General features: G+C 34.9%; 40 protein-coding genes and 2 pseudogenes (1 of these 42 running past the window's edge). 28 read left to right on the top strand and 14 right to left on the bottom strand.

Annotation, left to right across the window (positions count from 1 at the left end; genetic code table 11):
* Both FLACHUCJ7_RS18255 and FLACHUCJ7_RS18250 read left to right on the top strand, forming a co-directional pair.
* On the top strand, window positions 1-513 hold the 3' portion of the coding sequence (locus tag FLACHUCJ7_RS18255; RefSeq protein WP_078228422.1) for a helix-turn-helix domain-containing protein. It extends 360 nt beyond the left edge of the window; the window shows 513 of its 873 coding nt (coding positions 361-873); its start codon lies off the left edge, out of view; the stop codon is at window positions 511-513.
* Between the two features lie 125 nt (window positions 514-638).
* Complete coding sequence (locus FLACHUCJ7_RS18250) at window positions 639-2,000, top strand: MATE family efflux transporter (protein ID WP_180909935.1); 1,362 nt, start codon at window positions 639-641, stop codon at window positions 1,998-2,000.
* Between the two features lie 96 nt (window positions 2,001-2,096).
* Here the strand turns inward: FLACHUCJ7_RS18250 and FLACHUCJ7_RS18245 are convergent, their stop codons facing one another.
* On the bottom strand, window positions 2,097-2,993 hold the full coding sequence (locus FLACHUCJ7_RS18245; protein WP_180909934.1) for an SDR family oxidoreductase: 897 nt from the start codon (window positions 2,991-2,993) through the stop codon (window positions 2,097-2,099).
* Window positions 2,994-3,109: 116 nt separating this feature from the next.
* Between FLACHUCJ7_RS18245 and FLACHUCJ7_RS18240 the strand changes: the two genes are divergently transcribed.
* Window positions 3,110-3,442: a winged helix-turn-helix transcriptional regulator gene (locus FLACHUCJ7_RS18240; protein ID WP_180909933.1), complete on the top strand. Its 333-nt coding sequence runs from the start codon at window positions 3,110-3,112 to the stop codon at window positions 3,440-3,442.
* A 125-nt stretch (window positions 3,443-3,567) separates the two neighbouring features.
* Here FLACHUCJ7_RS18240 and FLACHUCJ7_RS18235 read toward each other — a convergent pair whose 3' ends face one another.
* From FLACHUCJ7_RS18235 to FLACHUCJ7_RS18225, 3 genes are all read right to left on the bottom strand, one after another.
* A complete protein-coding gene (locus FLACHUCJ7_RS18235) occupies window positions 3,568-3,912 on the bottom strand; it encodes a hypothetical protein (RefSeq protein WP_180909932.1) in 345 nt (114 codons plus the stop codon).
* Between the two features lie 89 nt (window positions 3,913-4,001).
* On the bottom strand, window positions 4,002-4,667 hold the full coding sequence (locus FLACHUCJ7_RS18230) for a hypothetical protein (protein WP_180909931.1): 666 nt from the start codon (window positions 4,665-4,667) through the stop codon (window positions 4,002-4,004).
* 152 nt (window positions 4,668-4,819) lie between these two features.
* A complete protein-coding gene (locus FLACHUCJ7_RS18225; protein ID WP_180909930.1) occupies window positions 4,820-5,695 on the bottom strand; it encodes a helix-turn-helix domain-containing protein in 876 nt (291 codons plus the stop codon).
* A gap of 620 nt (window positions 5,696-6,315) precedes the next feature.
* Between FLACHUCJ7_RS18225 and FLACHUCJ7_RS18220 the strand changes: the two genes are divergently transcribed.
* The 3 genes from FLACHUCJ7_RS18220 (at window position 6,316) to nhaA (ending at window position 11,310) form a co-directional block, all read left to right on the top strand.
* On the top strand, window positions 6,316-8,496 hold the full coding sequence (locus FLACHUCJ7_RS18220) for an HAD-IIB family hydrolase (protein WP_180909929.1): 2,181 nt from the start codon (window positions 6,316-6,318) through the stop codon (window positions 8,494-8,496).
* Between the two features lie 7 nt (window positions 8,497-8,503).
* Window positions 8,504-10,015, top strand: coding sequence for a glycoside hydrolase family protein (locus FLACHUCJ7_RS18215; RefSeq protein WP_180909928.1), 1,512 nt, complete (start codon window positions 8,504-8,506; stop codon window positions 10,013-10,015).
* A gap of 101 nt (window positions 10,016-10,116) precedes the next feature.
* The gene (nhaA, locus tag FLACHUCJ7_RS18210; RefSeq protein ID WP_180909927.1) at window positions 10,117-11,310 is read left to right on the top strand and encodes a Na+/H+ antiporter NhaA; all 1,194 of its coding nucleotides are present in this window, start codon (window positions 10,117-10,119) and stop codon (window positions 11,308-11,310) included.
* On the opposite strand, the gene FLACHUCJ7_RS18205 is transcribed toward nhaA, so the two are convergent.
* The gene (locus tag FLACHUCJ7_RS18205; RefSeq protein WP_180909926.1) at window positions 11,307-12,617 is read right to left on the bottom strand and encodes a DUF389 domain-containing protein; all 1,311 of its coding nucleotides are present in this window, start codon (window positions 12,615-12,617) and stop codon (window positions 11,307-11,309) included. The genes nhaA and FLACHUCJ7_RS18205 overlap by 4 nt on opposite strands.
* A 135-nt stretch (window positions 12,618-12,752) precedes the next feature.
* Window positions 12,753-13,332 (bottom strand): annotated as a pseudogene (locus tag FLACHUCJ7_RS18200) (chloride channel protein); the annotation flags it as partial.
* A 57-nt stretch (window positions 13,333-13,389) separates the two neighbouring features.
* On the opposite strand from FLACHUCJ7_RS18200, the pseudogene FLACHUCJ7_RS18195 reads away from it, so the two are divergent.
* The 7 genes and pseudogenes from FLACHUCJ7_RS18195 to FLACHUCJ7_RS18165 all read left to right on the top strand — a co-directional run bounded on the left by FLACHUCJ7_RS18195 (window position 13,390) and on the right by FLACHUCJ7_RS18165 (window position 23,541).
* Window positions 13,390-14,055 (top strand): annotated as a pseudogene (locus FLACHUCJ7_RS18195) (IS6 family transposase).
* Between the two features lie 410 nt (window positions 14,056-14,465).
* Window positions 14,466-15,023, top strand: a complete 558-nt coding sequence (locus FLACHUCJ7_RS18190) for an RNA polymerase sigma-70 factor (protein WP_078228396.1) — start codon at window positions 14,466-14,468, stop codon at window positions 15,021-15,023.
* 113 nt (window positions 15,024-15,136) lie between these two features.
* A complete protein-coding gene (locus tag FLACHUCJ7_RS18185; RefSeq protein ID WP_180909925.1) occupies window positions 15,137-16,060 on the top strand; it encodes a FecR family protein in 924 nt (307 codons plus the stop codon).
* A 99-nt stretch (window positions 16,061-16,159) separates the two neighbouring features.
* Window positions 16,160-19,546, top strand: coding sequence for a SusC/RagA family TonB-linked outer membrane protein (locus FLACHUCJ7_RS18180; RefSeq protein WP_180909924.1), 3,387 nt, complete (start codon window positions 16,160-16,162; stop codon window positions 19,544-19,546).
* Window positions 19,547-19,566: 20 nt separating this feature from the next.
* On the top strand, window positions 19,567-21,102 hold the full coding sequence (locus tag FLACHUCJ7_RS18175; protein WP_078228388.1) for a RagB/SusD family nutrient uptake outer membrane protein: 1,536 nt from the start codon (window positions 19,567-19,569) through the stop codon (window positions 21,100-21,102).
* A 237-nt stretch (window positions 21,103-21,339) separates the two neighbouring features.
* Window positions 21,340-23,163, top strand: coding sequence for an alkaline phosphatase (locus FLACHUCJ7_RS18170; RefSeq protein WP_180909923.1), 1,824 nt, complete (start codon window positions 21,340-21,342; stop codon window positions 23,161-23,163).
* Window positions 23,164-23,352: 189 nt separating this feature from the next.
* The gene (locus FLACHUCJ7_RS18165) at window positions 23,353-23,541 is read left to right on the top strand and encodes an IS6 family transposase (protein ID WP_180909922.1); all 189 of its coding nucleotides are present in this window, start codon (window positions 23,353-23,355) and stop codon (window positions 23,539-23,541) included.
* Between the two features lie 81 nt (window positions 23,542-23,622).
* Here the strand turns inward: FLACHUCJ7_RS18165 and FLACHUCJ7_RS18160 are convergent, their stop codons facing one another.
* Together FLACHUCJ7_RS18160 and FLACHUCJ7_RS18155 are read right to left on the bottom strand one after the other, a co-directional pair.
* Window positions 23,623-25,518 (bottom strand): flavin monoamine oxidase family protein, encoded by a 1,896-nt coding sequence (locus FLACHUCJ7_RS18160; RefSeq protein WP_180909921.1) that lies wholly within the window; start codon window positions 25,516-25,518, stop codon window positions 23,623-23,625.
* A 699-nt stretch (window positions 25,519-26,217) separates the two neighbouring features.
* The gene (locus FLACHUCJ7_RS18155; protein ID WP_180909920.1) at window positions 26,218-26,664 is read right to left on the bottom strand and encodes a linear amide C-N hydrolase; all 447 of its coding nucleotides are present in this window, start codon (window positions 26,662-26,664) and stop codon (window positions 26,218-26,220) included.
* Window positions 26,665-27,131: 467 nt separating this feature from the next.
* Between FLACHUCJ7_RS18155 and FLACHUCJ7_RS18150 the strand changes: the two genes are divergently transcribed.
* From FLACHUCJ7_RS18150 to FLACHUCJ7_RS18140, 3 genes are all read left to right on the top strand, one after another.
* Window positions 27,132-30,110 carry a glycosyl hydrolase 115 family protein gene (locus tag FLACHUCJ7_RS18150; protein WP_219634140.1) on the top strand — a complete coding sequence of 993 codons (2,979 nt, stop codon included), beginning with the start codon at window positions 27,132-27,134 and terminating at the stop codon, window positions 30,108-30,110.
* Window positions 30,111-30,170: 60 nt separating this feature from the next.
* The gene (locus tag FLACHUCJ7_RS18145) at window positions 30,171-31,292 is read left to right on the top strand and encodes a glycoside hydrolase family 43 protein (protein ID WP_180909919.1); all 1,122 of its coding nucleotides are present in this window, start codon (window positions 30,171-30,173) and stop codon (window positions 31,290-31,292) included.
* A gap of 91 nt (window positions 31,293-31,383) precedes the next feature.
* Window positions 31,384-32,046 (top strand): IS6 family transposase, encoded by a 663-nt coding sequence (locus tag FLACHUCJ7_RS18140; protein ID WP_180909918.1) that lies wholly within the window; start codon window positions 31,384-31,386, stop codon window positions 32,044-32,046.
* Window positions 32,047-32,109: 63 nt separating this feature from the next.
* On the opposite strand, the gene FLACHUCJ7_RS18135 is transcribed toward FLACHUCJ7_RS18140, so the two are convergent.
* On the bottom strand, window positions 32,110-32,940 hold the full coding sequence (locus tag FLACHUCJ7_RS18135) for a helix-turn-helix domain-containing protein (protein WP_180909917.1): 831 nt from the start codon (window positions 32,938-32,940) through the stop codon (window positions 32,110-32,112).
* Between the two features lie 137 nt (window positions 32,941-33,077).
* Here FLACHUCJ7_RS18135 and FLACHUCJ7_RS18130 point away from each other — a divergent pair, with 137 nt between their 5' ends.
* The 4 genes from FLACHUCJ7_RS18130 to FLACHUCJ7_RS18115 all read left to right on the top strand — a co-directional run bounded on the left by FLACHUCJ7_RS18130 (window position 33,078) and on the right by FLACHUCJ7_RS18115 (window position 38,139).
* A complete protein-coding gene (locus FLACHUCJ7_RS18130; RefSeq protein WP_180909916.1) occupies window positions 33,078-34,112 on the top strand; it encodes an FUSC family protein in 1,035 nt (344 codons plus the stop codon).
* Between the two features lie 217 nt (window positions 34,113-34,329).
* A complete protein-coding gene (locus FLACHUCJ7_RS18125; protein ID WP_180909915.1) occupies window positions 34,330-35,790 on the top strand; it encodes an aldehyde dehydrogenase family protein in 1,461 nt (486 codons plus the stop codon).
* Window positions 35,791-35,823: 33 nt separating this feature from the next.
* The gene (locus FLACHUCJ7_RS18120) at window positions 35,824-37,266 is read left to right on the top strand and encodes a carotenoid oxygenase family protein (RefSeq protein ID WP_180909914.1); all 1,443 of its coding nucleotides are present in this window, start codon (window positions 35,824-35,826) and stop codon (window positions 37,264-37,266) included.
* A gap of 99 nt (window positions 37,267-37,365) precedes the next feature.
* Window positions 37,366-38,139: a T9SS type A sorting domain-containing protein gene (locus FLACHUCJ7_RS18115; RefSeq protein ID WP_180910073.1), complete on the top strand. Its 774-nt coding sequence runs from the start codon at window positions 37,366-37,368 to the stop codon at window positions 38,137-38,139.
* Between the two features lie 425 nt (window positions 38,140-38,564).
* Here FLACHUCJ7_RS18115 and FLACHUCJ7_RS18110 read toward each other — a convergent pair whose 3' ends face one another.
* On the bottom strand, window positions 38,565-39,566 hold the full coding sequence (locus FLACHUCJ7_RS18110) for an aldo/keto reductase (RefSeq protein ID WP_180909913.1): 1,002 nt from the start codon (window positions 39,564-39,566) through the stop codon (window positions 38,565-38,567).
* Window positions 39,567-39,656: 90 nt separating this feature from the next.
* Window positions 39,657-40,553 (bottom strand): helix-turn-helix domain-containing protein, encoded by an 897-nt coding sequence (locus FLACHUCJ7_RS18105; RefSeq protein WP_180909912.1) that lies wholly within the window; start codon window positions 40,551-40,553, stop codon window positions 39,657-39,659.
* 246 nt (window positions 40,554-40,799) lie between these two features.
* Here FLACHUCJ7_RS18105 and ppk1 point away from each other — a divergent pair, with 246 nt between their 5' ends.
* The 6 genes from ppk1 (at window position 40,800) to FLACHUCJ7_RS18075 (ending at window position 50,844) form a co-directional block, all read left to right on the top strand.
* Window positions 40,800-42,818, top strand: a complete 2,019-nt coding sequence (gene ppk1, locus FLACHUCJ7_RS18100) for a polyphosphate kinase 1 (RefSeq protein ID WP_180909911.1) — start codon at window positions 40,800-40,802, stop codon at window positions 42,816-42,818.
* 343 nt (window positions 42,819-43,161) lie between these two features.
* Window positions 43,162-43,719: an RNA polymerase sigma factor gene (locus FLACHUCJ7_RS18095; RefSeq protein ID WP_180909910.1), complete on the top strand. Its 558-nt coding sequence runs from the start codon at window positions 43,162-43,164 to the stop codon at window positions 43,717-43,719.
* A gap of 118 nt (window positions 43,720-43,837) precedes the next feature.
* A complete protein-coding gene (locus FLACHUCJ7_RS18090) occupies window positions 43,838-44,773 on the top strand; it encodes a FecR family protein (protein WP_180909909.1) in 936 nt (311 codons plus the stop codon).
* A gap of 119 nt (window positions 44,774-44,892) precedes the next feature.
* The gene (locus tag FLACHUCJ7_RS18085; protein WP_180909908.1) at window positions 44,893-48,303 is read left to right on the top strand and encodes a SusC/RagA family TonB-linked outer membrane protein; all 3,411 of its coding nucleotides are present in this window, start codon (window positions 44,893-44,895) and stop codon (window positions 48,301-48,303) included.
* A 35-nt stretch (window positions 48,304-48,338) separates the two neighbouring features.
* Window positions 48,339-49,856, top strand: coding sequence for a SusD/RagB family nutrient-binding outer membrane lipoprotein (locus FLACHUCJ7_RS18080; protein WP_180909907.1), 1,518 nt, complete (start codon window positions 48,339-48,341; stop codon window positions 49,854-49,856).
* Window positions 49,857-50,013: 157 nt separating this feature from the next.
* Window positions 50,014-50,844, top strand: coding sequence for an endonuclease/exonuclease/phosphatase family protein (locus tag FLACHUCJ7_RS18075; protein WP_180909906.1), 831 nt, complete (start codon window positions 50,014-50,016; stop codon window positions 50,842-50,844).
* Between the two features lie 153 nt (window positions 50,845-50,997).
* On the opposite strand, the gene FLACHUCJ7_RS18070 is transcribed toward FLACHUCJ7_RS18075, so the two are convergent.
* Together FLACHUCJ7_RS18070 and FLACHUCJ7_RS18065 are read right to left on the bottom strand one after the other, a co-directional pair.
* Entirely contained in the window at window positions 50,998-51,162 is a 165-nt protein-coding gene (locus FLACHUCJ7_RS18070; protein WP_180909905.1) for a hypothetical protein, read from the bottom strand.
* Between the two features lie 1,086 nt (window positions 51,163-52,248).
* Entirely contained in the window at window positions 52,249-53,538 is a 1,290-nt protein-coding gene (locus FLACHUCJ7_RS18065; RefSeq protein ID WP_180909904.1) for a hypothetical protein, read from the bottom strand.
* Window positions 53,539-53,874: 336 nt separating this feature from the next.
* Between FLACHUCJ7_RS18065 and FLACHUCJ7_RS18060 the strand changes: the two genes are divergently transcribed.
* A protein-coding gene (locus FLACHUCJ7_RS18060) for an IS6 family transposase (protein ID WP_379780312.1) occupies window positions 53,875-54,539 on the top strand; the annotation gives its coding sequence in 2 pieces (ribosomal slippage) (window positions 53,875-54,145 and window positions 54,145-54,539; 666 coding nt in all).
* A gap of 215 nt (window positions 54,540-54,754) precedes the next feature.
* Window positions 54,755-56,011 carry an NAD(P)/FAD-dependent oxidoreductase gene (locus FLACHUCJ7_RS18055; protein WP_180909903.1) on the top strand — a complete coding sequence of 419 codons (1,257 nt, stop codon included), beginning with the start codon at window positions 54,755-54,757 and terminating at the stop codon, window positions 56,009-56,011.
* Between the two features lie 444 nt (window positions 56,012-56,455).
* Here FLACHUCJ7_RS18055 and folE read toward each other — a convergent pair whose 3' ends face one another.
* Entirely contained in the window at window positions 56,456-57,136 is a 681-nt protein-coding gene (gene folE, locus FLACHUCJ7_RS18050) for a GTP cyclohydrolase I FolE (RefSeq protein ID WP_180909902.1), read from the bottom strand.
* Between the last annotated feature and the right edge of the window lie 535 nt (window positions 57,137-57,671).

The raw sequence follows: 57,671 nt of genomic DNA, 5'->3' as shown, positions 1-57,671 counted from the left end.
ATTGCTATCGAAAGGGAAGAACTTCAAAAAGCACTTGACCAGCTTATGGAGATCAAATACGAACTTGTTAATAGCAGAACAGATAGTATTCATATCATACGATCACTCACTTATTACCTGCTTTTGAAGTTTAACAGAATATATGCTGATGCAAATAATCTTTCAATTGAAAGGGCAGAAAACAACTTTGCCTACCAGTTTAAGCAGTTACTGGAAATACACATCAGGAAGAAGCAGCGGATTGACTACTATGCAGATCTGTTAAATGTAAGCAGGATTACAATTAACACTTGTGTGAAAAAGCAGTTTAATGTTACCGCGACAGAACTATTAAAACAGAGATTGCTTTTTGAGATAAAGAATGACCTGATACATTCCGGAAAGACCATTGCTGAGATTGCCTATGATCTTGATTTTTCAGAACCCGTACATTTGATGCGATTTTTTAAAACCCAGACAGGAATAACCAGCGGACAGTTCCTTTCAGACTACCAGAATGGTATATTTTCATAACATTTTAAAGGCTGTTACTTAATAAGATAAATTTACAAACAAAGGAATTACTATCCTTTAATTGAAAGTTTATGGAATTGCAGTTTCAAATCACTTAAATTTGCCTTACAGCAAACAATTTTTATATGATCAAAAAATACAAATCCAATAAGATATATTACCAAAGTACAGTAGCACTTGCAGGGCCTGTCGTAATCTCTCAGCTTGGGCATACAATGGTTCAGACTCTTGATACAGTTATCATAGGGCATTATGCAGGAACTATATCATTGGCAGCAGTCTCGCTTGTTCATTCTGTTTTCATGGTAGTTTTGGTCGTTGGATTGGGGGTTGCCTATGGATTAACACCTTTGATAGCACAAGAAAACGGAAAATCAAATTTTAAAGAATGCGCCGAGCTGCTGTCAAATAGCTTATGGCTTAATGTTGTAGCAGCAATTTTTCTTTTTTTAGTAGTATATTATGGTTCTATGTTTGCCATACAGCATGCAGATCAGGATCCTCTGGTAGTAGAAACATCAAAACCTTATTTACTTATTTTAAGCTTATCTATTCTGCCTTTAATGATATTTCAAACTTTTAAACAGTTTGCAGAAGGACTGGGTTTCACAAAACAAGCAATGTCTATAACAATATGGGGAAATGTGCTCAACGTAATTATAGCAGTGATTCTCGTAAAAGGAATGTTTGGAATTGAGCCAATGGGAGTTCGTGGAGTAGGAATTGCAACATTGATAGATCGGATTTTAATGATGCTGGTTATGATAGGGTATGTGCTTCGATCAGATAGTTTTGGATCTTACATACAGCATTTCTCTGTTAAATTTATTGATTTTTCAAAAATTATAAAAGTGGTAAAAATTGGATTGCCTGTGGCTATGCAGTATGTATTTGAAATTGGTGCGTTTGCAGCAGCTGCTTTAATGGCCGGTCATATTGGTGCAATGGAACAGGCAGCTCATCAGACAGCAATAACCCTTGCTGCAATGACTTACATGATGGCAGGAGGAATTGCATCTGCGGCAACTATTAAAGTTGGAAATAGTTTTGGAAATCAGAACTACAAAAGACTTAAGAGTTTTGCTTATGCATCCTATCATTTAGTTATCATTTTCATGCTTTTCTTTGCAGCAATTTTCACACTCTTTAATCAATATTTACCTTACTTAATAACAAATGATACAAGTGTTGTAGCGCTGGCTGCACAACTATTGATTATTGCAGCGCTTTTCCAGCTCTTTGATGGTACACAGGTGGTTGGACTAGGAACACTAAGAGGAATGGGTGATGTAAACATTCCCACTTTCATAACCTTTGTTGCTTATTGGCTTATTGGTCTGCCGGCAGCCTATGTTTTAGGAATTTATTTCAATGCAGGAGTACAGGGAATCTGGTATGGTCTGACCTTAGGGTTGTTAACATCTTCGGTCTTACTGTATTTAAGATTTCGATATGTAATGAATAAAGTCTTCAAAAATAATTCATAAGGAAATATTTCTTACAAATACAGCTAATAATTTAGAGTTTAAGGAATTAAAAAAGCAGTAAAAAAGGTAAATTATTTTTACTGCTTTTTTTACAACTTAATTAATGAAAAATTCTTTATGTATTTTAACCCATTCTTCGATAGGTGTCATCTTTACAGGCAATTTTTCAAGAACCTCATGCAAGTTAGGATTAAATTTTGTTGGATATACCGGAAGACTGGCTAGCATTTCATAATACCCTTGCACACCTCTGGCGCTTTCTTCTCCAACAAGGATGCTTAATTTATCTCCAAATTCTTGTGGAGGCATTGCGTAGAAATCAATTTTTTCTCCCAAACCAGCAGAAAATTTTTGGGCAAGACCATTTCCTTTAAGATCATCCGGACCGCTCACAAGAAATGATTGTCCGGACAATTCTGGTTTATATAATGCTTCTACAACAAAGGCACTAACATCTCTTGATGCAATATAGCCAATAGGCATATTTTCCGGAGTTGGGTATGCTACTTTTCTTTCGCTTTTTACATAATCAGTTGTGTAAGGAGCCAACAGATTTTCGGCATAAATGGACGGTTCAATAATTACATAAGGTACTCCGCAGCTTTTAAGATATTCCTTTGTGTCAAGCTTTACGTCTTCCATAGGAATTCCTAATTTTTGTGGTGCCAAAAATCCGCTGGTATTCCAAACGATCATTTTTACACTATTTTCCTTAGCTGCATCTATTACATTCCTGGCAAGTTGAAATCCATCTGCCGGATTAGGAAGGGAAACAGGAATCAATAATGAGATAGCGTCTATTCCTTTAGTGATTTCTTTCATTTTTGCTGCATCATACATATCAGCTAATACAGGAATTGCACCTGCGTCTTCCAGTTTTGAAAAGTTTTTTTCAGAACTTGTTACAGCATAAACTTCTGCACCTTTATTTTTTGCTTCTCCAATTACGTAAAATTGCTGTGAACCTGTGGCTCCAAATACTAATACTTTCATTTTATTTTTTATTTAGTTGATCAAAATTTCTGTAAAACTAAATAATAACTTACTTTTGTACAAGTACTTACGTTTTTGTTGGGTACTTACTAAATAGTTAGAAATATTGAAAATCAATGAAAAAAAATATAAAAATAATTAATGCCTGTGATGAAAACTGCCCAGTAAAAAAATCATTAGGCTTATTGGGAGGAAAGTGGACAATGATGATTCTGTATCAGCTCAATACAAGGACCATTAGATATGGGGAACTTAAAAGAGCTGTTGTGGGTATTAGTGAAAAAATGCTGATTCAGGAATTGAATGCTCTGGTAGAAAACAAACTGGTCAATAAAAAAGCTTATCCCGAAATCCCGCCAAGAGTCGAATATTCTTTAACAGAACTGGGTTTAAAGACTTTGCCAATTATTGATCAAATAGCTGCTTTTGGATTAGAAAACTTGGTTTAGTTTAATTAGATATTAGTTTATTTATTCATAAATTAAGCATTTTAAGTGTAATTTATTCTTTGAATCTTCTTAGTCGTATTACAGACTCTTTTTTCTCATTTAATAATTGGTTAAAATACTCATTATTACCAAGTATTTTGTAAAACGATTTCTCCAACTGATTCGTTTTTATTTACAACTGTTTTTATGATGCTGTACCTCGTATAATTTACAACTGTAACTTCAATAAGATAAGTTTCTGAGTTAAGGTTTTTTATTAAAAATTCTCCATTATTATCTCTGACTTTAAAATTTTGGATTATTTTTTTTTGATTTGTAAAAGTATTAAGCTCAAAAACCTTAATCGAAAATGATTCAATAGGACTAAATTCATTATCTACAATCCTTCCCCAAATAGTAAAAGTTCCCTTCAGTGATTGAGCAGCAAAAAGGAGAATAGAAAGCAACATAATTAGAAGTATTCTTTTCATAATAATAGTATAATTTGTTTATTATTAATTCAATATTTATTTCAGTTTTTTGTAGATGAAACTTTATCGACAACGATTTAGTAGTGTTTTTATTTTTTATAATTTATCTTAATGATTTTAAAATCTCCTCCACTGCTATCTCCTGTAAATAACCCTATTTTTCCAGATGTTCGATTGTTGAGTTTTTCAACTATCAGTGAAGGCTGGATTGTATTGTTTATGTACACTTTAATATTTGTGCTTTCAATTACTAATTTCATTGTGAACCAATCATTAGGGTTTGGTGGATTGATGATTTCTTTCTCGAAAACCGCATTCCTTTCATTTCTCAATTTTTCCCACGTAAAATCAGGATGTGAAATGTATTGCACAGCATGAATTCTTCTAACAGAATCTTTAGCGAAAAAATTGAAAGGACGACAATAAACAGCATCATAATTAATATCATCAACACCGTGAAAGGCGATCCCAATAAAACTTCGTTGAAAAACGTCCTTTCCCCGCATTTCAATTTCTATTGTACCGTTTTTAAAGTCATTAACAGGCAGCCATATGATGCCTTCTTTTTTATTTTCCAATATTTTCAGATAAGCTCCACTATCACCAGAAACGATTTTGATCTCTCTGTTTACTAATTTGAGCTTTCCTTTTTTGTACAGATTAGCGAGATCAATGGCTTGTTGTCGTTGTCCGAATATAAAGCAGGGGAGCAATATCAAAGTAAACATATATGTAAATTTAGTTTGCTTTTTCATTTAAATTATGTTTTAATCGATTGATAGTTAATTGATTGCCACTTAGAATAGATTGCTTTTCTCTAGTGATTTGAATAAGGAATGCTTCTGTTTTTCGAAGAAAATATTCTCAAGTACAAAAATAGCATACATGTAAAAAGAATAATTACCAGTTAGATAACAGAACTACCATTTTGATAAGCGTTTCTGAATTCTTTTGGAGAAATCCCTGTTTGCGACTTGAAGAAACGCGTTAAATGATTCGCCTGGGAGAATTGTAATAGGTCCGAAATTTCATTTACATTAAGCTTAGTATAAGATAGCAGAGACTTTATTTCAAAGAGTATAAATTCATTTACCATTTCAGAAACGGTAACTCCGAACTGCTTTTTGATGCATTTATTTAATGTTACTCTGCTGATACCTAACTGTTGCGCGTAATAGTCGATGTTTCTTATTTTACAGACTTCATTTTGTAAAATCTCTTTAAACATATAGGCGATGTTATTATTTTCAGTTTCTGAAGACAGAAGGTAATGTTGTGCATAGGCTCGATTGAGTTTGATCAATATAAAGTACAAAAGTGCTCTTATAATATGTTCGCTATCTGATTTGAATGTTTTTATTTCACTGAGCAGCTCCTGAATTATATTCACCAACTGTGAAAAGAAGACGTCATCCACCTTTAAATAGAGCGGTTTGGTTTTGTTGTAAAAAAACTGTAGTCTGAAGGAAAATAATTTATCTGAGAAGAAGTTAGACAGAAAGCTGTCCTGGAAAAACAAGAAATAACATTCAACTTTAGTATTGTCCAAAAACCATCTTCGTTTTTGAAATGGAGAAATAAAAATGACTGTATTATCTGAAACTTCAATTCTTTGCTGATCAAGTTCTAAATAGCCATTTCCTTTAGAGAAAAATATAAGTTCGTAAAAATCTGTATGATGAAGTTCACTTTCAAAAAAATAATAGGGTATGTCTTTATAAGTGCCTATATCAATTAGGAGCTCAACATCATACTTGTTTTTTAAGAATTTAAATGTCTTCATTGTTAACTGATTTTTCGCATTATTTAGATGCGGATATATAAAATCGAAGAAGATTAACCAAATCATTTTTGCAGGCGAACCATCAATACAAATCCAATAGAAGTTGGTAAAAATAGTTATTTAAAGCCAGATTATGCGTAAGAAATTGACATTAAGAAATTAATCAATAGATGATTGGATATGCAAACAAAAACGTGAGAAAAAGTTAAGATAGTATTCTCTTTTACTACAATAAGAATAGGTTAATTTTTATTTCCTAAACCTTTTCAAAAAGTTTTTGCCCTCATCTTTCTTAAAAAAGATGAGGGCCTTTTTATATCTTCTATTTTTAGTTTAATTTCAAAACGATTATTTACATTTTAGAACGAATTCATGTTGTTAAACCAAGTAATTCTTATTTAAAGCAGTCTCTTGAAACTTTATTAGGTTTGATATGATCATTAAGAATCAAGTTGTCGAAATCAAAAAGGAAATCATTTAATACTCTTTTTTCTGAAAGAGAATTCTATCTTTTTCTTTCTTACAGTTTAATAATAAAATGTTAATAAACGCCTTATTTCATGAGTATTTGGCCTAAAACATTTTCTTTTTTTGTATCTTATAAATCTAACAAATAAAAGATGATGACAAAATTACGAATTTCACTAATCAATGTTCACGGACTTTTAAAAGGTTCTGGTCTGGAGATTGGTAGAGATGCCGATAATGGTGGACAAACAAAGTATGTGTATGAACTTGCAGAATTTTTATCAAAACATAAAGATGTAGAACATGTTCATTTATTTACAAGACTAATTGATGACTCAAATATTTCGCCTGAATATGCAGTGCCTATTGAAATTATCAATGATAAATTAGATATTAGGCGAATTCCTTTTTTAGGAAAAAAATACAAGGCAAAAGAACAATTGTGGGAAGGTTTAGACACTTTTGTAAACGGAATTGTACAGCATATTAAACTTCACAATATATTCCCAAACTGGATTCATTCCCATTATGGCGATGCAGGATATGTAGCAAGTGAATTATCGACAATACTAAATGTTCCTTTTGCTCACACAGGACATTCATTAGGTTTTTACAAAAGGAAAAAGTTGCTCGAAAGTGGTTTGAGTGAAGAAGAAATTGAAAAAAAATTTAAGTTTAAACAAAGAATTAGTGCTGAAGAAAGAACTTTAGAATTGTCTGAATTTATTGTTACTTCTACAGAACAGGAGATTGAAACCTATAAACCTTATAAAAATTTTGATTTAGCAAAATACCACGCCATTTCTCCGGGAATTGACACTAGTAAATTTGTTCCTTACTATCATCGGGAACGGGATTCTGATAAGCAAATGGAAGAGGAACAAAGAAAATACTGGGTAGCAGAAACTATTTCCAAGTTTTTAATAAATCCTCATAAACCTTTTATTTTGGCACTTTCCAGACCTGATCGTCATAAAAATTTACACACTCTTATTGAAGTTTACGGCAAAGATAAGGAACTGCAAAGTATAGCCAATCTGGTCATTTTTGCCGGAATCAGAAAAGATATTTTGCAAATGCCGGAATCAGAAAAAGACGTTTTGACCGATCTTTTGCTTTTAATGGATAAATACGATTTGTACGGAAAAATGGCAATCCCTAAAAAGCATGATGTAGAAAATGAAGTTTCGATTATTTACCGATATGCAGCCGAAAAAAGAGGTGTTTTTGTAAATTTAGCTTTGCATGAAAATTTCGGCTTAACCGTTATTGAATCTGCAAGTTCTGGTCTTCCAGTTGTGGTTACAAAAAATGGTGGTCCTTCTGAAATCATTCCGACTTGCCAAAACGGAGAATTGGTAAATCCATTAGATGAAAATGAAATCAAAAAGGCATTGCGAAAGATTTTAACAAATGAAAGTCAATGGAAATATTATTCAAATAATGGAGCAATTAATATTCAAAAACATTATAGCTGGCTGAGTCACGTTAATCAATATATTGATTATGTAAACGAAAATCTTTCCTTATCGTCTGGTTCAGGAATCAAAAAACAACATTACCCAAATATAAACATAGACCGATTAAAAAGGAAGGTAGAAAATTTACTGGTAACTGATATTGACGGAACTCTCATTGAGCCAAAGTTAAATAATCCCGGACTGAAAGAATTAAAAGAGCATTTGATTAATCGCAATGAAAAAATGGCATTTGCCCTGGCATCAGGAAGAAATTTAGACTTAGTGAAAAAAGTTATTGTTGAGGAAAACTTTCCGCAGCCAGATTTTATTATTTGCTCGGTGGGAACTGAAATTTATTACACCAATGGTAAAGATTATATTTTAGACAAAGGCTGGGCTACATTTTTGGCAGGACGATGGAAGAGGGAAGATATTGCCAATCGTTTAAAAAATATTCCCTGGATGCGATTGCAGGAAGCCGAAGCACAAAACCCCTTTAAAATTTCTTATTATTATGATCAGGAAAAATACAATCATGACGAGTTGATCACAGTTTTAGGAAGTGGATGGTACAAAGTAAATATTATTCCAAGCCATAATGAGTTTCTTGACTTTATCCCTAAAAGAGCGTCAAAAGGAAACGCAATTAAATTTTTATGCCGTAAATGGAATATTCCTTTATCGAGTGTAATTGCGGCGGGCGATTCTGGAAATGATATCGATATGTTCAGAGGCGCCATCAAAGGAATCATAGTAGGAAATCGCAGTGTAGAACTTGCCAATTATGAAACGACAAAAACTATTTATGTAGCCAAAGACTCTGCTTCTTCCGGTATTTTAGAAGGATTAAAATATTATAAAATAATTAAATAGGTTAAATATGTATTCAGGTTCAGGTTTTAGTAATTGGGAAATTGGTGATGTTGATGTCTTTATAGACGAAAATGGAGTCCATCATTTATTTCATTTGATTATTCCCAATCACGATTACATTGCACATGCCATATCAAAAGACGGTCTTTCATGGAAAAGAGTAAAAAATGCTTTGTTTGTAGGGGATCCTGGGGAGTGGGATGATGACATGTTGTGGACGATGCATGTTAGTAAAAACTCTGATGGGCGAGGATATGAAATGTACTACACAGGTTTAAAACGGAAGGACAAAGGAATCATGCAAAAAATTGGTAGGGCAGTTTCTCCTGACTTAATTCAGTGGACAAAAGATAATCAATATGGTTTACCATTAAAAAGTAATGCTCCCTATTATGAAAGCAGAGATAACAACCCGCGAGAATGGCTTAGTTTTAGGGATCCTTTTAAATATCAGTTTGAAGGGAATGATTATTTACTGATATGTGCCCGCAGTGCAGTTGGACCTACGTATAGAAGAGGCTGTATTGGTGTGGCAAAAAGGGAAGAGAAGGGTTTTGTACTTCAAAAGCCATTGCATGTAGCTTATGTTTATGATGATATTGAATGTCCTTGCGTTGTAGAAATAAAAGGTATGCATTATTTATTGGGGTCCATTCGCGAAGATATAAAGGTTCGCTATTGGTTCTCACCCGATTTTAAAGGAGAATATCATGCTTTTCATAATAATGTGCTGCTTCCACAAGGTAATTATGCAGCAAGAATTGTAAAGGATGGAGACAATTATTTAATTTACAATTTTTATTTTGTGGGTGGAAATGTCAACACCCTTCGTGTAATTCCACCTCCAAAACGACTCGATGTTGATAGTAACGGAAGATTATTATTAAAAACGTATCATCATTGGAAAACGCTGTACCAAAGAACAATTCTTCAAAAAAACTTACATGCTCCGATTCCTGTTTTAGGAAATCCCTCGGCAAATTTTGAATTAGAAAATGAAAGTAAATGGCGATTTGGCTGCAGAAGTGGATACGAAGTTTTTTGTTTTGAAAAACCTTCTGAGAATTTTGTTTGGGAAGGAAAATTAGCTGTTGAAGGAATGGGGAAAACTGGTTTTGTTATTGAATGTGATGAAGAGGGGACAGCCTATTACATATCAATTGATTTTGTAAATGGTTTTGTTCAATTCAGGGCTTGGGGATTTAATGAAAAGGATGTAAAGAACAATTTTGTTTTTGAAAATATTCAAACCAATCAATTTGAAATAGTAGAAAGCAAAGAAATTTATTTTAAGATTATCCGTTACGGAAATTATTATGAGCTTTCTATAAATGAAGTTGTGAAATTAACGTTGTTGGACTTTAAATATAATGATGGCAAGATTGGGGTATATGTTTGTTCAGCTATAGTATCGCTGAGTGATTCAAAAATTCATGTAATTCCTGAGCCGGAAAATGAATATGCTACAGCAGATCCTAACAAAGCACTTAATGAATATAATAAAATAACGCAAGCATAACAATTAATTTTTTTTAAAATATCTGATTTTTTGAATTCCAATGCAATTTTTCCTGAATGTAATAGTTGCAGGGACAATTTTGAAAAGCTAAATTTGTATTTATGGCAAAACTTATAAATCTTAAAGTATTCTCTCATTTTTTTCGTTCATCTTCTTCAGGTGGAATCATATTATTAATCTTTGTAATAATATCACTCTTTATTGCTAATTCTGGGTGGTCAGATAGCTTTAAGGAAATTCTTAATTTGAACCTGGGCTTTAATACTGATAGTGTTCACCTTCGTTACCCTGTTTTATTATGGATAAACGATGGATTGATGGCTATTTTCTTTCTCCTTGTAGGATTGGAAATAAAAAGGGAAATAATTGAAGGTGAGTTGTCGTCATTTTCTCAGGCGGCTTTACCTGTACTTGCAGCAGTTGGAGGAGTAATCGTTCCTGCGCTGATTTATGCATTTTTTAACGGCGGGAATTCGATGACTGCAAAAGGCTGGGGAATTCCTATGGCCACTGATATTGCTTTTGCACTCGGAATTTTATCACTTTTGGGAAGTAAAGTTCCTCCAGGGCTTAAAATATTTCTGGCTGCGCTGGCTATAGTAGATGATCTTATTGCGATTTTAGTGATTGCGATATTTTATTCTTCAGAATTGAATTTTCTCTATTTAGGATATGCCGGAGCGTTATTTATAATGTTGATTATCTTTAATCGATTTGGTATTAAAAACCTGTTTTTTTATCTGATACCGGGTTTTGTTATCTGGTATTTTATCCATCACTCAGGGATCCATGCCACAATAGCCGGTGTACTGGTAGCCATGACAATTCCGACAAACGAAGATGATACAGAATCTACGCTTGAAAAATTGGAACATGCCCTGACTCGTCCGGTTAATTTTATAATCATGCCTATTTTTGCGCTTGTCAATACGAATATAACTTTTGAATCTACTATGATAGAAGGACTTTCCAGTAATCTGGGATTAGGTATAGTTCTTGGATTATTTCTAGGGAAACCCATTGGAATCTTTGTGATGTCATGGTTATCGGTAAAATTAAGAATTGCTGAACTTCCTGAATCAACTACATGGATGCATGTCTTAGGACTTGGATTATTGGGAGGAATTGGTTTTACAATGTCCATCTTTATTGCTTTATTATCTTTTGGTGATGTACTGCATCAGAATGAAGCCAAATTTGCGATACTAATCGCCTCTACAATAGCCGGTATTTCAGGATTTTGTATTTTGAGTTTGTACAATAAAAAGCAAAAAAAGACTTTTCAGGACCACTAAGGTTTCCTGAAAAGTTCTACATCTTTAACGGATAATCTTTCATTAAGCCATTTTTGTAATTTTTCATTTTCAGCTTTATTAAGATTTTTGGATGCATCATAGATAACAGCCGTTATGGTAGTGGTACTGTCCTTTTGATTGATTAAAGTACTCTTAGTGATGGAAAGTGAGCTAATTATTGGAAATAAAACTCTTGTCTCTTTTAAAATCTGACGGTTGTCAAATTTATTTTTAGTCAGTTCCTTCTCCAGTTGCATGATCTTAATATCTTTAACATTCATTTCGTTTTCACTACTTTTAATCTGATTAAGGATATCTCCTTTTAGTGCATTGTAACGATCAGTGCTGTCTTGTCGAATCTGCAGTTGTGTGCCGTTCAGGTATTTATTATGGTTTAACCTGTTGGTAAGATCTTTTATTTTTAATGAAGAAAAACGCCTTGATAGGAAAGCGAGTTCTAGTTTTTTGGTTTTAGCATTAAAGTTGGTCTTTTTGTACACAATGGTGTATCCTTTATCTACGAATTCATTTTCAATGAAAAGATCTATGTTTTTTTTAAACTGCTGTTCCCTGTAGAGCGAGTAAGCAAGATAACTGCTGGGTAAAAGCATTATGGTAATTAAAAAAGCTATGGTATATTTTACGCGTTTTTGATGTTTTTCATCAACCTGTTTAACTGCTGGATAATTAAGGTATTTAATAATTAAAAATGTTGCAATTCCTATAAATACGCAATTGATGCAATAGAGATAAAAGGCCCCTAAGAAGAACGTCCATTGCGCTGTAGCCAAGCCATACCCTGCAGTACATAATGGTGGCATAAGTGCAGTTGCAATAGCAACTCCTGGAATAGGATTTCCTTTTTCTGATCTTGTCACTGCAATAACCCCGACAACACCTCCAAAAAAAGCAATCAGAATATCATAAATATTAGGGGATGTTCTGGCTAGCAATTCAGACTGGACATCCTTGAAGGGACTGAGGTAAAAATATAAGGTTGACACTGCCAGACTTACCACAGTGGCGATAAGCAGGTTGTTAAGTGATTTTTTAAGTAATGAAAAATCATAAATGCCAAGTGCAAAACCAGCTCCTACAATTGGTCCCATAAGTGGGGATATCAGCATTGCTCCAATAATAACTGCAGTTGAGTTTACATTTAGCCCAACGGAGGCAACAATTATGGCGCAGGCCAAGATCCAAAGATTAGCACCTTTGAAGGTTATGTTCTTCTTTATGGCCTCTAATGTTTTCGCCCTGTCATCTTCTCCATCCCGAAGGTTTAGTAAATCTGTAACTTTTCTCATAATTTATAAAATTAGTTGCTATTTTTTGATGCCTTATTATAGCCTTGTATTGCTAAGATAAGACTAATTTTATTGAGTGTTAAGTGAAACCAGGTAAATGAAAATTTGAATTTAATTATTTGCTGGAAAAATATTTTATTCAAAAATCATCGATTTCAGCCTATTCCTATAAGACTCCAACACATCTGACTTGGAGATAAAACCGTAATATTTCCCGTTTTTCAGCACTGGCAGGAAAACTTTATTACTTTTTTCAAACTTATTCATCACGGTTTCCATGCTCAAAAATCACTTCCCGAATATCATTGAAATATACCAGTCCTTCCAATTCATTATCATCACTGACAACACCAAAAATCACTTGGTCTGAGTGGGCTAAAAGTTCGGCTACATTCTCGAGATCCTGATTTGCTTCTACAATGAGGTAAACTTTTTTTACAAGATCCTCAATTTCAAGTTTGCAGAGAATATTAGTGTCCTTGTTACTGGTAAAAACATTTCCTTTACGGGCCAGATTCTTGACATCAAGTGAGTGTTTTTCAAAACGTTTTGAAACAGCAAAACTAACAGAAGCAACAATCATTAATGGAATCATTAAATCATATCCTCCAGTTATTTCCGCAATAAGGAAAATAGCGGTCAGTGGAGCGTGAAATAATCCGCTTAGGATTCCGGCCATACCAACAAGTGTAAAATTGCTGACAGGCAGATCAGTAGTTGATGTCGCATCTGGGAATAACTTTTATCTTTAGAATTTTAAACCGATCAAAAGATGAATACTAAAGGTCATTGTTATCCAAAATACATAATTCTTCAGACAGTATATTTCAAGCTAAGATTTACACTTAGTTACCGGGATGTTTAAGAACTAATGAAGATTAGAGGAGTCATTGTGGATCATGCCACGATTCAGCGTTGGGTTTATAAGTTTGCACCTTTGCTTGAGGCAGAGATGAGGCAGAGAAAAGGCAGAGTGGGGGCGAGTTGGAGATTGGATGAGACCTACATCAAAGTAAAAGGCATTTGGTGTTATTTATATCGAGCAGTAGATAAATTAGGCAATACGGTTGACTTTCTTTTGACCAGAAAAAGACAAAGAATGAGTGCTCAGTCATTTCTAATTAAAGCAATTGCTAATAATTACCGGCCAAGAGTAATAAATATTGATAAAAGCGGTTCTAATACCGCAGCGATCAAAGTCTATAACAAACGTTCTTTCTCAAAGATTAAAATCTGACAGTGTAAATATGGCAACAATATTATCGAACAGGACCATCGTTTCATCAAGTGGCACATAAAAAACGGATTAGGTTTTAAAAATTTTGAATCGGCCAAACGAACGTTAAGCGGAATTGAAGTTGTGCATATGCTGAGGAAGAATCAAATGGTTGGACCAGGGATCTCTATGTTTAAATCATTCTGTAAATTGGCGGGCTAACTTTAAAATTACTTAAATTCTTATATTTTATTCTGACAGATGCGACAGAACCAAATTTTGTTTTCTGTGTCCAATTTAAGGTGTTAAGTCCATTATTTTGCTGTTAAATTTAATACATCAATTTTATTTTTACATTTCTGAGTAACTTCTTTATAATGAGTGTTGTTGTTTGTGTTATCAAAATGACTTCATAACATCTCAGAGAGGAAATGTTAATACAATGTTTTATAAACGGACCTTTTTATTAATGTAACCGTAACCTTATCGACCTACCCTGATTTATAATTTTGAAGACATATTATAAAACAAACTATTGTAGTATATGTCATTTTTAAAAAGAAGAATACTTCGCAAAATAACGGTTTTGTTACCAACCCTTTTTGGGGCAAATAATATAAAAGCGAAGTATTATGCATAAAGGTTTTACAGATGAAGAACTTGTTGAATTATTGAAACAAGGAAAAGATAAAGCATTTGATGAACTGTATTTTAGGTACAGGGATTTACTCGTTCGCTTTGTTTATATCAGAATGAAATCAATTCCAATTTCTGAAGAAATCGTTCAGGAAGTATTTACCACCATTTGGGAACGCCGTAAAACCATTTTAATTCAAAAGAGTTTTGCTGCTTATATCTACACTTCCGTTCGCTACATGACATTAGATTATATAAAATCACATTCGGTTACAGACCAATATATACAAGAGGTTTTAGACCGAAATACGGTTGAATATACCAGTCATAACGCAACAGAAGATTCTATTTTTTATGATGAATTGCAGCAAGCCGTCGATAAAGCAACAGCATTACTTCCCAAGAAATCAAAAGAGGTTTTTATTCTGAGTCGGATTAAACATTACTCCAATAAAGAAATCGCAGAAGAACTTAATGTTTCAATCGAAACCGTGAAGTATCATATTACATACTCGCTAAAATTCATGCGAACTTATTTAGGAGAGTTTAATTAGAATATTTTCTAATTGATAAGCGCACCGTTTTTTCTTAACACAAGCGTAACCTAAGCAACCTACCTGAAATTTCAATTTCAAAGACATACTATTAAAGAGATAAAGAAATTATAATGCCTGAAAAATTACAACAAGAAATAAAACATTTTTTAGATGGAGGATATTCTCCAAAAGGACAAGAGATGTGGAATAAGTGGTATGATGATACCAATGAAGTTTTTGAAAATATGGAAATAGTTGAATCAGATCGTTCGAAACTAAAAAAGGAATTAAGACAAATCAAGAAAACAAACCAAGTTATTTTTCTTCAATATAAAAACTGGGCTGTTGCCGCATCTATATTATTCGTAATGGGATTATCATGGTTTGTGTATCAAATAACGATACCTGTTATAGAAACAAAACAATATGCGACAAAAGCCGGCGAACATGCTAAAGTAATTTTAAGCGACGGAACACAAATTTGGTTAAACGCAGGAAGCCTTTTAAAATATCCAAAAGAATTTAAAGGAGATACAAGAGAAGTGTACTTAACCGGAGAAGCTTTTTTTGATGTACACAAAGACAAAAAACATCCTTTTATAATTCATACCGATAAAATGGACACAAAAGTTCTCGGAACCAGTTTTAATGTTCAGGCTTATCCCGATCAAACTACTCAGGAAGTTTCTGTTTTAACGGGAAGAGTAAATGTAAAATCGACCGTAACAGAAGAAAATGTGTATGTAACTCCAGGCCAGAAAGTGGTTTTTAAATCACATGATAATAAGCTTCAGGCCTTTAAGGATGTTCCTGTAAATTCTATTTCGTTATGGCGAAAAAATATCATTGTTTTTGAAGAAACGCCTTTAACAGAAGTTATCGCAACGATCAACCGCAATTATAATGTAGAGGTTGAAATCAAAAACAAGAATTTAAATAATCTGAAAATAAGCGCCTATTTCAAAGAACTTCCGGTGAGTCAGGTTGTTGCTTTGGTGTGTAATATAATTAATGCTGATTATAAACTGGAATCAGGAGTTTATAAGATTCAATAATTGTGAATTGTGAGTTGTTAATTGTGAGAAGTTAAAAGTAAAAAGTGAGAAGTTAAAAATGAGACATCTAAAAATCTAAAAATCTAAAACCCTTCCCCCATGAATGAAAAACAAATGCGGTTTGTCGTAAAAAGTCAAAGCATTACAAAAGCCCTTCTGGCCAAAGTTGTTATGTTCATTGCCTTATTTTTTACAGGAATAACGGCAAATGCCGGAAATGTTGACCTGAATAACAGAGTCACTTTAAAAGTAGAAAATGAAAGCATCAAAAGTATTTTTCAAAAAATAGAAAAGCAAGTTGATGTACATTTTATGTATGAAAGCAATCAAATCAATGGCAATCAGAAAATTAGTTTAAAACTAAGTAATGTTCCGTTAGAACAAGCGCTGGATAAAATTTGCAGTAATTTTTCGCTTCGATATGAAATTGTAAGTAATAATATCGTCATTAAAAAAAATCAGAGAATTGGTGCTGTAGACCAGAACAAACTTATTATTTCAGGAACCGTTTTCGGCGGCGATGATAATATGCCTTTGCCTGGAGTTGGCATTAAAGACAAAACTTCGGATGCAGCATCGTCTACAGATTTTGACGGAACTTTTAAAATGGAAGTTACCGGAGCTGAAGCAACACTTGTATTTTCTTATGTTGGTTATGTTACGCAAGAAGTAAAAGTAACGCAATCTCAAAATATTACCGTAAAACTGGTTGCAGACATGAAACAACTTCAGGAAGTTGTGGTTATGGGATACGGAAGTGTAAAAAAGAATGAAGTTTTGGGAGCTGTAGGAGCAGTTTCTATGAAAGAATCTTCAAGCAGGACCTATAACAGTGCATCTGAATTATTGCAGGGAACTGTTGCAGGTGTTACCGTAATAAATAATGGTGGTGACCCAACGGCAGAACCAACTATCAACATTCGTGGTATTGGATCTTTGAATGCCGAAACGCCGTTAATTGTTTTAGACGGAATTATTTACAGCGGTTCACTAAATACTTTAAACCCAAATGATATTGCTTCGATAAGTGTTTTGAAAGATGCGGCTTCAGCAGCGATTTATGGTGCGAGAGCTTCTGGTGGAGTAATTTTAATTACTTCTAAAAAAGGCGTTTCGGATCGTATCAATGTAAATGTAAATTATCAGGGAGGATTTCAAAATGTAGCCAAAAAATTAGGCGTTCTAAATGCTGCCGAATATTCAGATGCTATGAATACAGCCAGAGATAACGCAGGATTACCAAGAATACCCGCTTTTGATCCTGCTTTTGAACCAACAGCAAGAACTACAAAAACAAACTGGATGGATGAAATTTTTCAAACAGGTGGAATTCAGGATTTATCGATTTCTATAAACGGAAAAACAGAAAAATCTAATTTCTTTTTGTCTGGAAGTTATAGAAAAAATGAAGGTATTTTATTGAATACATTCGGTGAGCGTTATACAGCAAGAGCGAATTCGTCTTTTAAACTGGCGCCAAATTTCACAATTGGAGAAAATCTATCGTATTCGTTAACGAACGGACAAAGTGCCAATACATCCAACGGTTATACCGGAGCAATTTTAGCAGCAATTTTATATCCGCCAAATGCAACAGTATATAGAGAAGACGGTTCAGGACAATTTGGCGGAGTTCCGGAAAAATACATTGGTTCTTACGGAGACGTTATAAATCCGGTTGCTTATTTAAAAAGATTAGATAACAGAAATCCTATTTCGACTGTTTTGATCAATCCTTATGCTGAATGGGAAATTATTCCAGGTTTGAAAGTAAAATCAAACTGGGGCTACACCAGAATTCAGGATAATGCAAAAGAATTTGCAGTGAAAATTACAGAGCCAGGAAAAATATTCGACTTTAACCGATTAACACAAAAGTCGATTACAACTACTGATTTATTGGGCGAACAAACGATTTCTTACGAAAAATCATTCGGAAAACACAATTTCAAAGCTTTGGCCGGATATACATATCAGGAAACAAAAAGAGAATTTTATACCGTTGAAGGAACTGGTTTTGATAACGAAGATGCATCACAACGTTATTTACTGAATGCAAAATTAATTCAGCAAACTGGCGCAGGATTATCTGATGAGGTTATTTCATCGTATGTTGGCAGATTAAATTACGATTTCAATCAAAAATATTTATTCTCAGGAATTGTTCGTCGTGACGGAACTTCAAAACTTTTATCAGCAAACCGTTGGAAAGTATATCCTTCTGTTTCTGCGGGTTGGTTAATTTCTGAAGAAGAATTCATGAAAGGTATAAGTCCAATTGTAAGCAATTTAAAACTGCGTGCAAGCTGGGGACAAATAGGGAATTTAGGGAATCTTGGACCATATCAATTTAGTGTGCCTTTAGTACAGACTTCAGCTTTGATTGGTTCAGTGCCAACAATCAATTACGGTTATGCCGAAAGTGAATTATCAAATCCGAACTTAAAATGGGAAAGCTCTGAGCAGACCAATATTGGTTTAGATTTCACTATGTTCAACAGCGCTTTAACAGGATCTGTAGATGCTTACGTGAAAAAGAATAAAGACATGTTGGTTCGTGATCAGCTTCCGGGCGTTTCAGGAACTCCACAAGGTCGAATTGTAAACTCGGGAGATGTTGAAAATAAAGGTATTGAAGCTAGTTTGACCTACCAAAAAACACGCGGGGAATTTAAGTTTGATGTAACCGCAAACGCTGCATTTTTAAGCAACAAAATTGTTTCTATTAAAGATGATTTAACGTCTCTTGAACCTTTAAATATAAACAGAGTTCGTAGTTTGCCTTTAGCGAATATTTATCAGGTTGGAAGCCCGGTTGGTGCTTATTACGGATATTCTACAGACGGATTATTTCAAAGTACTGCCGAAGCAAAAGCGTATGTAAATACTTCAGGCGTAGCGTATCAGCCGAATGCAGTTGCCGGAGATATGAAATTTAAAGATGTAAACGGAGATGGCGTAATCAATAATAGCGATAGAGTTGTACTTGGAAATCCGTTTCCTAAAACAACCTACAGCTTAAACATGAACTTTAGATATAAAGGTTTTGATATGAATGTGTTTTTCAACGCAGTATCTGGAAACAAGGTTTTTAATGCCGTAAAATATACAGGTCTAAACGCTTCTTTTCCAGGATATAACTTATTGGCAGATTCTAAAGATGCCTGGTCGCCAACGAATACAAACACAGATATTCCGGTACTTTCATCAACAGACAATAATAATAACTTCGGAAGAATCTCGGATTTTTATATTGAAGATGCTTCTTTCATCCGATTAAAAAACCTTTCGATTGGTTATACCGTTAAGGATAATTGGTTAAACGGAAAAGCAAAACTTAGATTCTTTATTTCAGGACAAAACTTGTTTACCATCACAAAATATTCAGGAATGGACCCTGAAGTTGGGCTTAGCAACTTTGGTCTTGACTTAGGTAAATATCCACTTTCTCGTATTTATATGACGGGTGTAAATGCTACTTTTTAAAAAAATATAAAACTAACAAAATGAAAAAATTAAGTCTTTTATTATTGAGTTTTGTGCTGTTAATAAGCACTTCAGCTTGCGAAAGCGAACTTGATGTTGTTCCGCAGGGAGCACCGTCAAGCGGAAATTTCTGGAAAACTCCGGCCGATGCAAAAGCAGGAGTAAATGCCATTTATGCTTTATATTCAGATGACAATATGTACGGTCGTGGCTTTTTCTGGCTTAATAATGCCAGCGACGATATCGGAACAAAACCAAGACAAAACGCAGAACGTATCAAAAATTTTATTGTAGACGGATCTGAATCTGATACTAAAGATATCTGGAGACTTCATTACGAAATCATGAAACGTTGTAATGACGTTATTCGTAATATTCCGAATATTCCTTTAGATGAAAAAACAAAAAATGCAATGTTAGGAGAAGCTTATTTCAATCATGCTGTAATGCATTTAGAATTAGCCTATCATTATGGAGATGATCGTGCCGGAATTCCGATTCAGGATAGAAACGACCCAACAAATGTGTATGTTCCAAGAACTAAAAATGTTGGAGAAAACTATGCTTATATCGCAGCAGATTTAATTAAAGCCGCCGATTTATTACCGTATTTTAATGAACTTACACCAGACAATTACGGACGTGCACACAAAACAGCAGCGTGGGGATATTTAGTTCGTACCTACTTGTATGCAAAAGATTGGGACAACGCCATAAAATATGCAAATCTTATTGTTGGAAGCGGAAAACACAAGTTGCTTGATAATTTTGAAGATGTTTTTAAAATTAAAAATAATTGGTCTTCAGAATACATTTGGTCTGTAACTTCAAGTTCAGAAAACACGGGATTGGGTTCTATTTTTCCGGGAGTGTGTCTGGAAGATAAAGGCTGGGGAGTTTACAACGGTTGGGGAAATTTTTATCCTACCAAAGAATTATTCGATACTTATGATCCAACAGATAAAAGACGCAGCGCTACAATTTTACAAAAAGGAGATACCTTTATGTATTTTGGTGAATTAGTAACTTTTAACGAGGGAAAACACATTGTAAGTTCCAGTAACAGAACGGGATATCAGTTCAAAAAGTATATGGAGCCGTTCGGTTATCCAAAAACAACTTCGGGTGGAATTGATATTCGTTATGTAAATGCAAACGGTGACAAGCCTTCAACAGCACTGAATGTACCTCTTTTACGTTATGCTGACGTGATTTTGATGTTGGCAGAAGCCAAATTGATGAAAGGTTTAAGTGCCGATACCGAAATTAACCTTATTAGAAACCGTGCCGGTTTAACGAGTATTTCAGGAGCAACATTAACAGATTTAAAAAGAGAAAGGCGCTGCGAATTAGCGGGAGAATGGACAGATCGCCATTTTGATTTAGTACGTTGGGGAGATGCTCAGGCTACCTATGCAAAACCTTTGCATCATTATAATGGAGCTGTTATTTATCCTGCCCGTAATTTTAATCCTGCCATCCATCACGTTTGGCCAATACCGCCAGATGAAATTGCGGTGAGTAAAGGTGTTCTTACTCAAAATAAAGGTTGGTAAGTTGTAGTTTCAGTTAGTTTGTTTTGTTTTTTTACGCTGCAAGCCTTTTGTGGTGCTTGCAGTTGTAAAAAAAAACGGCAAATGACTTTATATAAAATAAACCAGTCTTTATTAGAAAAGGCTGGTTTGTATTTAATAATACAACCTTATTGCATTCATAAAAATAATGTAACCACAACAAGTTACTTTCGTCATAAAGTTACCTATGGCTTTAGAGATTTATAAAATCAATTTTCAATGAAAAAAATAATAACCCTTTTTTGCATACATTTCGTCCTGTTTGCACAAGCACAGCAATACAGTTCTGCCAATATTCATTCCCATAATGATTATGCAGGTAAACTACCTTTTTACGAAGCTTATTCTAATGAAGCCGGTGTTATCGAGGCTGATGTTTTTTTAGTAAACGACGACTTAGCAGTTGCCCATACTTCAAAAGAGATTACAGCTTATAATACACTTAGAAGTTTGTATTTGTATCCTTTATCAAATAAACTAAAAAATTTAGAAGGAAAGGCATATCAAAGTAGTAAGCCTTTAATTTTAATGATTGACATTAAAACAGAAGCAGAACCGACTTTAAAATTAATCGTTCAGCAGCTTAAGTTATATCCGGATTTGATTTCGAATAAAAATCTAAAAGTAGTTATTTCAGGTAACAGGCCTTCTCTTGCAAATTGGAAAGAGTATCCTGAATTTATTTATTTTGATGGAAGACTGAACGAAAATTATTCTCCGGAACAATTGTCACGTGTCGAAATGATTAGTGAAGATTTAAAGGAAATCACGATTTGGAATGGTAAAGGTGTAATGACACAGTCAGATGCTGAGAAAGTGCAAGCGATCATTAAGAAGGTGCACGATCAAAATAAAAAAATCAGGTTTTGGGGTACACAGGATAATGTGAATACCTGGATGACTTTGATGAATTTAAATGTCGATTATATTGCCACGGATAATGTTCCGACTTTGACACAATTCATTAAAAACATCAACACAACGTTTTATCAAAATAACGAGTTTCATCAGGCATATGTTCCTAAGAATGGAGTGGCATTTTCTAAAAAGAAGCCTAAGAATGTAATTCTATTAATTGGTGACGGAATGGGATTGACTCAGATTTATGCTGGTTACACGGCTAATAAAGGTCAATTAAGTTTGTTTAATATTCCAACTCAGGGACTTTCTATAACTAAATCTTCAGATAGTTATATCACAGATTCAGCTGCCGGAGCAACAGCAATGGCAACTGGGCATAAGACCAATAACAGATTTATTAGTGTTGATGAAAGCGGAAAACCTCTGGAATTAATCTCGCAACAATTGGCTAAGAAAAACTATAAAACGGCTATTATTTCTGCAGGAAATATTACAGATGCTACACCGGCTGCTTTTTATGCTCATCAACCTGAAAGAAGTTATAGTGAACCTATAGCTCACGATTTTTTATCCAATCCTTCAGATATTTTAATTGGAGGAGGACCAAAAGAATTTAATTCCAGAAAAGATGGCAAAGATTTATCTAAGGTATTAATGGAAAAAGGATATACTTTTTCAGATAAATTCAGCAGTCTGGATACTATCAAAAGCAACCGATTTATAATTTTAGACGATGCTTCAGTAGTTTCTATGAAAGCGGGGAGAGGTGCGTTTTTAACCAATTCTTTGGCTAAAGCAACAAATACCTTTTTACAGTCAAAGAATCCGTTTTTCATAATGGCTGAAGGAGCACAAATCGATTACGGTGGCCATCAGAATAATGTCGAATATGTGGTGCGCGAAATGCTGGATTTTGATAAATTGGTTGGACTGGCAATGGAATTTGTAGATAAGAATCCGGAAACACTTTTGATTGTTACAGCTGACCACGAAACAGGAGGACTTTCTTTAATTGATGGAAATATAGAAAAAGGATATGTACATGGAAGTTTTAGTACAAACGATCACACTGCAGTTCCGGTTCCGGTTTTTGCTTACGGTCCAGGGGCTCAAAATTTCATAGGTGTTTATCAAAATACGGAGATTTATACTAAGATAATGGAACTCCTTTTTACAAAGTAATTATTAGGTAAGATCGAAAAAAAAACGGTTCTGTCACATCTTTTAATAGCTTTTATCTTTAGAATTTTAAACCGGTCAAAAGATGAATACTAAAGGTCATAGCTATCCAAAATCTATTACTCTTCAAGCAGTGTATTTTAAATTAAGATTTACCCCTATAGTTACCGGGATGTTGAAGAGATCATGAAAATGCGAGGAGTTCATGTTGATCATGCTACCATTCAGCGCTGGGTTTATAAGTTTACACCTTTCATTGAGTCGGAGATCAAGAAGAGAAAGGTTAGAGTGTGGACAAGCTGGAGATTGGATGAGACTTATATCAAAGTAAAAGGTGTATCAAATTTCATGAATGAGTTAGCAGGTTGTTGTTTAGAGTAATAATTTCGAATCAAACAGTATAATAAAAAAAGCGACGCAGAATACCTTCCACGTCGTTCCATACATTTCTATTTAATTGATTTAGATACCTTCCACCATCAAACGAGTGTCTGGTAAATTTTTCAATTGCTGTATTTTAACCTCTGGTTTTGCCATTCTCGAAATTGCATTTAATGCAGCTGCAATAGCGCCTTCTTGCCAACCAGGAAGGGAGGAAATTTGATCACCAACAATAAAAAAGTTAGCATTGCTTGCATTTTTTGTTTTCGGATCTACAATTCCAGATCCTTGTGCAATAGCGTTAAATTGTTTCGTTGAGTAGTTCGTATCTCCAACAGCTTGCCAATATGCCCAGCCACCCTTAATATTTGGCATATTTTGCCAAGCTATGGCAACGCCATCTTCCAAGCCTTCGGCAAATTTCTTACCGAATTTACTGGCATCATTTCGTGCTTTGGTAAGTCGCTCTTCAACGGGTAATTTTCCCCAATCGTGTGCTACTTTATCAAAATTATAAGCGCCTGTGAGCACGCCTTTTTCGTCTTGATACGCCGTAGATGGATACCAAATTTGTTGAATTTCATTGTCTGTCCAAGAGATTCCTCCAAAAATAGGCACAACTCCCACTTCGGATTTTTCAACTGCCATTGTCTTGAGATTTATTGGGCTTCCTTGCCATAAAGATCGATTTGCTTGCCAACCCACTTTAGAGGTACAGGCTAAAAAACGCGGAACGTATCCGTCTTCTCGCAGTTTATAACCTGGAGCTTGTGTTGGTTCAAATTGTGCTACAAAAACGGCTTTTAATGCATCTTTAAATTCAGGTTCAAGTCCCGATTTTAGGAGATCAGAATCTAGAATGTTTTTCAAAAAAGGCATCGCAAGGTTGCAAACACAATAATCAGCTTCGTAATAGATCGGTTCTTCTGTTCCAACTTGTCCAACCGAAATGATGTACTTCTCTTTAGTTGAGTCCCATTTTATTTTTTTTACAGGACTATTCAAAAGAATGTTTCCGCCCAAAGCTGCCACTTGTTGAGCAAAAGCGTGTTGCACCTGATCCATTCCTCCAACGGGTTGAAATAAAGTAGGTTGCCAAAGAAAATCTGTAGGTTGATAGAATTTCGTGCCTTCCCAAAATTTTGATTCGAGCAATTTATTAAAACTCAAAACATCGGCTACAATTCCAGCCGCAACACCAGGTAATACTTCATATCCAGCGCGTGTTTTTCCATCTTCGAAGCCAGGTGATCCAGCCGTTGCGCTATAGGTCCCATCTACATCAAGCTCACCGAAACTGATCATCAAACTTTGTAATTCTTTAACGCGTGTTTTAAGATTACTTTCACTAATTCCCACTTTTGAATTGCGAAGTAATTCTTCCGCATTTTGGTATACCATGTGCGCCAACCAACCTCTTGTATTATGATCCAAACGACGATAAACCATAGGTTTACCTCCAAAAATTTTGTTTTTTTGAACCAAATTCGATTCAGAATTCATCACATATATTTCAACATCGACCGAAAAACGTTTTAAGTAAGAAAGGAGTCGTTTGTGACTGCTTGGAATACGACCAGGACCTGCATTAAGGTAAGGTTCTGAGTCTCCCACTGGGCGTTTAAATCGAACAACTTGTGGTTTTCCAGGTTTCGAATCGAACAAATCACTGTTTGCATCTTCGATGAGTGTATCCCCTGTGCGTAGGCTCATGCAGCGTCCTCCCGTTTTATGAGATGCTTCCAGAATGGTTACTTTTGCACCAGACTCTTGAGCGAGTAATTCATACGCGGTGGTAAGTCCCCCAACACCAGACCCGATGATTATAACCTCCTTTCCTTCTAGTTGATTTGGACTAAGTTTAATCGCTTGATTGGTAATCTTGTCTTGCATTTTTGTTGCTTCAGCCAATGCGGCGAATGCAATTGATCTTGGATTGTTTTTTAAAAATTCCTGACGACTTTTGTACTGTCCCATTTTGTATAAATTTTATGTTAAAAAATAAAAAATTTTGATTTCTATAATATTGGCATTTAGAATGTGTTTTCTTTGGTTTAATCTTGAAAACGCATTCTAACTCTAGATTTTATTTTCTGAAATGAAATTAATGATTGAAAATAAAACAAATTAAAAAGATGTCGTTAATGAAGGTTTTTCTGTCGTGAGTAGAAGATTTTCTGCTGTAAATAGAATATTATAAATGAATTTTGATTCCGGATAATTATTCCAAATAAAAAAATCCCCCTAAGAAAGGAAGATTTTGAAATACCTTATACAAGGACAAGATTGTTTTAAAATGGTAAAGTTGCCTATGATATCTTTATGTTTTTTACTAAAAGTCACTTTGTGATTACCTTTTAGCAGTAATAAATTGTCCCCCTGCTACCGAGCGAATCCCTTCGCGTGATTTTTGATGCTTTGCGCCATCAGGAAGAAAAATAGCATCTCTATCATAAGTTATTGACTACTATCATTTATTTATGCTGAATTATTCTTGTTTTTTAGCCGTTACCACAGCGGTCAACTTTACAGCATGTATCGTGGCTTTTAGAGTGTTGATACTTCCAAAATCTCACTAATTGCAACTTCCCTAATAATTATCCAATCATGCTTACTAATTACGTTCAATCTATAATAAACAAGCACAATTGGATAATCCTGTTATTGATTACAAACTTAAGCCGAAACTGATTCCATATTGGCTTCTAAAAACGAGAAAGTCTTTTTTTCTACTAAATAATCTATTGCATTACCAGATGCAAATGGATGTCCTTTAATTGAAGATCCATTTTCTTCAAATTCTAATGTAAGTCCCATTTTATTTTCCGAAGCATTTTGGGAAAATGAAATCTTATTTAGATCTATCCATACAACAAATGGACTTCGGGAAGCAGCGAAATAAAAGACACCTTTTTCCTGGTCACTAAGAGTTGTATACTGAGTGATACTGGTGTTTGGATCTTCTTCATCTGCACTATTATTAACAAATGGTTGTGCAGCATTGCGCATAATGCTCAAAACACCTGCTAATGCTTCATTTTCTTTGATGTTTCCTTCTATTAAGTTTTTCGTATAAAATGAAGCCCTCACAAAACGATCAACGGACTGACTACTTCCGGGCAAATATACTTTCTAGCGCTAGGTTTTGTTTTCTGAAATAAAATTAGTTTTTGAGTAAGAGGCAAATGAAAAATATGTTGTGAGTGGAAGACTTTCTGTAGGAATGGAAAGAAAAGAGGTGTGAATGAAATTTACAATGTATATAGTTTATTGTATTACTATTAAACGCAATCTGATAATTTTTACTTAATTCCCAACGAAAAGAGATTAACTATTTTTGGTTAAAAAGTTCTTTAACTTTTGTATTGATTTCATTTTAAAGCCTGTTATATATTTGTTTACTTAACAGTAAGTGAAGCTTTAAAGAATACTCAACTATCAAAATAATTTATGCAACCGATTGTGTGTGTTGTATTTTTATTTATATTTGTAATAAATACACTTATTATTCTTAACTAAATTTTGATGTAGCTCCTTGCTTAATTAACGATTTACAATACTAGAACATTAATAAGCAATAAATAATATTCATGATGCAATTCAAATTAAAATATTACAATTTATCTGTATTTTTTTTCTTTCTTATAGCTAATACACAGGGGCAGTCAATTGAAAAAAAAGAATGGGAGACACCACCAACCTATGTTGTAAATGAATTCCAGCCCAAGGCCTTTACAATAGCCTCAAATGGCAGTTCCGCCTCAATTTACATAGACCCGAATGATTGGAAAGGAGTGAATCGCGCAACTAAAGATCTTGCCGATGACATTCGAAAGGTAACTGGAACAGCTTCAAGGGTTTTTGAAAATACCAAGCCGGCAAAAAACAGCATTGTTATAGGAACGATAGGGAAAAGCAGCATAATCGATCAATTAATTGCAACAAAAAAATTGGATGTCTCCTCTATCAAGGGAAAGTGGGAATCCTTTTTAATCCAGAAAATAGACGGACAGCTGGTGGTTGCGGGCAGTGATAAGCGGGGAACTATTTATGGTATATATGATATTTCGGAAAAAATAGGTGTTTCTCCATGGTATTTCTGGGCCGATGTTCCCATAAAAAAAGCAACAGCGCTTTATGTAAAATATGGCAGATACATTCAGGATTCTCCAAAAGTAAAATACCGTGGTATATTCATTAATGATGAGGAACCTTCATTTGGGCAGTGGGCAAGAAATGGGTATGGCGGAATCAATTCAAAAATGTATGCTACTATTTTCGAATTGCTGCTGCGTCTAAAAGCCAATTATTTATGGCCTGCCATGTGGGGCAAATCCTTTAATGAGGATGATCCTCTTAACCCTGTAATTGCCGATGAATATGGAATAGTGATGGGAACATCACACCATGAACCCATGATGCGTTCACAAAAAGAATATACCAACAGGAAAGAACAGATAGGGGAATGGAATTACGCCACCAATAAAAAAAATATCGATCAGTTTTTCCTGGAAGGACTGCAGCGCAATAAAAATTTCGATAACCTCATTACCATCGGGATGCGCGGTGAGGGTGATGTAGCAATGGGAGAAGGCGATGATCTAGAAAATATAAAAACACTACAGAATGTTGTTAAGGGACAGCGGGAAATCATGGAGAAAGTATATAAGGACAATCCAGCGAACCATCCCCAGCTATGGGCCATATTTACTGAAGTGCAGCGCTATTACGATGCGGGATTAACAGTGCCTGATGATGTTACGCTTTTGTTTTGTGACAACAACTGGGGATATATCCGCCGCACGATGCCCGAGAAGGAAAAGAACAGAAAAGGAGGGGCAGGGCTCTATTATCACATTGATATGAACGGAGGACCCTGGAACGACCGCTGGATCAACACCACAACGATCCCAAAATTACAGCAGCAGTTTCATTTAGCATACGAGTCTGGTTTGGACAGGATATGGATTGTAAATGTAGGGGATCTTAAGCCCAAAGAGCTTCCCATTGATTTTATTATGCGTTTTGCATGGAACCCCGATGCAATTCCGGCTGAGAAGACAATGGATTATACTGTGGATTGGGCAGGGAGAATATTTGGAAAAGAGCATGCCGGTCAGGTTGCCGATATTGTATCTAAATATGCTAAATACAATCTTTGGCGAAAGCCCGAGGCGCAGGTGCCCAATATTTTCAGCATTGTCAATCACCACGAATCGGACCGCATATTGCAGCTATGGAAGGATTTGGTGGAAAAAGCAGAATCGCTTCAGTCAAAAATACCTTTAGAGGCTCGCGATGCCTACTATCAAATGGTTTTATACCCTGTAAAGGCTTCTGCCGGAGTGGCTGAAATTTATCTGACAGCCGATAAAAATATACTTTATGTAAAACAGGGAAGGATAAGTGCAAATGATTATTACAAAAGGGCTCGTGAGCTCTTTGAACAGGATCAGAAACTGAGCGATTTTTATAACGACTCCATAGCAGAGGGGAAGTGGAAAAACATGATGAGTGATATTCATATAGGGTATAAAATGTGGTCAATGCCCAAAGCCAACACACTTCCTGAGATGAAAGAAATAAAGCCATTGCCTGAGCCTTCAATGGGAGTAGCCCTGGAAGGCATTGAACTGTCATGGCCGGATGCATCCCAAAAAGCAGCGTTGCCCTTATTTGACGGGCTGGCTAAACCAGGTTATTATATTGATGTGTTCAACCGCGGTATGGGAACTTTTGAATTTGAAGCTAAAGCAGATAAGCCATGGGTCAAATTAAGCCAGGATAAGGGCCTTATTGAAAAAGAAAGCCGTATTGAAGTAAATATAGATTGGGATATTTTGGCTGATGGAACCTCAGAGGCTGTAATTGAAATCAGGCAAGGAAAAAAAATAGTGCCGGTGCATATTACAGCGGTAAAAGCCGCGATGCCAAAAATTAATGAGCCCTATTTTGGAAGTTTAACCGGTGAGTTTTCCATACCTTCTGATAAATACAATACCAATATACCGGGTGATAATGCTAAATGGGTAGTCCTGCCGGATTTAGGCAGGTCTGAGGCCTGTATGGGAATTGATCTTGTAACAGCACCAAGCGCTGCTATTGAATCAGCTCCCAGATTGGAGTATAAAGTGTTCCTTTCCAAAAAAGGGAAAGCCAAATTCTGTCTGGGCATTCTCCCTGTTCAGGATATAAGTCCTGAAAGGGGACTGCGAATAGCAGTATCTCTGGACAATCAAACCCCGCAAATCATAGATGCCCGAAAAGGCCTGGTGGATACTTTTGGTGAATATACCTCTTCGAATTTAGCGCATTCAAAAGTTTTAAAACCGCTTCCGGCCCTCAGCAGTGATATTGATTTTATAGGCAATGGAAAACTGCGGCGAAATGAGGTTTTTGATAATCTGAGATGGCTGGATATTGAACTTGATGCAGAGCAGCCGGGCATTCATACCTTAAAGATTTTTATGATTGATCCCGAGATAGTGCTGGAGAAAATTGTAGTGAATCCCGATAATAGCCATACCAGTTATTTTGGCGCAGTCCCAATTCAGCATAATGCAAAATAGTGGATATTTTTTTGAAAACCGCCTCATCAATTAAAGAGTTTTAAAGATTAATAAAACATTATGAGAAATCCGCTTTTTTTATTTATTTTCATTTTTTCTACTGCCAGTTTTGCCCAAAAGGGTGTTGCCGGCAAAGAAATTAAAACAGGTACAGCGTCAAAAGTATTTAAATATACCAATCCCATGACCCGGGATTCTGTTCTTTCCATGCGTGATTATATGATTGTAAAATCAGATGGCAAATGGTATGCAACCGGCACATCGAATCCTGTATGGACAGGTCCTAATCCCGGTGTAAAGCTTTTGGTTTCCGATGATTTGATAAACTGGAAATTTCATTCCTATCTCATTGATGCTGCCAAACTGCCCAAGGACTGCCCTTACAATGGCCGTTTCTGGGCACCTGAAATCCATTTGATCCAGAATAAATACTACCTGACAGTAAACAGTGGCAAGGTGACCAAGGAAGATCCAAAAGGGATGAGCACACACAGTATCTGGCTTTTCTCATCGGATAAAATTACAGGTCCGTATAAATTGGTGAACGGACCTCTGACCAACCAATACAATAACGATTCCACGCTCTTTGAAGATGATAATGGAGAGACCTATCTGTACTGCAGCGGCAACGGACTTTTTCAGGCAAAAATTGATTTAAAATCAGGCAGGTTAACCACACCCATTGAGAAGTTCCTGGATAAAAAACAGCCAGATTATCCCGATTGGATGATCGGCGGAATTGAAGGGCCTTATGTGATTAAAAAGGAAGGAACTTATTTTATGTTTTTTTCCACGTGGACACGCGGGTACGAAGTAGGATTATTAAAATCAAAGTCACCAATGGGACCTTGGGAACTGGTTTCCCAGGAACCTATATTTGGTACCCGAAAAAGAGGGTACCGCCCAGAGATGGCAGTAAGCGGAGGTTACGATCACCTGCAATTTACAGATACCCAGGACCCTTATCAGGAAACCGGACACAATGCCCTTTTTGAAGGACCCGACGGGACTTTATGGACTTCATGTCATTATTTTATGGATGAAAAAAGGCCTTATCCCTACAGCCAGAGTTTTGAGCCCTGGGAGAAGTTTCCTCAGATGGGAATTGAGCCTGTAGAATATGCCAATGGCAGATTCTACATTAATCCCCCGACATGGACAGAACAAATTGTAAAATACTAATATATAACCGACAGATCTTTGAAGAGGTTCTGTCGCATTTGGGAATAACTTTATCTTTATAATTTTAAACCCATCAAAAAATGAATACTAAATGAATACTAAAGGTTATTATCCAAAATATATCATTCTTCAGGCAGTGTATTTTAAATTAAGATTTACCCTTAGTTACCGTGACATTGAAGAAATAATGAAGATTAGGGGAATTATTACGGATCATGCCACTATCCAACGCTGGGTTTATAAATTTACACCTTTGCTTGAGTCAGAGATGAAGAAGAAAAAGGGCAAAGTGAGGGCAAGATGGAGATTGGATGAAACCTATATCAAAGTAAAAGGTATTTGGTGTTATTTATATAGGGCGGTTGATAAATTAGGTAATACGGTTGACTTTCTTTTGACCAGAAAAAGACAAAGAATGAGCGCTCAGTCTTTTTTAATTAAAGCAATTAGTAATAACTACAAACCAAGAGTAATAAACATTGATAAAAGCGGTTCTAATACTGTCGCTATCAAAGTCTATAACAAGCGGTCGTTTTCAAAGATTAAAATCCGGCAGTGTAAATATCTCAACAATATTGTGGAACAGGATCATCTTTTTATCAAGTGGCGAATACAAAATGGATTAGGTTTTAAAAGTTTTGAATCGGCCAGACGAACATTGAGCGGAATTGAAGTTGTACATATGGTAAGAAAGAATCAGATGGTTAGACCAGGAATATCTATGTTTAAATCATTCTGTACATTGGCGGACTAACTTTAAAATTACCTAAATTCTTATATTTGATTCTGACAGATGGGACAGAACCAAAAATATTATTTATACTGAATAATTTCCCATTTTTGAAATATATTCTAGTCTGTATTTGTCAGGAGAAATCCCAGCCCACTTTTTAAAACAACGACTAAAATACGCACAATCTTCAAAACCTAATTTTTCTCCAACTTCTTTTATAGAAAATTTACCACTGATAAGCAACCTTTTAGCTTCCATAAATACATTTTCCTGAATGTAGTATGATGCACTCTTAAGAGAATATGAATTAAGTATTTGATTTAATCTTTTGGAGGATAGGTTCAGCTCTGAAGCATAAAAGGAAACCCTTTTTTTTGTTAGAGAAAACTTATAAATCAACATAAAAAAATCATGGATTCGTCCTATATTTATATCCGGAGCTGTAAGATGAAGTTTTCTATAACGGATAAGTGTTAGCAAAATGACTTTCATGTAAGCCTGAAGAATCTGAAAAGAAGGCTGCTCGAGTTTTAATTCCCGAAGCAACATTAAGGTTATGACTTTTGCGTGTCGAAAATAATTTTTGTCTATCTCCAATTGCAAACCACCAGAATGATTGATGAAAAGTGTAAAAACATCACTGGCGTATTCCTTTGCTTCTACACGCAGAAACTCAATTGAAAATCCAATGCAATAAGCAATTGAATCTTCCATAAGCTCTATTTCCAGAGTATTACCAGGAGGAATTAGCAAGAATTTATTACCAACCAAATGCTCAGTATTATTATTAAATTTTACAATTACACTTCCTTTTTCTAACCAGAGAATATAGTAATAACCAGATTCATACCACTGAACTACTGATTCGCTATCCAGCTTGGCTATAAACAATTGATCTTTGAAAAAATTATCCATGAACACATTTAAAAAAAAAATATTCCCAAAAGTACATATTAATTGGCATTTTGTACATCTTTTACAACAATCGATTAAGGTATTTTTGCTACTGAATTCAGCAAGGCGTTAAAACTATTTATATTACAAAAGAAATTATGGGATCATTGTGGTTGAGTATAAAAAAAATAGATTCTTTAGAAAATGCGCTTCTGTCTACACTGGCAATTTTAATTTCGTTTTGCTTTATTGATGCTTATTATGGGCCTTTTAAACGGGAGCATATTATTTTAATAATTGCAGCACAGAGTATTGGAGGAATTTATTTAACAGGAAGTAACAGGATCAGGTTTCTAACTTCCTTTAAATTTTCTACCCTCATTTTATGTTTGTGTATAGTGGCATTTCTAGCACAATATCATATCACTATCCTTGTTTTATCTATAATATGGTTGGCATTCAATATCACTTACTGCTTTAGGTTTTTTCCAAAAAACGCAGGAGATTTAATCATTCCTGCTTCATTGATATTTTTCTTTGTCTTATCATCAGGAAAGAATGAGATTGAATATGTTTCATTTACTTTTATCGGCTGCGTGATAGGTAGCTTATGCCAACTTTTCTTTGCATTATTCCTGCTCCTTTATAAAAAAACAAGAAAACCACAAAGAACTTTCCCCAATTCTAGCATTACAACTAACCAATCAAAAAGTACGCATTCATTGAAGTTGAATAATGAAGAAATATTTTATAGTATCAGGTTGGCAGTAATGTTGCTGATAGGTATTTATATATCAGAGTATTCTAGTTTAAAGCATAGTTATTGGATTCCATTTAGTATTGTTGTTTTATCCAGAATATCTTTACAAGTTACCCATAAAAGAATTTTAAGCAGGATTGGCGGCACTCTTTTAGGATGTATTATTGCCTATCTTATTTTTAGCATTCAACTGCCCAAGTCTTTCCTTTTTTGTTTAATAGTGATAGTCAATGGAATGTTTGTTTTCTATTTGCGTAGAAATTATGCTGTTGCTACATTTTATATCACTTTGTTTGTGTTATTGCAGTCTTGCTATGAAGAAACACTTGATCTAAAAATGACATTGGAAAGATTTTGTTTTACTGTATTATCTGGCGTTCTGGTATTCGGTTTTTCATACGTAGAGCCCAAGCTTTTTTACCAAAAAACATAAATAACAGGACAACGGCATAGATTAAAATTATTCCTATCTCAGATTTTGAAATTATTGTGACCAATTCCAGTACTATAATAATTTCCCAAAAGTACATATCTGTTAGCAACAAATGCATGCTATTTCCGAAACCTTGATCCTACTTTTGTAGATGAAAGTGAGAAGTAAAAGTACCTAGTCAAAACTACTTAATTACATAATCTTTAATCAAAAAAATATGAAAAAATATGAAAATTTTCACCTTCAGTTTATTGGCGGTGAATGGGGGGAAGGTAGTTCTAAGACTTCTAAAATAGCTGATTATAATCCATATACGGGTGAGCTAATATTAGAATTTATTAGTGCTGATGAGCAAGACGTTGATGCTGCATATCAAGCTGCAAAACTGGCTTCAAAAAACTGGGCTGTGTCTAATTTTACAGAAAGACGTGATATTATGAGTAAGGCATTGGAATTGTTTACAGTCCGCAAACAGGAATTTATTGACCTGTTAGTAATGGAAAGTGGAAGTACATTGTTAAAAGCAAAAATAGAGTTTGATGCTGCAATAGAAGGTTTCAAATTTGCCATAGGCATGCCAGCACGTTTACAAGGCTATATCTCGCAAAGTTCTGTAGCAGGCAAAGAAGCAAGGGTTTATCGCAAACCGCTAGGTGTAATTGGAGTTATCAGTCCTTGGAACCTTCCTTTTTACCTATCCCTGCGCTCTGTGATTTATGCACTGGCAGTAGGTAATACAGTGGTATTGAAACCGGCACCGCAAACACCAATTACTGGCGGATCGTTTATGGGTAAATTGTTTGAAGAAGCTGGCATCCCAAAAGGTGTGTTTAATGTTGTAATGGGAAGTAATGAAGAGACTGGAGATGCCTTTGTGGAAAATCCTATACCAAGGCTCATCTCTTTTACCGGCTCTACACGTGTAGGAAGTATGATAGGCGAAAAATGTGGACGACTTCTCAAAAAAGCAGTACTTGAAATGGGTGGTGACAATGCTTTCATAGTTCGTGAAGATGCCGACATAGACTACGCCGTTAACTCTGCTGCTTTTGGAAAATTCTTGCACCAAGGACAGATTTGTATGGCAATCAACCGCATCCTTATCCACGAAAATATTTATCAGGAATTTGCTGAAAAGTTTATAGCAAAGATTGCTACACTAAAATATGGAAACCCTGCCGACCCCGATGTAATTGTTGGGCCACTTATTGAAAAAAGACAAGTGGATCGTATCCTCAAAAACATTGATGAAAGCATAAAAGCAGGAGCCATACTTGCTTTAGGAGGAACAGCAGAAGGAAATGTGATAGCTCCTACAGTTATTACAAATGCCACCAATAAAATGCCCATTGCATGCGATGAGATTTTTGGGCCTGTAGCTGTTCTTATTCCTTTTAAGGATGATGAGGAAGCTATTCAAATGGCCAATGATTCCATTTATGGATTGAGTGGGGCTTTACACACCAAAGATTTGGATAAAGGCGTAAGGATTGCTCAGCAGATAGAAACAGGAATGGTGCATATTAACGACCAATCGGTTAATGACGAACCACAAATCGTATTTGGTGGAGAAAAAAGTTCAGGCCTAACCAAATTCAACGCAGATGAAGTAGTGGCTGAATTTACCACCTTACAAGTAATTACAGTTCAGTACGAACATAGAAAATATCCTTTTTAACTAATAAAATTTAATATATAAACAACGAATATTATGTGGACAAATAAAAATCCGTTTTTACAAGGACCGTATGAGCCACTTGTTAATGAGTTTCAAATCGAAAATGTACATGTTGAGGGCGAAATACCTCGTGAATTGAATGGTGCCTTATATCGTACAGGCGGTAACCAACATTTTAAACCAATGAATCCAGATCAGTTTCACTGGTTTGACGGAGACGGAATGGTACATGCATTTTTTCTACGTGACGGTAAAGCAAGCTATGCCAACCGTTTGGTGGAAACCGATGGACTAAAAGTAGAAAGATCTGTAGGACACGCATTATATAACGGTATTTTGGGAGGAAGTGGTCAACCACAACCGGAGTTACCTGAGGGAGCACCATTGATTAAATCCGTAGCTGGGATCAACGTTATAAAATTGGCTGGAAAAGTGCTTACTATGCATGAAGTAGACTCATTCTACTATGAAATAGATGCGCATAATCTAGATACTCTGGGCAAATTTGATTTTGGAGGTCAATTTAAGGGTATGATTACAGCCCACTCTCACCAGGATCATAAAACCGGGGAAACTCTTTTTTTCTCACTAGACAATGAGCGTAAGGAACTAGAATATTTTTCAACAAATCAGCAAGGAGAGATCGTTTGTAGGCAAAAAACTGCTATGCCCATAACACCATGGTGTCACGATTTTACATTTACAGAAGATTTTTGTGTTTTCTTTTTTGGACCGATTAGCTTCTTCCCACGTTCAAAAGATTATGTTCCAAAAGGGAAAAGTGCTTGGTTATTTGACGATAAAGCAGTCAATGGGAAAGTACTGCTGATACACCGCAAGACTGGACAAACCAGATGGTTTGATATTGGTCCTTATACTGTTGGACATTATTTGAATTCTTATCAAATTGACGATAAGATTATTGTAGATGCAACTGTGCAAAACCTAATCAATATTAGACCTGGAATTCGTCCTGAGAATTTCTTTCCATTTCCACTGGTTGATGAACCTTCACCCTTTTCAGATCCTGAATTGTGGAGAATTGTTATTGATCTTAAAACGGGGAATATTACCCACGATCGCTTGGGTGATTTCAGCGCAGAATTTGTACGACCAAATGAACTTTTCTACGGTAGAAAACACAGATATGGCTATATGGCAGGCGTGAATAACCGCCGGGGAGATTCCAAAGGATTCAATTGTACCATCAAATATGATTATTTAACAGGCGCAAGCTACTTCCAATATCTGAACCCAGATTATGATATGCTTCCAGGAGAACCTATTTTTGTTCCAAAAAAAGGAGCAACAGTGGAGGATGACGGGTATGTTTTACAGGTATGGTACGATCCCGCAAGAAATGCTAGTGAAATGGTCATTCTTGCCGCCGATGATTTTGATGGAGCCCCATTGGCACGCATCAAACTTGATCATCACGTACCATTAGGTTTTCATGGTAACTGGATCGCAGATTAGACCTAAAATTATTTTAATGTTACAACTGCTTTCAATAACGATTGGGAGTCTTGTGGTGCACCAGTTAAGCAGTGGTTCTCTGCATATACAAATAGCAATATACCATCACAAATCTGTAGTAGTACTTCAATAGTAAACAATGGTGTTTATGAAATTGAATTTAAAACAAATTCAAGTAAAGTAATAGATCTTAAGTATGGGACTAATGCAAATGGAACTGTAATCCGTCCTTGGGATAGATCAGGGTCAACAGCACAACAATGGATTGCTATTGATGCCGGAAATGGCTATTGGCGTTTTAAATCAAATGCAAGTTCTACAGGACGTGTAATTGATCTTGATAGCGCAGATCCGACAAATGGAAAATCGATAAGACTTTGGGATAATTATAGTAATGATGCTCAAAAATGGTTAGTAACCGATGTAGGTAATGGTTATTACAGCATAAAATCAGCCATAAATACATCAAAAGGCTGGGGCATTTCTAATTGTAATATGGATGGCACAGTAAATCTTCAACTTTGGGACTATTACGGGACTTCATGTCAATTATTCAAATTCAATAAAATAGGAAATATTTCAAAAAGTGCAGATGAGAAAAATATTACAATAGATAATATTCAAATAGATACTAATGTCCAGGTATATCCTAATCCATCAAAGGGTGGAGAGTTTAATATTTATTTTGCTTCACAATCAGACGAAAATTATTCTCTTACTATATACTCAATAGACGGCAAGCCATTATACGAAACAAAAAATCTTAAATCTAATACTAATCAATTTATTAGAACTAAACTTGCCAGAGGTATATATTTGGCGATGATTTCTCAAAATGCAACTAAAATAACCAAAAAAATAGTAATCGAATAGCCTATTCTAAAACATTACATATAGATTTTGGAGATTTACTTTATAATTTTATACATCATTATTTATTCATTACAAAACCACTATTTTAATAAAGTAGTGGTTTTATTTTTACTCCAAACTTAACGACCATCCTGTAATCTTTGCGGTCAAACAAGTTAAGATACGCCAAGCTTTTCTTTGTGCAAATCATTAGACCAATCACGAAATTCAAAAGGCATCGATTTTTAAATCCAACATAAAATTTTGATTTTTTTAACTGCAGCAATCTTTTGTCGTTATTTAATTTTGAAACATTGAATTGCGTCAGGAAAACAAAGAATCTTGTTAAATGGACTTTACTCCAATAGTACATCTAGGGCCACAAAAAAATACAAGCCAGCAAAGTCATTTGATTTTGGAGGCTTGTCTATCAGAACCTTGTGATTTTAATGATTGACCATTTTCATAGCTTCTTCACTGTACCGATCTCCTATGATAGGATATTGCTTAAGGAGTCTTTCAATTGTCATCAGATCCTCATTTGTTATATTGATGTCAACTGCCATTGCATTCTCTTGCAGGTATTTTCTTTTTTTGGTGCCGGGTATTGGGATAATATCATCACCCTGAGCCAAAACCCATGCAAGGGCCAGTTGTGCCGGCGTGCATTCTTTATTCAGGGCCATTGCTGCAAATTCGCTCACTAGAATATTGTTATTATTTATATTCTCCTGTTGGTAGCGCGGTAAGGTTCTTCTAAAATCATTATCGGCAAAAGTGTCGATATTAAGGACATTAGTAACCAAACCTCGTGCTAAGGGAGAATAGGGCACCAGTGAGATTCCAAGTTCACGGGTAGTCTGTAATATATCTGTTTCAACATCTCTGGTTAGTAACGAATACTCACTTTGCAGGGCAGCAATTGGATGTACAGCGTGTGCTTTGCGGATTGAGGCTGGCGAGGCCTCACTCAGGCCAAGATAACGTACTTTTCCTTCTTTTACCAAATCTGACATTGCGCCAACAGTTTCCTCAATTGGAATATTTGGATCAACACGATGTACATAATATAGGTCAATAGTGTCTATTTTCATACGTTTTAGGCTGTTTTCAACAGCAACTTTCATCCAGGCAGGCGAACCGTCAAAGTAGGTATTGGCTGCACTGCTGGGGCCTGCAATACCATCTTTAAAACGGAATCCGAATTTCGTTGCGATAAATATCTTATCGCGGTTGGGTACCAATACCTTTGATATAAGTTCTTCATTGGCACCATTAGCGTACATATCGGCTGTATCCCAAAAGTTGATCCCCAGGTCAAGGGCTTTTTCCAGCGTAGCTAAACTTTCTTTGTCATCTGTAGGTCCGTAAGCAAAGCTCATACCCATGCATCCCAAGCCAAGTGCAGATAGATGTTCGTCAGTTTTTCCAAGTTTTCTGTATTTCATTTTTTATCTTATTTTGTTTCAACAAATTTAGATTAGCAAACTCAGCAGAATTTATAATGATCAAACTGATAGTTATAATATTCAAACAGACTACCTCAGCTGCGAGGGTATCAGACCTGTATGCTTTTTTATAAAAAGAGTAAAATAGGAAGGGTATTCAAAGCCAAGGCTGTAAGCAATATCGGCTATGTTCCAGTTACTATGCTGTAATAATGCCTTTGCCTCTTTTATAATGCGCGCAGTGATATGCTCAGTTGTAGTCTTGCCGCTTACTTGCTTTACCGCACGATTAAGGTGATTGATGTGAACCGATAAAGCAGCCGCATAATCGGCAGGGGCTTTCAGTTTGAGCACAAGTCCAGGCGAATCAATTGGAAACTGTCTTTCGAGCAATTCCAAAAATAAAGAACAAACCCTTGATGAGGCATTAGTGTAGGTGTGAAAATTGGTTGCAGGATTATTTTTCATGGCCTCATGTATGATCAGATGCAGATAACTACGCAGTACATCATACTTATGTGGATAAGTGGAGAGCATTTCTTCCTGCATCTTCCTGTATAGAGACGAAAGTTCCTTCAATTGAATAGCATCAGGAAAGAATATCGGGTTGCAGCCAATTTTGAATAAAGGCGAATCCTGTAAGCTTCCCAGACGCTCGCTATGCTGAATGAAATCTTCGTTAAACAAGCAATACCAGCCTGACTGTTGCTCAGACTCTGCCTCCCAGGAATAAGGTACGACAGGATTGGAAAAAAGTAGAGCTGGCCGGTCGATTTGTATCCATTTGTCAGCATAATAGATTTTACCCTTGCCAATAATTAGGGAAACTTTATAAAAATCCCGGAGGCTGTAAGGACTTACCACCGCGCAGCTATCTCTGCTGAATATGTTAATATGTCCCATGCCTGCATTATTAAGGGGTACAAGTGCTGGTGCATGGCTAGGAAGCCGTTTATAAAAATCGCTAACGCTTTCGGCTTGTTTCATAGTGTAAATTTATAAAAATAAAACGGACCTCAGATACGAATATTTTTATGGCGCTTCTAAAATAATTGCACAATCTTCAGAGAATAGCTTTTATGCTATTGAGCTGATTATAATATGTTACCATTAAATTAAATTATAGTTAACTGCTTGTCTGTATTTATATTTTAAAATAAATAATACTGAAATTTACAAATCTATTCATAAAAAGTATTAACCAATTTCTCTTGTAGTAGTATCTTATTAAACGTGCAAAACTATCTTATCCCTTCAGAATTATCATGGCTTTCTTTCAATAACTGCATTTTAGATGAAGCAGAAGGCGCTAATAATTCACTATATGAACGAATTAAATTTTTAGCCATTTATTCTTCTAACCTGGATGAATTTTTTAGGGTTAAAATCAGAAAACTGGTGATTAAAAATTCAAAAAAGAATAGAGAGTTACTGGATAAAATTCTGACTGAAGTAAATCTCCAGCAAAATAGGTTTGGAGCAATTTGGAATAGTTCAATATTACCTGAATTAGCTGCTAATAAGATTATATATTATGAAAATCAGGAACTTTTAGAAGAGCATCGGCAGGAGATCGAATATTATTTTAAAAGTATCATTCTCTCTTATATACAGGTCATTCATATTTCAATAAACCAGCCTAAAACGTATTTCTTAAATAATCGCAGTTTATACTTTTTGGTAAAATTAAAAGATACTTCGGGTAACTATAACTATGCTTATCTGAATATTCCTTCGGATAAACTGGATCGGTATAAACAATTGCAAAGTAAGGGAGATACACATTACATTATTTCGATTGATACTATAATAAAGAATTGTCTATCCCTTATATTTCCTTCCGGAAAAGTGGTTGCCTGCAATGCCATAAAATTAAACCGGGATGAAAATTATCTGATAGAAGATGAAAACTCAGGAGATTTGATAGCAAAAATTGAAGCAAAAATTGAAGAACGCAAACGAGGTTCATCCACAAGGTTTTTGTATGATTCTAATATGGATTCTGAAACAATTTCGGTATGTAAAAAAACTTTTCGACTTAAAAAAGATGAAATGATAAAAGGAGGAAGCCATCATAATTTTTATGATTTATTCAAGTTTCCAAATCCGGTTAAACCAAATCTTCAGGGGGCAAATTATCCGGGTCTCAAACATTTGCCTTTTGAAAGCAAGAAGTCGGTTTTTGAAATTATTGACAAACAAAATCAATTATTGCACTTTCCGTATCAATCCTATTATTATGTACTGCAGTTTTTTAATCAGGCGGCAATTAACAGAAACGTTCTGGAGATAAAAATTACTTTATACCGGATTTCATCGCAGTCGTTAATTGCAAATGCTTTGATAAGTGCCGCTAAAAATGGTAAAAAAGTAACTGTTTTTGTAGAAGTCAAAGCACGTTTTGATGAATACAATAATTTATTCTGGTCCCGCGAAATGAAAAATGCCGGAATAAAAATCATTCAAAGCATGCCGAATTTAAAGGTTCATGCTAAAGTTGCTACGGTAACAATGAAAGACAAATACGGAAATAAAAAATGCTATAATTATTTGTCAACTGGAAATTTTAATGAAAGTACAGCGAATGTTTATTCAGATTTTGGTTTTTTTACCTCAGAAAAAAAATACACAGATGATCTGAAAAAAATCTTTACTTTTTTGAAAACGAAGAAAAAAGCAGAAGCACCAAAAGATATTCTGGCGGCAGGCTTTAATATGAAAGAAAAGTTACTGGAATTAATAGATACTGAAATAGAAAATAAAAAAGCCGGCAGAAAAGCTGCTGTATTTTTAAAAGTAAACGGAGTGGATGAAAAAGATATTATCGACAAGCTTATTGAAGCAAGCAGGTCAGGTGTTGAAGTGACATTGATAGTACGTGGAATCTGCAATTTATTGCCGGGAATTAAAGGTTTAAGTGAAAATATAAAAATCTACAGGATTGTAGATATGTTCCTGGAACATTCCAGAATTTACAAATTTGCAAATAATGGTGAGGAAAAAATCTATTTGTCATCTGCAGATATGTTAAGCCGAAATTTAAACAGAAGAATAGAAGTTGCTTTTCCGCTGTATGATGAAAGACACATTGCCGAAATTAATACAATTATCCAGTTACAACTGGAAGACAATACAAAAAGAAGAATCATAAATAGTGAAGGAAATAATGAATTAGACCTTCTAAATATTGATGAACCAAGACGTGCACAAACCGAAATTTATGATTGGCTTGCTGAACGTAATATGGTATAATGTTTTTAACAGATTTAAAGTAAGCTATAATTTTTAGTAAGATAAAAATATTTGGTCCTGTCACATCGAAGCTAAGTTTTATCTTTGCCTTTTAAATCCTTAAACTCATGAACATCATTCTGTAAATTAATAGTTTAATTTTAAAATTACTTAAAGACCTATATTTTATGCTTACAGATTCGATAGAACTTATTATTATACCATTTTACCTCTTCATGAAGATCATTTTTAAGTTATCAAGCCTGTTTTTTTATTCATTAAAAATTTAATAAAAAGATCATATTGATAAATAGTAAAGTTAGATAAGGGCCATATAGCTTTGCAGCAAACTAAAACTAATGCAGTGAAGGCAGAACAAAATACTTTTTTAAACAAAAAAACTGTTTTCAATAAAATTTACCATCAAAACTGGAAAGCCCTTTATGCTTTTGCTTTTAATATTTTGCGTGATAAAGTATCAGCTGAAGATATTATTCAGGAAATATTTATTGATTTTTGGGTGCGAATGAATGATACTGAAATTCAAAATTACACTGCATATTTATTTCAGGCAGTTCGAAACCAATGCGCAAAAAATCTTAGAAATAAGAAACTGACAGCTTTTGAATTAGAAGTATTAGAAGAGTCTCTGCAATTGATAGAAGAACAGGAATTTGCTGAATTTCCAAAAGAGCGGTTAGCTGAGCATGTCAGAGAAAAGGCACATGAAATTTTACCTCCAAAGTGCCTTGATATCTTTAATCTTAGATTTTATGAAAATATGAGTATTAAAGAGATTGCTGAATATAAAAAGATATCAGTAAGTACAGTTGAAAATCAAATTAATAAGGCTTTAAAAATGTTAAAGACAGAAAATGATTACTACATTAAATTATTGGCCATTCTTATTTTTTGTTCTTGACTAGAGCTATTTTTAAGCTTTTTGTTAAGAATGTTAACAAATTGTAATCCTTTAAAAATTTTATAGGTGCTGCCTGCTTTTCTTGTACTATATAATAAAGACCTTATTTAATAGTCATATGCAAAAACAGTACAAGCATCTTTTTAAAAGATACAGTGAAGGCAAATCTTCTGAAAAGGAAAAAAAAATAATAGATACTTATTTTAACAAAATTCAGGATAACGGCATTACAGAAGATGATATTGATAATGTTTGGGGCGATCATATTTTGCGTAAAATAGAAGAAAGGCTAGAAAGAAAAAAGAAAACTTATTACAGAATTTCGGCATCTGTTGCGGCAGTTATACTTTTAGGAACATTGCTGTTTACTTTTAATTCTATTTTTAAAACGAATCATTTTATTACTGTTACTGCTCAATTTGGTGAGCAAAAAAATGTACGATTACCTGATTCCTCCATGGTTTATTTAAATTCAGGAAGCAGTATAGTTTATCCGGAACACTTTGGAGAAGATTCCAGAGAAATTACTTTAAAAGGAGAAGCCTATTTTGAAGTTGTACACAAAGAAAAACATCCCTTTATAATTTCTTCAGCTCATTTAAAAACACAGGTTTTGGGTACGAGATTTATTGTAACCAATTATGAAAAAGGTCTTGCGTCAGTAACGGTTGTTTCCGGAAAGGTAAAAGTTACAGATCAGCATTCCTCTAAATCCGAAATTATCACTAAAAATCAGAGAGTGACTTATGACGATGTTTCGGGGTCTCTTATAAGATCCAATAATATAGAATCATCAAATTACCTGGCATGGAAAGAAGGAAGAATCTTTTTTGATCACGCTCAGATAGATCAGGTATTACTAACACTCCAAAGAAAATACAACGTGGTACTGAAACTGGATTCAAAACTTTATCAATGCAATACTATTAGTGGAAATTTCTCAGGCAATGACATCGAAAAAATCTTAAGCAGTATTCGTTTCATTAATGATATGGAATATAGCACAATTAAAAAGGACACCATAAAAATTAAACTAAAACCCTGTAAAAACTAGCGCCTATGCAAAACTAAAAGACTACTTAAATAACATAAAAAAAACCCGAACATGGCGGCCACCAATTATCGGGTCACATTAATTGCAAATAATTAACATAAAACAAATATATTCAAATTATGTATCTTGTAACAAATAAAAACAATAATAAAAAGAATATACTTTTCTTTTTTTTGGTTACGTTATGGACACAAGTGACATTTGCGTCAGCATTTAACTCGCAAAGCACAGAATCTACTCCAGTATCAGTTTCAAAAAATGTTTATGAACTCAAAGCATTATTTAAAGCTATTGAAAGTCAAACTGATTTTTCGCTACTTTATTCTGATGAGGTTGCAAAACTTAAAACTCAAGTTCCTGTTAGTTCAGGAACACAAACAATAGCAGCACTGCTTAAGGAAGTTGCTGTTAAATTTAACGTTGCTTATCAAATAAATACTGGTTTGATTACTTTTAAAATCAATAGTCCTGCTAAAGTTAAAAAGGCAGTAAATGTCGCAAAGCAAATAAAAATCTCAGGGACAGTTACAGATAATTTAGGTAAACCCATTCCGGGAGCTACAATTCTTATTGAAGGAACATCAGTAGGTGTGCAAACAGATTTAGACGGAAAATACAGTATTGAGGCCGAAGAAGGAGAAATACTTGTTTTTGTTTATATGGGATTTAAGACCGTTAAACAAAAAGTTGAAAAAGAAAGGATAATCAATATCACCCTTGAAGAGGAAGCTGAAGCACTAAACGAGTTAATAATTACTGCCTTAGGAATTAAACGAGAAGAAAAGGCTCTGGGGTATGCTGTACAAAAAGTAGAAGGATCTTCTGTACAAACTGTTAAAGGTGTTGATGTTGCAACGTCATTAACTGGTAAGGTATCAGGTTTACTTGTGAAAAACAGTACTGAATTTGCAGAAGCCCCCACTGTTGAAATTCGAGGCGAAAGTGCCTTATTAATTATTGATGGAGTACCGTATGGAAACATGACTCTTAGAGATATTCCTGCTGATGATATAGAATCTTTAAGTGTACTGAAAGGAGCAACTGCATCAGCTTTATATGGCTATCGTGGCGCCAGCGGTGCTATTGTTGTAACAACCAAAAAAGGAAGTTCTAAAAAAGGCCTTACGGTATCAGTAAACAGCAGTACTATGTTTACAGCGGGTTATCTGGCAATTCCTGAAACTCAAACAACTTTTGGAAGACAGATAGATGCTACCACCAATATGTATAAAGGAACAGGCTCTTGGGGAGTACCAATGGAAGGGCAAGAAGTTGTTCAGTGGGATCCGGTTAGTAAATCCTATAAATCGATGCCTTATTTACCAATAGGAAAGGATAATTTTAAAAACTTTCTGGATCAGGGTTATATTTTAAATAACAACTTAAGTGTAACACAGCAAGGAGAATTCGGGAATCTTAGATCATCTGCAACCTGGGTTAGCAATAAAGGGCAATATCCAAATTCTCAATATGATAAATATACTTATACATTAGGTGGAGACATTAGTTTAGATAATTTCAAATTATCATCTTCAATATCGATAAATAAGCAAAGCTCGCCAAATATTGGATTTAATGGTTATAAGGGCTATGATCCAATGTATAATATTCTTGTTTGGTCATCTCCGGATTACGATATACGAAAATATAAAGATTATTGGCTTGTAAAAAATGAGTCGCAAAATAATAGTTATACCGGTACAAATAATAATCCTTATTTTGACAGATTTGAAAGATTACATAGTTTAGATCGAAATGTTTTTAACGGTTTTGTTTCGGCAAGTTATGAAATAGCTCCCTGGCTTAATGCTACTGTCAGAACTGGTTTTGATACCTATAATAACAAGCAGACTGTTAGGATTTCAAAAGGATCTCTGGTTGGTGCCGGTGTTTCTACAGTTATTCTTAACGGGACAGAGATTTGGGGAGAATCTTTAAAAGGATCTTATAATGAAGGTTTAGGAAGTGGTTATAGCTCTAATACTGATTTTATCTTAACTGGAAATAAAAAAATTAATGATTTTGATATTGAGGGTCTTTTTGGAGGAACAATTTATTATACACAGGATGAAGGTATTGAGGCCAGAACCCAAGGAGGACTTTCTGTTCCGGGATTCTATTCTTTAAAAGCTTCTGTTACTAATGCTGTTGTAAACTCTTCTGTTTACAAAAGACAGGTAAATAGTTTTTATGGAAGACTTGCCGGATCGTGGAAGGGAATGGCTTTTCTTGAAGGTACTTTACGAAAGGACTGGAGTTCAACACTTCCTGAATCTACACGTTCTTATCTTTATCCATCTGTTTCAAGCAGTTTTTTAGTCTCAGAAGTTTTGCCAAAATTTGATTGGTTATCCTTATGGAAACTTCGAGGTTCCTGGACATCATCTAAAACCCCGGCAGGTGTTTATGATATTAATTCGGTTTACAATATTACCACCAATGCCTGGGGAGGTTTAAACTCAGCTTCTTATCCTGATGTTATACGTGGAAACCAAGTTAGACCCGAGTCAGCAAGTACTTGGGAAATAGGAACAGCTGCAACTTTGTTCAAAAAACGTTTATCATTTGATTTCACCTATTATTCAAAGAGAATGTACGACTTTTTAACCGCAACAAATGTGAGCAGTGCTTCAGGTTTTAACTCAAATTATATCAATATAGATCAGGAAATTACCCGACGAGGAGTTGAACTTACACTAAACTTTACACCAATAAAAACAACAGACTGGCAATGGGATGTAATGGCAAACTGGTCTAAATATGCACGCTATTACACCAAGTTGGACAAAGAATTTTCGGCAGACAGGCCATGGGTGAAAGTGGGAAACAGAGTTGATGCTTTTGTTTTAAATGATTTCCAGAAAAGTGCCGATGGAGCTGTTATTTATGAGAATGGATTACCAGTCTATTCTGCTTATGAATCCGTTTATGGATATAGTGATCCTGATTGGATTTGGGGACTGACATCTTCACTTCGTTATAAAAATTTCACTTTGAATATTTCCCTTGACGGACGAGTAGGAGGTTTGGCACAAACCACAACCGAAATGTACATGTGGCAGTCCGGAAACCATCCTGACTCTGTAAATGATATACGTTACAAAGATATTACCACAGGTACAAGCAATTACATTGGAGATGGAGTAAAAGTAATTTCAGGTGCAGTAACTTATAATGCCTATGGAAATATTACCAGTGATACCAGACAATATGCTTCAAATGACGTGCCTGTTACTTATGAGAACTATGTAAAAAGAATTCATAAGGGTACAGCCTGGGGAGGTAATCCATCTCCTGCCGATACGTATAGTACTACTTTTTTGAAATTAAGAGAAGTCTCACTCACTTATAATGTTCCTAAGTCAGTATATAGTTTTATAAAAGCAAAAAATGCTACAGTATCAGCAATAGGTCAAAATTTATTTCTTTGGGCAAAAGATTTTAAATATTCTGATCCGGATGGCGGTGTTGATAATTTTAGCGATCCCTCACAACGTTTTGTAGGCTGCAATATTAAGCTTGAATTCTAAATTGAAAAAAGTAAACATAATTTAAAATTATTGATATGAAAAAAATAATCGTAGCAATTACAGGTATGCTCATGTTTTCCGGCTGTAGTAATTTTGATGAGATCAATACCAACCCTAATACCCCTACCCAGGTAAGTGCTTCACTATTAGCTACCAATATAATCTTGAGTGTTGCTAAATATCAAGGTAGTGATGCAAAAGAATATATTGCTGAGAATGCTTTGCCAAAATATGTTGGTTATGCAAATGAGGGACAATTGGGAACCCAATATAACTTAATAGCCAATTCAAGTTTTAACAAAATGACTATTTTGCCTGATATTGATAAAATGTTACTGGCTGCTCAGGGCAGTCCGGCAGAAAACTCATACAAAGGAATAGGTCATTTTATAAGAGCGTATACTTTTTATCTTCTGACAATGAAAATGGGAGATATCCCGTACAGTGAAGCAAATCTTGGACTGCAAGGAAATTACAAACCAAAATACGATTCTCAAAAAGAAGTTTTTATTGGTATCCTTGGTGAATTGGAACAAGCACGTCTTGAATTCTCACAAGGTGTGACTTTTGATGGCGATCCAACCATTTTTAAAGGAAATCCCCAAAGATGGAGAAGAGCCTGCAATGCATTTGAACTTAAAGTTCTAATGACTCTCAGTGCAAAAGAGAGTGATGCTGATTTAAAAATTAAAGAGAAATTCGCAAGTATAGTCAATGAAAATATACTTCTTCAAGATGATTCTGATTATTTTGGTTTAGAGTATAATAGCGTAAACTTGCATCCATTATACAGTACAAACGATATGTTTACCGGCAGAACTATTTTAAGTGATATTGTGGTAGACAATCTTAAAAGATTAAATGACAAACGATTATTTTATTTTGGAGAACCTTCGGCAGCCCAGACTACTTCAGGATTATCTCAAAGTAATGCAACAGCATATAAAGGTGTAAAGACTTCTTTGGATTACGGACTAATGAATGCCAATTATGCAAGTGGTCAGTATTCTAAAATAAACCTTAGATACCAAACCAAACAAAATAGTGAACCAAGAAGGCTGCTTAACTATGCTGAGCAGGAATTGATTTTGGCTGAGGCACGTATCAAAGGCTGGATTACTACATCAAGTGCACAGCTTTACTATGAAAATGGAGTTAAAGCCGCCTTAAAAAATGTCATGAGCACGGATGCTTCTTTTGCACATGGAAATCCTATTGTGCAAAATGATATAGATACTTATTTTACAGGTGAAGCAGCTTTTGCTGCAGACGCAGCTACTCAATTAAAGCAAATTTGGATGCAGCGTTACCTTCTTAATTTTTTAGTTGACGGTGAAACTTCGTATTTTGAATACAGAAGAAATAAATATCCTGATTTTAATATTGACCCATCAACGAACTTAAACGTTAATAGTCCAGTTAACATGCCAGTGAGATATCTATATCCTTCTTCAGAATTGAATTATAACAGCCAAAATTTGATGGAAGCATTAAACCGTCAGTTTGGAGGTTATGATGAAATTAATAAAACAATGTGGCTTTTAGCAAATTAGCAAAAAGATATATTGATTTTTAGTTTTGTTTTTTTATTTTTTTTAACGCTGCTCTTTATAATTAGAGCAGCGTTTTTATTGGCAAATAATAGAAAATAAGAAATCAATTTTAAAGATTTAAAAATAAATCAATTCAATACAGAATAAAAATAAAGTTATGAGAAGAGTACAATTTTTGATAGTGATTCTTTTGGCCATGCAAATCAATGGACAGAATTTAAAAATAATGAGCTACAACATCCGTGTAGACCTTACAGTTGATGGCGATAATGACTGGAGCCACCGCAAAGATTTTTTTACATCGCAAATTGAGTTTTATAATCCCGATGTATTTGGAATTCAGGAAGCGGCACCAAATCAGGTAAGTGATATTGCAAACAGGCTTTCTCAATATAGTTGTGTTGGTATAGGAAGAGAGGGTGTTGGAAAAGGGGAATCCTCTACTATTTTTTATAAGAAAGAGCGTTTAAAAATGCTTTTAAATAACACTTTTTGGCTTTCAGAAACACCCGGTGAAATTTCTTTGGGTTGGGATGCGGCATATAAAAGAGTCTGCACGTATGCTTTGTTTAAAGATCTAAAAACAAAGCAGCTTTTCTGGGTTTTCAATACGCATTTAGATCATGTTGGTGCACAGGCAAAAATAAATGGCATAAAACTTATTCTTGCTAAAATTAAAGAAGTGAATACTAAAAATTATTCGGTCATTTTTACTGGAGATTTAAATTCAGAGCCTGAATCAGAGGGCATTTTTCTTCTAAAGAAAGAAATGAAAGATACCAGAGCAATTTCAAAAATACTACCTTTTGGTCCTTCTGGAACTTTTAACGGTTTTAAGTATAATGAACCCGTAACACGATTGCTGGATTATATTTTTATATCTAAAGATGCTGGTTTTAAAGTAGAAAAATTTGCTGTTTTAAGTGATTCAAAAGATTTAAGATATCCATCCGACCATTTGCCTGTTTATGTAGAATTGAGTTATTAAAAGAATATATATAATAGAAAAGCAATTTTTTACAGGAGATGTTTTTGACTATGTATATGAAAACAAAAATAAGAGACTGAGTTAGATGTTTAACCAACTGCCTTAAACGCTATTTTTTTTCATATTCAAATGTGGTCTTTTTTTTAATTGACATCACATTTCCTTTTCGTCATTGAGTTCTATTTCCTCAGATTTCTTTGAGTAGTTTAAATCTTCCTCTAATTTTTTTTCATCTTTTTTGTTTTGCTTTACTAATTTAAAAATTAATACAAGAGCGAAAAAGATTACTACAGACAATATAAACCAGTTGATTTCCATAAGTATTTGTTTAATTTTGATTGGACAAGAACTTACTAAATAATTTTATATCATCCACCTATTATTTATTAATTTAGTGCAGTATCGTTGTCAAATTTTAATAAGTGCTGATTTTTAATTTAATTAATAAAAGAACTCAGAATAGAAGCCTTTATAAATTGACTGAAAAATATTTTAAATCTAAAAAAAATACTCAAACAAAGTTAAAATAAATTAGTGAAAAAATACATAATGTGAAGTTTATTAAGAAGTTAAATAAATAAAAATAAATCTCTTTATATTTTTTTGACTGACTGATTTTGGATTTTTTTTGTGTTAAAAAGGAAACTAAAAAAACAACTTTCGATATAAAAGAAGCAGAAAAGAGTGAAGTTGATTTAGCCAGAATTTTCTAAGGAAATAGTAGAGCATTTGAAGAAAAAGAGAGGAAATCTAAGACTAAAAAGATGAAAGAAAAGATGAAAGAAAAAAAAGCAATTAGCTAAGAAAAATGAAAAGGTAAAAGAGAAAAAAGCAGGTAGCTAATAAAGAAAGCAAAAGATAAAGTTAAAGCAAAAAAAATGTTACAAAGAAGGCAAAAAAACCGAAATCAAAAAAAGAATAAAAAAAAAGAAAATGCCCTTGTAATTGAAAGGGCATTTTCTTTAAACTAATTATTTACTATTGCTTAATAATGCTGATTGATTTTAGCATTTCCGTTTAAGCAAAAAAACAGATACCAGTTTTTAAATCACTGAGATTAAAAGTATTATTAGTACCAAAAATCTTTTAAGATAATGGAAGGAAAATGGCTTAGTTTATCAGACACTGATTGAAGTTTTTTAGGTAATGCCAAAAAACTAAATAAATTGAAACTATAAATTAAATCGGGGCTGGAGTAATCCTGCTCCGATTTTTTATATCAGATGATTTATCCCGGCACCACCTTTAATATCAGTGAAATTAATGATAGTTCAGTTTTTAAAAATACCTTGCCATCCATTCACACACCAGACTGAATTTTAAAAAGAATTCTAAATAAAAAAAGGAAACAGCGAGTAAACTCTGTTTCCTTTTATATTAGTTTTTATGCGAAATAATCTTGATCTATTTACCGCTTGAGGCAGTAATTTTTCCTAACTGAAGTCTGTAATCAGGTCTCTTTGGATTAGATATATCAACAAAAGTCTCTTTGTTATCTGTCTGGGAATAAACATTAAAAAAGATGCTGTTACCGTACCAGTTTTCTAAATCTGTATTGTCAGCCTTGTTTTCTGTAAAGATATTGCCGCTGCATTGATTAAAGAACATCTCTTCAAATTTGATTTTTTTCAGATTAACCTCATTGATTTCAGTTTTGCTGTCTATAAGCACTGCAGGATTAAAACCAGAAACTACGCTTCTTTTTAATTCCAAAGATGCATTTTCAGCAATATACACAGCTTCTTTAACTAAACCTGCCTGAATGTCTGCTGTAATATTTTCGCTGTCGTTTAGCATTGTCATGTTTGAAGCACTAACGAATGTGGCTTTTTTGGTGAAGTCAGTTTCGTTTTTCTTTTCATATGTTCTAACCTCCAGACATCTGGATCCATCTTTATTGCTCGATAAATAAGATGATCTCACCGCTAATGAATTAAATAATCGGCATTGGATTCCCTGTGTAAATTTAAAATCATCATTAATAGATTTGTAGGATACTAATTGAGCCGTGTTCACATCACCTCCATAAAAAGCAAATGAATCACCGCCCGAGTAACTTACCATGATATTCTCCAAAATGGTTTTATTGCCCACTCCTGCAATAGTCAATCCATTAAAAGAATCCATTCCTTTTACTTTTTTACCGGCAAATTCAATTCGTACATACTTTAATACTCCTGAATTTGAAGCTGGGTTGTTTCCTCCGTATATAGTAAGCGCCGGATCAAGATCCATGCTGTAAGAACCAGCATTGCCAAATTTATTTATTGGAGCATCACCAAGAATTACTACGCCTCCCCAATCACCTGCTTTTTTCATACTTTGGTTTGAGGTAAATACAATAGGGTCAGTTTCCTGTCCTGCTGCCATAATTTGAGCCCCTTTTGTGATTACAAGAGTACCTTTTGAAACAGCATCTCCAATAATTACTGTACCAGGCTCAATAGTGAGCACGGCATTATTAGTTACATATACATTTCCTTGAAGTATATATACATTTCTTTTCAGCAGTTTTGTATTTTCAGTAATATTTCCAGCTAAGATTTGATTTGCATCTTTGGACTCGACCTTTTGAGGCTTGAATTCTGTCCAGTTATCCAGCCAGTTGCTGTATCCTATAATTCCTTTTTCCTGTTGTGCACTTGCCCCGGCAGCTGTCAGCAGCAGGCAAATAATTAGAGTAATTTTTTTCATAGTTTGGGGCTATTAGGTATTATATGGTCTTTAGACATCCAGAAAACAAAGTATATAAATTAACAACATTTTTGGCAATCTTCGGCAAAAAATCTGAAAATTATATCCCTTTGAAAAATGATAGCGCAAATTGCTGCGGTGTCTATTACAAATATAGCTAAACAAGTTGGAGTCTGCGGGGATGTACTGATATTTAACATCAGAGAGAGAAAATTTAACAGTGAGGCTAATATTCCTTTCAACAGCAATTAAATACCAAACTTCGCAAGGCACGATAAACGGTTCTGTCGCATCTGGGAATAACTTTTATCTTTAGAATTTTAAACCCTTGAAAAAATGAATACGAAAGGACATTGTTATCCAAAATACATAATTCTTCAGGCAGTATATTTCAAATTAAGATTTACACTTAGTTACCGGGATGTTGAAGAAATAATGAAGATTAGAGGAGTGCTTGTGGATCATGCCACGATTCAGCGTTGGGTTTATAAGTTTACACCTTTGCTTTACTCAGAGATGAAGAATAGAAAAGGCAGAGTGGGGGCGAGCTGGAGATTGGATGAGACCTATATCAAAGTAAAAGGTATTTGGTGTTATTTATATCGGGTGTTGATAAATCAGGCAATACAGTAGACTTTCTTTTGACCAGAAAAAGACATAGAATGAGCGCTCAGTCTTTTCTAATTAAAGCAATTAGTAACAACTGCAGACCAAGAGTAATAAACATTGATAAAAGCGGTTCTAATACTGCAGCGATTAAAGTTTATAACAAGCTTTCATTTTCAAAGATTAAAATCTGGCAGTGTAAATATCTCAACAATATTGTAGAACAGGATCATCGTTTTATCAAATGGCGCATCCAAAACGGATTAGGTTTTAAAAGTTTCGAATCGGCCAAACGGACGTTAAGCGGAATTGAAGTTGTGCATATGCTGAGAAAGAATCAAATGGTTGGACCAGGGATAACTATGTTTAGATCATTCTGTAAATTGGCTGGCTAACTTTTAAATCATTTTAAAACTTATATTTGATTCTGACAGATGCGACAGAACTCTTTTCACTTGCAAAAATCAATATAAAATTCGTCTTTTGTTCTCACTTCACTACATTCTGACCGCCATAATAAGGTTCACGATCTATTAAATTATTTAATGGCAATCAAACGTTTTAAAATTGTATTTTTGTTTTGCTATAACCGATTTAGATTAAACAAAATATGCTTAAAAATCCATATGTATATATCATAGGCGCGGGAGCAGGCGGCTTGGCTGCGGCAAGGGTACTTGAAGATAATGGCTATTCGTCCACAGTGTTGGAAGCTGAGAAAAAAATTGGTGGACGGCTACAGACCGACATCGTCGAAGGATATGCCCTTGATCATGGTTTTCAGGTATTTTTGACCGCTTATCCCGCTGTAAACAAGTATGTTGATCTTGCTAGCCTGAATCTTGCCTATTTCCAGCCAGGGGCTGTGATTTTCAACGGCGGCAGACAATCTCTACTGGGAGACCCTTTACGGCAGCCGTCAATGCTGCTGAAAACCTTACTGTCGCCTGCTGCTTCCGTAAAGGATAAATTCCTGGTATACCGCCTTACAAGGTATCTTAAAGGAAAGACAATCAACGCAATATTCGAGGCCCCCGAAATTTCAACCCTTGAGTACCTTAAAGCGTATGGCTTCAGCCCTGTTATAATTGAGAATTTTTTCATGCCGTTCTTCACAGGCATCTATCTGGAAGACAAGCTATCCACTTCTTCAAGAATGTTCGAATTCATTTATAAGATGTTTAGCCAGGGGAAAGCAGCCCTACCGGCAAATGGCATACACGACGTTGCACAAGCGCTTGCCAGACCCTTGACAAGATCGGCAATCAGGACAAGCACAACGGTGGTTAAAATCGAACAGGATAACAGGCGTATACACCTCGAAAACGGTGAGGTTCTTGAGGCAGATTACATTATCCTTGCCACGAATTCGGACAAAGTGCTGTCCGGATACCACACTGAGGTGATCTTGTGGAAAAAATGCACAACGTTATACTTCAAGGCAGCGCATCCCGCAGATAACCACCAACTGATCGGGCTGATACCGGATCCTGACGCAATCATTAATACCCTCTCCTACGCCCAAAGGGTCTCTAATCAGAAGGATAACGAGGTGATGCTGTCGGTAACCATTGTAAAAGAACACGCTTTGGAAGATAAGGAACTAATTGAAAAAGTACAAGGGGAACTGCTGAAGCACTGCGGATTTACCAATCTTAGGTTTGTAAGGCTATATCATATCCCAAGGGCGTTACCCGATATAATAGATGTGTCGTACAGACCAAAGAATGTAACAGTCTCCGACGGGATTTTCCTTGCAGGTGATATGCTGGCCAACGGTTCCCTAAATGCTGCGCTACTATCCGGAGAGGACGCGGCGAATGCCCTGATAGAGCACCATAGGTCAGTCGTGGGTAAGCGGAGATAGCTATGGGGTGCCATATGTTAGAAAATAGTAAGTTTGTTTAATAATTTTCACAAGCAGATGGACAACATAAAGAACATTTTTACCATAAAAGATATTGAATACCTTATTGGTATAAAGGTCTATGCAATAAGTATTGGAAAAAAAGGTATTTGATTCTGTAGCCTATCCGTACCAGTGCGAATTTTAGGCTTTACGATACGGGGATCCTGCAAAAGATTTTAAAAATCTGCACCTTAAGCAACCACGCTTGCAAAATCAGCGATATTGTAAAAACAGCGTAAGTCCACATTCCTGAACTTGTTCGGTAAATCATGAGAGATAATACCGCAAGCGACCATGTTGTACGTGATTTCAAAATAGCAATGATGAAATTTTGATACACGCTTATTTCTTACTACCTACTACAGCCTTATAAAATACAGGAAGGAATACCACAACAGCGACCTAGCGGAACAGGTAATTGTGCAGCTCTGCAATTTTATCGGCAGCACTTAAGCGACCGCCATAATAAACGGTAGTGGTAGAGGAGGCGTCATCAGCAACACCCCGCGAGCAGACACAAAGGTGTTTTGCCTCAATAATCACAGCAATATCATCGGTCTCAAGTACAGAAGAAAGTTCAGCGCCGATCTGGTTGGTCAGGCGCTCCTGTACCTGAGGTCGCCTGCCAAAATACTGAACGATTCTATTGAGCTTGGATAAGCCTATGACCTTTCCTGAAGATATATAGGCTACATGTACCTTGCCCATAATAGGTACGAAATGATGTTCACAATATGAATATAAAGTAATATTCTTTTCGATGAGCATCTGGTTGTAGGAGTAGGTATTCAAAAAGAGTGTGCTTGCAGGCTTATTGGCAGGATCAAGCCCGGAGAATATCTCTTCGATATACATTTTTGCTACCCTTTGAGGTGTTCCCCGAAGGGAGTCGTCGCTCAGGTCAAGCCCTATTACTTCCATGATTTCTTTAAAAAGCACTGCAATCCTGCTCTTTTTTTCCTCATTGGAAACGGCAAAAGCATCTTCTCTAATCGGCGTAGCGACGTTAGAATTGATAAGACCCTGACCTGTTATCGCTGTATCATTAGAAAAGAACTCTGTTTCCTGGTGTATGTCTTTCATTATATTGTTTTATCACTATACTGCAAAGCTACAATTTTGTTTAACATAAATCATTTTTAATTAAACAAAATAGTAATGCTGTAGAAAGAACCAAACCTTTGTCGAAGTCGTGCAGTCTTGCAATATTTAGCAGTCCAAGCGAGTAAGCCTGCATTATTTGTTGACCAGAGGAAGAGAGGATGAGTGCCTAATCTTTTTAAATTAAAGCAATCAAAAATAATAGTAAGCCGAAAGCAATTAATATTGATAAAAGTGGTTGTAACACAGGACCTATAAAGGTTTATAATAAGCCTTATTTTTCGAAGATAAAGATTCGATAATGTAAATATTTAAACAATATTGTTGAACAGGATCATCGTTTTATTAAATGGAGAATACAAAACGTTATACGCTGCAATCTTTTGTGCCGAACCCAGGTAAAAAAGGATTTCCACTGCTATCCTACCGTCTGGACACAAAAATGTTTATATTTGAAAAAGCCAAATTTTGGAAGACAGACAATTTAAGGATTTAAAAGATCAGCGTTTATTAAGGA

Origin of the sequence: Flavobacterium salmonis, from assembly GCF_903819435.1 — a bacterium.
GTDB classification, from domain to species: domain Bacteria; phylum Bacteroidota; class Bacteroidia; order Flavobacteriales; family Flavobacteriaceae; genus Flavobacterium; species Flavobacterium chungangense.
The sequence above is the reverse complement of the archived record's forward strand: the minus strand, read 5'-3'. Positions and strand labels throughout refer to the sequence as shown.

Excerpts from the sequence above, each read along its gene's own strand:
- FLACHUCJ7_RS18055 (WP_180909903.1), top strand. The coding sequence starts at position 54,755 with ATGCTTAAAAATCCATATGTATATATCATAGGCGCGGGAGCAGGCGGC.
- FLACHUCJ7_RS18235 (WP_180909932.1), bottom strand. The coding sequence starts at position 3,912 with ATGAAAAGAATACTTCTAATTATGTTGCTTTCTATTCTCCTTTTTGCT.
- FLACHUCJ7_RS18065 (WP_180909904.1), bottom strand. The coding sequence starts at position 53,538 with ATGAAAAAAATTACTCTAATTATTTGCCTGCTGCTGACAGCTGCCGGG.
- FLACHUCJ7_RS18230 (WP_180909931.1), bottom strand. The coding sequence starts at position 4,667 with ATGAAAAAGCAAACTAAATTTACATATATGTTTACTTTGATATTGCTC.
- FLACHUCJ7_RS18120 (WP_180909914.1), top strand. The coding sequence starts at position 35,824 with ATGTGGACAAATAAAAATCCGTTTTTACAAGGACCGTATGAGCCACTT.
- FLACHUCJ7_RS18150 (WP_219634140.1), top strand. The coding sequence starts at position 27,132 with ATGATGCAATTCAAATTAAAATATTACAATTTATCTGTATTTTTTTTC.
- nhaA (WP_180909927.1), top strand. The coding sequence starts at position 10,117 with ATGGCAAAACTTATAAATCTTAAAGTATTCTCTCATTTTTTTCGTTCA.
- FLACHUCJ7_RS18085 (WP_180909908.1), top strand. The coding sequence starts at position 44,893 with ATGTATCTTGTAACAAATAAAAACAATAATAAAAAGAATATACTTTTC.
- FLACHUCJ7_RS18180 (WP_180909924.1), top strand. The coding sequence starts at position 16,160 with ATGAATGAAAAACAAATGCGGTTTGTCGTAAAAAGTCAAAGCATTACA.
- folE (WP_180909902.1), bottom strand. The coding sequence starts at position 57,136 with ATGAAAGACATACACCAGGAAACAGAGTTCTTTTCTAATGATACAGCG.
- FLACHUCJ7_RS18250 (WP_180909935.1), top strand. The coding sequence starts at position 639 with ATGATCAAAAAATACAAATCCAATAAGATATATTACCAAAGTACAGTA.
- FLACHUCJ7_RS18205 (WP_180909926.1), bottom strand. The coding sequence starts at position 12,617 with ATGAGAAAAGTTACAGATTTACTAAACCTTCGGGATGGAGAAGATGAC.
- FLACHUCJ7_RS18240 (WP_180909933.1), top strand. The coding sequence starts at position 3,110 with ATGAAAAAAAATATAAAAATAATTAATGCCTGTGATGAAAACTGCCCA.
- FLACHUCJ7_RS18170 (WP_180909923.1), top strand. The coding sequence starts at position 21,340 with ATGAAAAAAATAATAACCCTTTTTTGCATACATTTCGTCCTGTTTGCA.
- FLACHUCJ7_RS18070 (WP_180909905.1), bottom strand. The coding sequence starts at position 51,162 with ATGGAAATCAACTGGTTTATATTGTCTGTAGTAATCTTTTTCGCTCTT.
- FLACHUCJ7_RS18110 (WP_180909913.1), bottom strand. The coding sequence starts at position 39,566 with ATGAAATACAGAAAACTTGGAAAAACTGACGAACATCTATCTGCACTT.
- FLACHUCJ7_RS18080 (WP_180909907.1), top strand. The coding sequence starts at position 48,339 with ATGAAAAAAATAATCGTAGCAATTACAGGTATGCTCATGTTTTCCGGC.
- FLACHUCJ7_RS18145 (WP_180909919.1), top strand. The coding sequence starts at position 30,171 with ATGAGAAATCCGCTTTTTTTATTTATTTTCATTTTTTCTACTGCCAGT.
- FLACHUCJ7_RS18130 (WP_180909916.1), top strand. The coding sequence starts at position 33,078 with ATGGGATCATTGTGGTTGAGTATAAAAAAAATAGATTCTTTAGAAAAT.
- FLACHUCJ7_RS18140 (WP_180909918.1), top strand. The coding sequence starts at position 31,384 with ATGAATACTAAAGGTTATTATCCAAAATATATCATTCTTCAGGCAGTG.
- FLACHUCJ7_RS18245 (WP_180909934.1), bottom strand. The coding sequence starts at position 2,993 with ATGAAAGTATTAGTATTTGGAGCCACAGGTTCACAGCAATTTTACGTA.
- FLACHUCJ7_RS18105 (WP_180909912.1), bottom strand. The coding sequence starts at position 40,553 with ATGAAACAAGCCGAAAGCGTTAGCGATTTTTATAAACGGCTTCCTAGC.
- FLACHUCJ7_RS18165 (WP_180909922.1), top strand. The coding sequence starts at position 23,353 with ATGCGAGGAGTTCATGTTGATCATGCTACCATTCAGCGCTGGGTTTAT.
- FLACHUCJ7_RS18125 (WP_180909915.1), top strand. The coding sequence starts at position 34,330 with ATGAAAAAATATGAAAATTTTCACCTTCAGTTTATTGGCGGTGAATGG.
- FLACHUCJ7_RS18075 (WP_180909906.1), top strand. The coding sequence starts at position 50,014 with ATGAGAAGAGTACAATTTTTGATAGTGATTCTTTTGGCCATGCAAATC.
- FLACHUCJ7_RS18175 (WP_078228388.1), top strand. The coding sequence starts at position 19,567 with ATGAAAAAATTAAGTCTTTTATTATTGAGTTTTGTGCTGTTAATAAGC.
- FLACHUCJ7_RS18185 (WP_180909925.1), top strand. The coding sequence starts at position 15,137 with ATGCCTGAAAAATTACAACAAGAAATAAAACATTTTTTAGATGGAGGA.
- FLACHUCJ7_RS18135 (WP_180909917.1), bottom strand. The coding sequence starts at position 32,940 with ATGGATAATTTTTTCAAAGATCAATTGTTTATAGCCAAGCTGGATAGC.
- FLACHUCJ7_RS18220 (WP_180909929.1), top strand. The coding sequence starts at position 6,316 with ATGATGACAAAATTACGAATTTCACTAATCAATGTTCACGGACTTTTA.
- FLACHUCJ7_RS18190 (WP_078228396.1), top strand. The coding sequence starts at position 14,466 with ATGCATAAAGGTTTTACAGATGAAGAACTTGTTGAATTATTGAAACAA.
- FLACHUCJ7_RS18215 (WP_180909928.1), top strand. The coding sequence starts at position 8,504 with ATGTATTCAGGTTCAGGTTTTAGTAATTGGGAAATTGGTGATGTTGAT.
- FLACHUCJ7_RS18090 (WP_180909909.1), top strand. The coding sequence starts at position 43,838 with ATGCAAAAACAGTACAAGCATCTTTTTAAAAGATACAGTGAAGGCAAA.
- FLACHUCJ7_RS18160 (WP_180909921.1), bottom strand. The coding sequence starts at position 25,518 with ATGGGACAGTACAAAAGTCGTCAGGAATTTTTAAAAAACAATCCAAGA.
- FLACHUCJ7_RS18225 (WP_180909930.1), bottom strand. The coding sequence starts at position 5,695 with ATGAAGACATTTAAATTCTTAAAAAACAAGTATGATGTTGAGCTCCTA.